This window comes from Peribacillus sp. Aquil_B1 (assembly GCF_022603275.1).
Lineage (GTDB): Bacteria > Bacillota > Bacilli > Bacillales > DSM-1321 > Peribacillus.
Genome location: NZ_JAKXEE010000001.1, coordinates 2130849 through 2188519, shown reverse-complemented (window position 1 = coordinate 2188519; position 57671 = coordinate 2130849). Strand labels below are relative to the sequence as shown.

Annotated in this window: 60 protein-coding genes, 1 other RNA gene and 3 pseudogenes (1 of these 64 only partly in view); 49 read left to right on the top strand and 15 right to left on the bottom strand. The window is 38.5% G+C overall.

The window, feature by feature from the left end:
* Positions 1-267 precede the first annotated feature (267 nt).
* From MPH60_RS10765 to MPH60_RS10685, 17 genes are all read left to right on the top strand, one after another.
* Positions 268-1629 carry a cytochrome ubiquinol oxidase subunit I gene (locus MPH60_RS10765; protein ID WP_241588692.1) on the top strand — a complete coding sequence of 454 codons (1362 nt, stop codon included), beginning with the start codon at positions 268-270 and terminating at the stop codon, positions 1627-1629.
* A 15-nt stretch (positions 1630-1644) separates the two neighbouring features.
* A complete protein-coding gene (locus MPH60_RS10760; protein ID WP_241588691.1) occupies positions 1645-2691 on the top strand; it encodes a cytochrome d ubiquinol oxidase subunit II in 1047 nt (348 codons plus the stop codon).
* 27 nt (positions 2692-2718) lie between these two features.
* Positions 2719-3474: a hypothetical protein gene (locus tag MPH60_RS10755; protein ID WP_241588690.1), complete on the top strand. Its 756-nt coding sequence runs from the start codon at positions 2719-2721 to the stop codon at positions 3472-3474.
* A 209-nt stretch (positions 3475-3683) separates the two neighbouring features.
* Entirely contained in the window at positions 3684-4295 is a 612-nt protein-coding gene (locus MPH60_RS10750; RefSeq protein ID WP_336275360.1) for a TetR/AcrR family transcriptional regulator, read from the top strand.
* Positions 4296-4355: 60 nt separating this feature from the next.
* Positions 4356-5498, top strand: a complete 1143-nt coding sequence (locus tag MPH60_RS10745; protein WP_241588688.1) for an acyl-CoA dehydrogenase — start codon at positions 4356-4358, stop codon at positions 5496-5498.
* A gap of 124 nt (positions 5499-5622) precedes the next feature.
* Positions 5623-7260: an AMP-binding protein gene (locus MPH60_RS10740; RefSeq protein WP_241589030.1), complete on the top strand. Its 1638-nt coding sequence runs from the start codon at positions 5623-5625 to the stop codon at positions 7258-7260.
* Positions 7261-7272: 12 nt separating this feature from the next.
* Positions 7273-8622 carry an acetyl-CoA carboxylase biotin carboxylase subunit gene (locus MPH60_RS10735; RefSeq protein ID WP_241588687.1) on the top strand — a complete coding sequence of 450 codons (1350 nt, stop codon included), beginning with the start codon at positions 7273-7275 and terminating at the stop codon, positions 8620-8622.
* Positions 8623-8660: 38 nt separating this feature from the next.
* Positions 8661-8873, top strand: a complete 213-nt coding sequence (locus MPH60_RS10730) for an acetyl-CoA carboxylase biotin carboxyl carrier protein subunit (protein ID WP_241588686.1) — start codon at positions 8661-8663, stop codon at positions 8871-8873.
* A 17-nt stretch (positions 8874-8890) separates the two neighbouring features.
* Positions 8891-9790: a hydroxymethylglutaryl-CoA lyase gene (locus tag MPH60_RS10725; protein ID WP_241588685.1), complete on the top strand. Its 900-nt coding sequence runs from the start codon at positions 8891-8893 to the stop codon at positions 9788-9790.
* A 19-nt stretch (positions 9791-9809) separates the two neighbouring features.
* Entirely contained in the window at positions 9810-10592 is a 783-nt protein-coding gene (locus tag MPH60_RS10720) for an enoyl-CoA hydratase (protein ID WP_241588684.1), read from the top strand.
* A gap of 23 nt (positions 10593-10615) precedes the next feature.
* Positions 10616-12145, top strand: coding sequence for an acyl-CoA carboxylase subunit beta (locus MPH60_RS10715; RefSeq protein ID WP_241588683.1), 1530 nt, complete (start codon positions 10616-10618; stop codon positions 12143-12145).
* Between the two features lie 194 nt (positions 12146-12339).
* Positions 12340-13104: an NUDIX domain-containing protein gene (locus MPH60_RS10710; protein ID WP_241588682.1), complete on the top strand. Its 765-nt coding sequence runs from the start codon at positions 12340-12342 to the stop codon at positions 13102-13104.
* A gap of 15 nt (positions 13105-13119) precedes the next feature.
* Complete coding sequence (locus MPH60_RS10705; RefSeq protein ID WP_241588681.1) at positions 13120-13671, top strand: cysteine hydrolase family protein; 552 nt, start codon at positions 13120-13122, stop codon at positions 13669-13671.
* A gap of 61 nt (positions 13672-13732) precedes the next feature.
* Entirely contained in the window at positions 13733-15202 is a 1470-nt protein-coding gene (locus tag MPH60_RS10700) for a nicotinate phosphoribosyltransferase (RefSeq protein WP_241588680.1), read from the top strand.
* Positions 15203-15236: 34 nt separating this feature from the next.
* Positions 15237-16067 carry an ammonia-dependent NAD(+) synthetase gene (nadE, locus tag MPH60_RS10695; protein ID WP_241588679.1) on the top strand — a complete coding sequence of 277 codons (831 nt, stop codon included), beginning with the start codon at positions 15237-15239 and terminating at the stop codon, positions 16065-16067.
* A 116-nt stretch (positions 16068-16183) separates the two neighbouring features.
* The gene (locus MPH60_RS10690; RefSeq protein ID WP_241588678.1) at positions 16184-17209 is read left to right on the top strand and encodes a serine hydrolase domain-containing protein; all 1026 of its coding nucleotides are present in this window, start codon (positions 16184-16186) and stop codon (positions 17207-17209) included.
* A gap of 335 nt (positions 17210-17544) precedes the next feature.
* Entirely contained in the window at positions 17545-17838 is a 294-nt protein-coding gene (locus tag MPH60_RS10685; protein ID WP_241588677.1) for a hypothetical protein, read from the top strand.
* A 171-nt stretch (positions 17839-18009) separates the two neighbouring features.
* Here the strand turns inward: MPH60_RS10685 and MPH60_RS10680 are convergent, their stop codons facing one another.
* Entirely contained in the window at positions 18010-18414 is a 405-nt protein-coding gene (locus tag MPH60_RS10680) for a hypothetical protein (protein ID WP_241588676.1), read from the bottom strand.
* 294 nt (positions 18415-18708) lie between these two features.
* Here MPH60_RS10680 and MPH60_RS10675 point away from each other — a divergent pair, with 294 nt between their 5' ends.
* The 9 genes and pseudogenes from MPH60_RS10675 (at position 18709) to MPH60_RS10635 (ending at position 24225) form a co-directional block, all read left to right on the top strand.
* Positions 18709-18957: a hypothetical protein gene (locus MPH60_RS10675; protein WP_241588675.1), complete on the top strand. Its 249-nt coding sequence runs from the start codon at positions 18709-18711 to the stop codon at positions 18955-18957.
* Positions 18958-19196: 239 nt separating this feature from the next.
* Positions 19197-19625: a YwqH-like family protein gene (locus tag MPH60_RS10670; RefSeq protein ID WP_241588674.1), complete on the top strand. Its 429-nt coding sequence runs from the start codon at positions 19197-19199 to the stop codon at positions 19623-19625.
* A complete protein-coding gene (locus MPH60_RS10665) occupies positions 19625-19912 on the top strand; it encodes a YwqI/YxiC family protein (protein ID WP_241588673.1) in 288 nt (95 codons plus the stop codon). The genes MPH60_RS10670 and MPH60_RS10665 overlap by 1 nt, the downstream gene beginning before the upstream one ends.
* Positions 19909-21933 (top strand): T7SS effector LXG polymorphic toxin, encoded by a 2025-nt coding sequence (locus MPH60_RS10660; protein WP_241588672.1) that lies wholly within the window; start codon positions 19909-19911, stop codon positions 21931-21933. The genes MPH60_RS10665 and MPH60_RS10660 overlap by 4 nt, the downstream gene beginning before the upstream one ends.
* 19 nt (positions 21934-21952) lie before the next feature.
* Positions 21953-22408: an immunity protein YezG family protein gene (locus tag MPH60_RS10655; RefSeq protein ID WP_241588671.1), complete on the top strand. Its 456-nt coding sequence runs from the start codon at positions 21953-21955 to the stop codon at positions 22406-22408.
* Positions 22409-22828: 420 nt separating this feature from the next.
* Positions 22829-22939: pseudogene (locus MPH60_RS10650) on the top strand (hypothetical protein); the annotation flags it as partial.
* Between the two features lie 177 nt (positions 22940-23116).
* Complete coding sequence (locus tag MPH60_RS10645) at positions 23117-23401, top strand: hypothetical protein (RefSeq protein ID WP_241588670.1); 285 nt, start codon at positions 23117-23119, stop codon at positions 23399-23401.
* Positions 23362-23739, top strand: coding sequence for a DNA/RNA non-specific endonuclease (locus MPH60_RS10640; RefSeq protein WP_336275359.1), 378 nt, complete (start codon positions 23362-23364; stop codon positions 23737-23739). The genes MPH60_RS10645 and MPH60_RS10640 overlap by 40 nt, the downstream gene beginning before the upstream one ends.
* An 18-nt stretch (positions 23740-23757) precedes the next feature.
* Entirely contained in the window at positions 23758-24225 is a 468-nt protein-coding gene (locus MPH60_RS10635) for an antitoxin YezG family protein (RefSeq protein WP_241588669.1), read from the top strand.
* Between the two features lie 195 nt (positions 24226-24420).
* Here MPH60_RS10635 and MPH60_RS10630 read toward each other — a convergent pair whose 3' ends face one another.
* A complete protein-coding gene (locus MPH60_RS10630) occupies positions 24421-25335 on the bottom strand; it encodes an iron-hydroxamate ABC transporter substrate-binding protein (RefSeq protein WP_241588668.1) in 915 nt (304 codons plus the stop codon).
* A 375-nt stretch (positions 25336-25710) separates the two neighbouring features.
* Here MPH60_RS10630 and MPH60_RS10625 point away from each other — a divergent pair, with 375 nt between their 5' ends.
* The gene (locus MPH60_RS10625) at positions 25711-26016 is read left to right on the top strand and encodes a hypothetical protein (protein ID WP_241588667.1); all 306 of its coding nucleotides are present in this window, start codon (positions 25711-25713) and stop codon (positions 26014-26016) included.
* Between the two features lie 417 nt (positions 26017-26433).
* Here the strand turns inward: MPH60_RS10625 and MPH60_RS10620 are convergent, their stop codons facing one another.
* From MPH60_RS10620 to MPH60_RS10610, 3 genes are all read right to left on the bottom strand, one after another.
* Complete coding sequence (locus MPH60_RS10620; RefSeq protein WP_241588666.1) at positions 26434-26586, bottom strand: hypothetical protein; 153 nt, start codon at positions 26584-26586, stop codon at positions 26434-26436.
* Positions 26587-27013: 427 nt separating this feature from the next.
* Entirely contained in the window at positions 27014-28225 is a 1212-nt protein-coding gene (locus MPH60_RS10615; RefSeq protein ID WP_241588665.1) for a SpoIIE family protein phosphatase, read from the bottom strand.
* Between the two features lie 22 nt (positions 28226-28247).
* A complete protein-coding gene (locus MPH60_RS10610) occupies positions 28248-29069 on the bottom strand; it encodes an alpha/beta fold hydrolase (RefSeq protein ID WP_241588664.1) in 822 nt (273 codons plus the stop codon).
* Positions 29070-29623: 554 nt separating this feature from the next.
* On the opposite strand from MPH60_RS10610, the gene MPH60_RS10605 reads away from it, so the two are divergent.
* The 4 genes from MPH60_RS10605 (at position 29624) to MPH60_RS10585 (ending at position 34555) form a co-directional block, all read left to right on the top strand.
* Positions 29624-29833 carry a hypothetical protein gene (locus tag MPH60_RS10605; RefSeq protein WP_241588663.1) on the top strand — a complete coding sequence of 70 codons (210 nt, stop codon included), beginning with the start codon at positions 29624-29626 and terminating at the stop codon, positions 29831-29833.
* Between the two features lie 387 nt (positions 29834-30220).
* Complete coding sequence (locus MPH60_RS10600; protein WP_241588662.1) at positions 30221-31183, top strand: peptidoglycan-binding protein; 963 nt, start codon at positions 30221-30223, stop codon at positions 31181-31183.
* A gap of 419 nt (positions 31184-31602) precedes the next feature.
* Positions 31603-32517 carry an acyltransferase gene (locus MPH60_RS10590; protein WP_241588661.1) on the top strand — a complete coding sequence of 305 codons (915 nt, stop codon included), beginning with the start codon at positions 31603-31605 and terminating at the stop codon, positions 32515-32517.
* Between the two features lie 439 nt (positions 32518-32956).
* Positions 32957-34555, top strand: coding sequence for a phosphodiester glycosidase family protein (locus MPH60_RS10585; protein ID WP_241588660.1), 1599 nt, complete (start codon positions 32957-32959; stop codon positions 34553-34555).
* 250 nt (positions 34556-34805) lie between these two features.
* Here MPH60_RS10585 and MPH60_RS10580 read toward each other — a convergent pair whose 3' ends face one another.
* Positions 34806-35390 carry a TetR/AcrR family transcriptional regulator gene (locus MPH60_RS10580; protein ID WP_241588659.1) on the bottom strand — a complete coding sequence of 195 codons (585 nt, stop codon included), beginning with the start codon at positions 35388-35390 and terminating at the stop codon, positions 34806-34808.
* A gap of 7 nt (positions 35391-35397) precedes the next feature.
* Complete coding sequence (locus MPH60_RS10575) at positions 35398-36102, bottom strand: alpha/beta fold hydrolase (protein ID WP_336275358.1); 705 nt, start codon at positions 36100-36102, stop codon at positions 35398-35400.
* 359 nt (positions 36103-36461) lie between these two features.
* Here MPH60_RS10575 and MPH60_RS10570 point away from each other — a divergent pair, with 359 nt between their 5' ends.
* From MPH60_RS10570 to MPH60_RS10550, 5 genes are all read left to right on the top strand, one after another.
* Positions 36462-37346 (top strand): R2-like ligand-binding oxidase, encoded by an 885-nt coding sequence (locus MPH60_RS10570; protein WP_241588657.1) that lies wholly within the window; start codon positions 36462-36464, stop codon positions 37344-37346.
* 536 nt (positions 37347-37882) lie between these two features.
* Positions 37883-38119, top strand: a complete 237-nt coding sequence (locus tag MPH60_RS10565; protein ID WP_241588656.1) for a hypothetical protein — start codon at positions 37883-37885, stop codon at positions 38117-38119.
* 656 nt (positions 38120-38775) lie between these two features.
* Positions 38776-39324 (top strand): DUF6241 domain-containing protein, encoded by a 549-nt coding sequence (locus MPH60_RS10560; RefSeq protein ID WP_241588655.1) that lies wholly within the window; start codon positions 38776-38778, stop codon positions 39322-39324.
* Positions 39325-39368: 44 nt separating this feature from the next.
* Positions 39369-39758: a hypothetical protein gene (locus MPH60_RS10555; protein WP_241588654.1), complete on the top strand. Its 390-nt coding sequence runs from the start codon at positions 39369-39371 to the stop codon at positions 39756-39758.
* A gap of 336 nt (positions 39759-40094) precedes the next feature.
* Positions 40095-40472, top strand: coding sequence for a hypothetical protein (locus MPH60_RS10550; RefSeq protein ID WP_241588653.1), 378 nt, complete (start codon positions 40095-40097; stop codon positions 40470-40472).
* Positions 40473-40870: 398 nt separating this feature from the next.
* On the opposite strand, the gene MPH60_RS10545 is transcribed toward MPH60_RS10550, so the two are convergent.
* Entirely contained in the window at positions 40871-41410 is a 540-nt protein-coding gene (locus MPH60_RS10545) for an ECF transporter S component (RefSeq protein WP_241588652.1), read from the bottom strand.
* Positions 41411-41619: 209 nt separating this feature from the next.
* Here MPH60_RS10545 and MPH60_RS10540 point away from each other — a divergent pair, with 209 nt between their 5' ends.
* A complete protein-coding gene (locus MPH60_RS10540; protein WP_053346497.1) occupies positions 41620-42468 on the top strand; it encodes a pyridoxamine kinase in 849 nt (282 codons plus the stop codon).
* A 680-nt stretch (positions 42469-43148) separates the two neighbouring features.
* Here the strand turns inward: MPH60_RS10540 and MPH60_RS10535 are convergent.
* Together MPH60_RS10535 and MPH60_RS10530 are read right to left on the bottom strand one after the other, a co-directional pair.
* Positions 43149-43475: pseudogene (locus MPH60_RS10535) on the bottom strand (DUF3900 domain-containing protein); the annotation flags it as partial.
* 60 nt (positions 43476-43535) lie between these two features.
* Positions 43536-43826, bottom strand: a pseudogene (locus tag MPH60_RS10530) (tyrosine-type recombinase/integrase); the annotation flags it as partial.
* A 79-nt stretch (positions 43827-43905) separates the two neighbouring features.
* Here MPH60_RS10530 and MPH60_RS10525 point away from each other — a divergent pair.
* Complete coding sequence (locus MPH60_RS10525; RefSeq protein ID WP_241588651.1) at positions 43906-44475, top strand: HNH endonuclease signature motif containing protein; 570 nt, start codon at positions 43906-43908, stop codon at positions 44473-44475.
* Positions 44472-44624, top strand: a complete 153-nt coding sequence (locus tag MPH60_RS10520) for a hypothetical protein (protein WP_241588650.1) — start codon at positions 44472-44474, stop codon at positions 44622-44624. The genes MPH60_RS10525 and MPH60_RS10520 overlap by 4 nt, the downstream gene beginning before the upstream one ends.
* A gap of 434 nt (positions 44625-45058) precedes the next feature.
* Here MPH60_RS10520 and MPH60_RS10515 read toward each other — a convergent pair whose 3' ends face one another.
* Positions 45059-45637: a hypothetical protein gene (locus MPH60_RS10515; RefSeq protein ID WP_241588649.1), complete on the bottom strand. Its 579-nt coding sequence runs from the start codon at positions 45635-45637 to the stop codon at positions 45059-45061.
* A gap of 225 nt (positions 45638-45862) precedes the next feature.
* On the opposite strand from MPH60_RS10515, the gene MPH60_RS10510 reads away from it, so the two are divergent.
* Complete coding sequence (locus MPH60_RS10510; RefSeq protein WP_241588648.1) at positions 45863-46249, top strand: hypothetical protein; 387 nt, start codon at positions 45863-45865, stop codon at positions 46247-46249.
* Positions 46250-46326: 77 nt separating this feature from the next.
* Here MPH60_RS10510 and MPH60_RS10505 read toward each other — a convergent pair whose 3' ends face one another.
* Positions 46327-46596, bottom strand: a complete 270-nt coding sequence (locus MPH60_RS10505) for a hypothetical protein (RefSeq protein ID WP_076369090.1) — start codon at positions 46594-46596, stop codon at positions 46327-46329.
* A gap of 107 nt (positions 46597-46703) precedes the next feature.
* On the opposite strand from MPH60_RS10505, the gene MPH60_RS10500 reads away from it, so the two are divergent.
* Complete coding sequence (locus MPH60_RS10500) at positions 46704-47189, top strand: hypothetical protein (RefSeq protein WP_241588647.1); 486 nt, start codon at positions 46704-46706, stop codon at positions 47187-47189.
* 6 nt (positions 47190-47195) lie between these two features.
* Here MPH60_RS10500 and MPH60_RS10495 read toward each other — a convergent pair whose 3' ends face one another.
* Positions 47196-47423 carry a helix-turn-helix domain-containing protein gene (locus MPH60_RS10495; protein WP_241588646.1) on the bottom strand — a complete coding sequence of 76 codons (228 nt, stop codon included), beginning with the start codon at positions 47421-47423 and terminating at the stop codon, positions 47196-47198.
* 161 nt (positions 47424-47584) lie between these two features.
* Here MPH60_RS10495 and MPH60_RS10490 point away from each other — a divergent pair, with 161 nt between their 5' ends.
* Entirely contained in the window at positions 47585-47935 is a 351-nt protein-coding gene (locus MPH60_RS10490; RefSeq protein ID WP_241588645.1) for a hypothetical protein, read from the top strand.
* A gap of 107 nt (positions 47936-48042) precedes the next feature.
* Positions 48043-48324, top strand: coding sequence for a hypothetical protein (locus tag MPH60_RS10485; protein WP_241588644.1), 282 nt, complete (start codon positions 48043-48045; stop codon positions 48322-48324).
* A gap of 223 nt (positions 48325-48547) precedes the next feature.
* Here MPH60_RS10485 and MPH60_RS10480 read toward each other — a convergent pair whose 3' ends face one another.
* On the bottom strand, positions 48548-49609 hold the full coding sequence (locus MPH60_RS10480) for a DUF3900 domain-containing protein (protein ID WP_241588643.1): 1062 nt from the start codon (positions 49607-49609) through the stop codon (positions 48548-48550).
* 500 nt (positions 49610-50109) lie between these two features.
* Between MPH60_RS10480 and MPH60_RS10475 the strand changes: the two genes are divergently transcribed.
* On the top strand, positions 50110-51522 hold the full coding sequence (locus tag MPH60_RS10475; RefSeq protein ID WP_241588642.1) for an amino acid permease: 1413 nt from the start codon (positions 50110-50112) through the stop codon (positions 51520-51522).
* Between the two features lie 153 nt (positions 51523-51675).
* Positions 51676-52974, top strand: a complete 1299-nt coding sequence (locus tag MPH60_RS27775) for a globin-coupled sensor protein (protein WP_272492766.1) — start codon at positions 51676-51678, stop codon at positions 52972-52974.
* 324 nt (positions 52975-53298) lie between these two features.
* On the opposite strand, the gene tatA is transcribed toward MPH60_RS27775, so the two are convergent.
* Positions 53299-53505 carry a twin-arginine translocase TatA/TatE family subunit gene (tatA, locus tag MPH60_RS10460; protein WP_101222064.1) on the bottom strand — a complete coding sequence of 69 codons (207 nt, stop codon included), beginning with the start codon at positions 53503-53505 and terminating at the stop codon, positions 53299-53301.
* 364 nt (positions 53506-53869) lie between these two features.
* Between tatA and ssrS the strand changes: the two genes are divergently transcribed.
* From ssrS to MPH60_RS10440, 4 genes are all read left to right on the top strand, one after another.
* A non-coding RNA gene (ssrS, locus tag MPH60_RS10455) (6S RNA) lies at positions 53870-54057 on the top strand.
* Between the two features lie 250 nt (positions 54058-54307).
* Complete coding sequence (locus tag MPH60_RS10450; RefSeq protein ID WP_241588641.1) at positions 54308-55675, top strand: MFS transporter; 1368 nt, start codon at positions 54308-54310, stop codon at positions 55673-55675.
* A gap of 311 nt (positions 55676-55986) precedes the next feature.
* The gene (locus tag MPH60_RS10445; RefSeq protein ID WP_241588640.1) at positions 55987-56175 is read left to right on the top strand and encodes a hypothetical protein; all 189 of its coding nucleotides are present in this window, start codon (positions 55987-55989) and stop codon (positions 56173-56175) included.
* 246 nt (positions 56176-56421) lie between these two features.
* Positions 56422-57671: the 5' portion of an MFS transporter gene (locus tag MPH60_RS10440; protein WP_241588639.1), read on the top strand. It continues 94 nt past the right edge of the window; the window shows 1250 of its 1344 coding nt (coding positions 1-1250); the start codon lies at positions 56422-56424; the stop codon falls past the right edge of the window.

The following is a 57671-nucleotide window of genomic DNA, read 5'->3' as shown; positions in this document are numbered from 1 at the left end:
TATGGGGTGACCATTTATGAAGGATCTTCAATAATTTGTCATGTTAGTGGATAGTAAAATTTTTAGGACATGGTAAGAAATCCACTCAATATATATATCAAAAATAACCTCGATAGAATATTAAATAAACCATTAACAAAAAACATCATTAAGTGAATGCTGACCTTCTGTTAAAACCTATGAAAACTTAGTTTGTGGAATATTATTAAATATTTTCCTTTACAGAGGAGATACTACCAAGAGACAAACGTTAGAAAGGAAGACAGTATGGATCATATACAAATGGCCCGTGCGATGTTCGGGACGAATATGGCTGTACATATCATATTTGCAACGATTGGCGTCGGGTTGCCGATGATGATGTTGGCAGCGGAATTGATGTATCAAAGGACAAAGGATTTACAGTATGTCGTCATGGCTAAACGCTGGACGAAAACATTAGGAGTTTTACTTGGGGTCGGCATTCCGACTGGGACGATTGCTGGTGTGCAGCTGTCACTATTATGGCCTGGGTTCATGGAAGTGATTGGACGTGTCATGGCGCTTCCATTCCAGATCGAGATATATGCATTCATGGTTGAAGCGCTGTTCATGTCAATCTACGTGTATGCTGCTGAAAAAATTAAGCCATGGGCCCGAATCGTCAGTTTATTCTTTGTTGCATTCGGAGCATTGGCTTCGGCTGTATTGATTTCGAATGTCCATGCTTTTGAGGGGACACCGGCGGGGTTTCGGTTTGAAAATGGGGAGATCGTCGATGTCGATCCTTGGGCGGCATTTTTCAATCCAAGTTTCTTGGTGACGGCAGGACATACAGCCCTGACTGCTTATACTACAGGCGCTTTTGTCGTAGCGTCCGTTGCAGCCTATAAGATGCTGAAAAATAAATATGGCACTGCTGAATTTAATTTTCACCAAAAAGCACTGAGGCTCAGTATTGTATTGGGTTTAGTTTTTTCTTTTTTGACGGCATTGAACGGTCATGCGACTACACAGCATTTATATAGGGAACAGCCGGAGAAACTGGCGGCTGCAGAAGGGTTGTTTGAAACAAAGGACCATGCCGGACTTACCTTGTTTGGTTATACCGATAGGGAAGCCCAGGAAGTGAAGTATGGGATTGAATTCCCATGGTTATTAAGCTTTCTATCCGGTAATAGCTTTGATACGGTAGTGACCGGCTTGAACGATTTTCCAGAAGAGTATTGGCCCCCGCTTTATGTCCATATCTTATTCAACGCCATGGTCATCATCGGTTCCGGCTTAATCGCCTTAGCACTGTTTGCATTAGTATGGAATAAATGGCTGAAAAAGGAGACATATCCGAAATGGATTCTTTGGCTGTTTGTTGCGTCAGGACCGCTTTCGGTGATTTCAATTGAATGCGGTTGGATTTTTGCTTGTACAGGCAGACAGCCATGGACGATATATAGGATGCTGACCACGGAGGATTCAGTCACTTCGTACGAAAACCTTGGATTTTTATTCACGATGTTCATTATTGTATATATCATTTTATGCGTTTCGGTCGTGTTTACACTTTTGTATTATTTCAAACGTCATTCCGTGATGGATGATATATATAAAGCCGAACAGAAAGATGTAAGGCTTTTCGATTCGAATTCATAAAAGGGGGGAAGGCGAATGAGTGATGCTCTTCTTGCAATAACACTGGTCTGGGGGTTTATTTTTCTTTATGCCATCATGGCCTCTATGGATTTTGGCGCTGGCTTCTGGGCAATGACTTACATTAAAAAGGAAGAAACGAATGCTACCAAAATCGCAAATAGCTATTTATCACCAACTTGGGAAGTGACCAATACTTTTGTCGTTGGTCTTGTGATTGCGATTTACAGTTTATTTCCAGGTGCTGTTTTCCCGATAGGGGTAGCCTTGATCGTACCCGCGAGCCTGATACTTGTCCTGCTATGTATTAGGAGTGCTTTCTTGGTTTTCTCTCATAGCGTAGACAAATATGAAAAAGCGTTAACGTATATTTCAGGATTGACGGGGTTGATCATACCCGGGCTATTAATCAGCGTATTGCCAATCACCCACCTTGGATTTGTCGAAGGCGTGAGAGGAAATGAAGAATTGAATCTATCTAAACTTTTCACGAGTCCAAATGAGTATGCATTTGTGGGGTTCGGAATTATGAGCACCCTTTTTTTATCATCTTTGCTCCTATCCGATTACTCAAAACAGGCCGATGAAATGAAAGCATACAAAATATATCGCAGGGATGCGATGATAACGGGCCCGCTTATGTTAGTCATGGCTCTGTTGGTTATGCTTACGTTAAGAAACGAAGCGAATTGGATTTACCAAGGAATGATGAAAAACTCTGCATTATTATTCATCTCGCTCATTTTTTTCATCGTTAGCGGGATAGCACTGTACTTACCCTATTTTTCTAAGCAAGAGGTAAAAGGAATGCCTCGAATCGCTGTAATAGCGATTATCATTCAGTATTTAATCGGCAGTTATGTTTATGGTATCGCACATTTACCTTATATCATCTATCCAAATGTCACGATTCTTTCAGGATTTACCGATCCAACCTCATTCCGGGCCGTGTTTGCCACATATATCGTGGGCTTTGCGATATTAGTGCCAGGGTTCTATTATTTCTGGTCCATCTTCATGAAAGATCAGCGTCGAAAGTTCAAGCGGCGGCAAATGTCAAATTAGTCATCTTTGAAAAGAGAGGTTATCACTATGAAAAAGTTAGATCTGCTAAAATATGCGGTTTTAGTCATCTCACTATTTTTGAGCTATCAAGCGGTTGAAGCGCATGATAAAAATTTTCAGGTAGATGGCACATATATATCAACAAAAAGAGATGTAACAGGTGACCAGAAAATAGACATCATCCAGGTTCAGGGACTGCCATTTGAGGAAGGAAGCAAGTTTCTGAAGAAAATTGAGTTAAGTGTGGAAAGCAATCGCCGTACAATCAGCGTCCCGCTTGAAGCTGGGTATACTCCAGATCTAAAGGTGGCCGACTTGAATAATGATGGAGTCCAGGATGTATTGGTCACGGTTTTGAAAGAAGGCAGAGAGCGGTTGATATCCAGTTACGCCTATGCGTTTAAGGACGGAAAAGTGAAGGAACTGGAAGTCCCTCCATCCGTCCCAGTAATCGCACAATTTCTTGACGGATACAAAGCGGAAATCATTATCGAAGGTCAAAAGCCTGTGGTGATAGATGTTAGTTCCAGAAAACAAGTGTATGATGAATTGGGCATTTATCGAAATGGAAAACTAAATGAACCGACAGAGCTTTTGGTTGATCCATACTCTTCACTGGACCCCAAGAGCGTTTTTGGAAAAGGAAAAGGACTTATGGGAGTCCAAAACGTAAAAGGGTCCGATGGACGTGCTCCGATTTTGAAGATCAAATCAGTATGGAAGTATGACAATGGATGGCAGCTTGTAAAAGCACAGGTTAAACCGGTCAAGGGCAGTGAATGACAATATGTATCACATGCATTATTAAATAAAGTAAGTGACAGCTCTTGATTATGAGGGCTGTTTTTTTGTAGATAATTAAAAATTGACAATTTTTAAATATTTGGTAAAATCTAAATAAATCCAGTTAACTACATAACCACATCTCTTTATGTTGTTAAATGTAAGCGGATACAAGAAGGAGGTGCAGTCTTACGGAGTTAAAAGAAAAAATAATTGAAACATCGTTGACGCTCTTCGATCAGCATGGTTTTCATGGTGTCTCCGTTAACGAAATCGTTAAGGCTTGCGGAACTAGCAAGGGTGGTTTTTATCACCATTTCTCTTCCAAAGATGAACTTTTATTTGTCATCCATGATTACTTTATTTCATATGTTTTAACAAAAGCACAGGAAGCCATCTCAGAAAGTACCCATCCAACAGAAAAAATGCAAAAGATCATTCAATCATTTGTTAAAGTTTTTGACCTCTATAAACCACACATCTCAGTTTTCTATCAAGAAAGCATTTACTTAAAACCGCCCTATGTTAAAGCAATCAAAAACAAGCGTCAAATGTATAAAGAAATCATATTTTCCGTTATCAAAGAAGGTATTGACAAGGGGGTATTCCGCAGCGAATTGCCAGTGGAAATTACCGGAATGTCAATTCTTGGCATGGTGAACTGGTCCTACAAATGGTACAAAAGGGACGGTGGAAAAACGATTGATGAAATCGGTGATATTTACGTGGATTTAATTCTGAATGCCCTATTGATAGATAAACAAAAAGAAGCGGAAATCACCCAGCCATTTTTACTGAAGAACAAAGTTGTTGTGGATTAAACAATAAACTTGATTTGCACAGACCAACTAGTCGGTCTCAATAGAAAGGGGAATGAATATATGGATTTTTCACTTACAAAAGAACAGCAAATGATTAAGGAAATGGTTAGGGAATTTGCCGAAAAGGAAATTAAACCCATTGCGATTGAGTTGGATGCAAAGTCCATGTTTGCGGAGGATGTATTTAAAAAAATGGGGAAACTCGGATTGCTTGGGATTCCGTTTCCTGATGAATATGGCGGTTCGGGCGGAGATACGATTTCGTATGCCATTGCAGTTGAAGAGGTTGGGAAGGCATGCGGGGGAACCGGTTTAAGTTATGCAGCAGCCGTTTCGCTCGGGGCAAGTCCAATTTACTATTTTGGAACCGAAGAACAGAAGCAAAAATACCTGGTTCCAATCACGACCGGTGAGACTCTGGCAGCTTTCGGGTTGACAGAGCCTAATGCGGGTTCCGATGCTGGCGGCACTAGAACCACTGCCGTGTTGGAAGGTGATGAGTATGTGATCAATGGCGAGAAAACTTGGATTACAAATGCCAGCTATTCAAGGACGGTTACCGTCACAGCTGTATCGGGCAAAGATTCCAAGGGCAAGAATATCATTTCGGCATTCATCGTGCCAACCGATACCCAAGGGCTTACGATCAATAGCAATTATGAAAAAATGGGCGTTCGAGCTTCCAATACTTGTGAAATCATTCTGGATAATGTCCGGGTGCCAAAGGAAAATTTATTGGGAGATCCGGACAAAGGGTTCAAACAATTCTTATTCACGCTTGATGGAGGTAGGATTTCCATTGCAGCTTTGGCCGTCGGTATCGCTCAGGCTGCCTTTGATAAAGCTTTAGCTTTTTCAAAAGAGCGCATTCAATTCGGTAAATCGATATCAAACTTCCAGGCCATTCAATTCAAGCTGGCAGACATGGCGATGGAAATTGAATTGGCGAGGAATATGGTATATAAGGCTGCATGGTTAAAAGACAATAAAAAACCTTTTGCAAAGGAAGCGGCATACGCCAAGCTTTTTGCAAGTGAAACCGCGTTCAGGGCCAGCAATCAAGCGATTCAAATACACGGCGGATCTGGTTACATGCGCGAATATGAGGTGGAGCGCTATTTAAGAGATGCCAAGTTATTGGAGATTGGTGAAGGCACATCCGAAATTCAAAGACTCGTTATCGCCAGACAATTAGGCTGTTAATCTTTATGGAACGTAAAATGAACGATGATGCTTTGGTTCATTTTGGTGAAAAGCAGATGTTATCTATACAGCAAAACGCGTCCATTCTTACTTTTATTTGATTAGGAGGAGTTTGATGTCTGATTTGCTAGATGTTACTATCGGGAAACTGCTTGAAAGGACAGCGGAACAATATGGTGATAATGAAGCGGTTGTATACCATGAACTAGGCCTGCGCCATTCCTATCGCGAATTTGAAAAGATTTGCCGAAAGGCGGCCAGGGGGTTCATGTCACTAGATATTAATAAAGGGGAACATATCGCCATTTGGGCATCCAATAAACCGGAATGGCTTATATCCCAATTTTCGACCGCGAAAATGGGCGGAGTCCTGGTAACGGTCAATACTAATTACCGCACAAGTGAACTGGAATACCTGCTCAAACAATCCGATTCCACGACGATCATCCTGATGGAACAATATAAGGATCATTCATATATAGATACGCTGTACGAAATCGTTCCTGAATTGAAAAATGCAGAACCAGGAAAATTACAATCTGAGAAACTGCCAAAACTGAAAAATATCATCGTTTTAGGTGAAAAGCGTTATCCCGGAACGTTTTCGTGGGATGAAGTCATTAGCGGGAGCGAATCCGTTTCGGAGGAATTGCTGGACATGAGAATGGAGGAGTTGGCTCCCGGTGATGTGATTAATATGCAATATACATCAGGGACGACAGGATTTCCAAAAGGAGTGATGCTGACTCATTCCAACTTGGTCAATAACGGATTGAATGTCGCGGAGTGCATGAAGCTTACCGAAGCTGACAGGCTTTGCATCCCGGTACCGTTTTTTCATTGTTTCGGCTGTTCCCTTGGCACGATGGCCTCTGTTTCTGTAGGGGCAACAATGGTGCCGATCGTGGAATTTAATCCACGCGTTGTCCTTCAGACAGTTGAAGCCGAAAAATGTACGGGGCTTCATGGTGTACCGACGATGTTCATTGCTGAACTTAATCTCGAAGACTTTGACCAATACGATTTACGTTCGCTACGGACTGGTATCATGGCAGGATCCACATGTCCGACCGAAGTCATGAAAAGCGTGGTGAATAAGATGGGCATCTCGGAAATCACGATCACTTATGGTCAAACGGAATCTTCTCCAGGAATTACGATGACAAGAACGGACGATCCAATCGAACTTCGTGTTTCCTCAGTGGGAAGGGCTTTGCCGAAAGTGGAAGTGAAAATTGTCGATCCAGCTACTGGGGAAGAAGTCCAGCGGGGCAAACAGGGAGAGCTCTGTTCAAGGGGATACCATGTAATGAAGGGATATTATAATAACCCTGAAGCCACTGAGCAGGCGATTGACCGGGAAGGCTGGCTTCATACGGGAGATTTGGCGGTGATGGATGAAAGGGGTTATTGCAAGATTACAGGCCGGCTGAAAGATATGATCATTCGCGGAGGGGAAAATATTTACCCCCGTGAGATTGAAGAATTCCTCTATCAACATCCTGCAATTGTCGATGTCCAGGTACTCGGCGTTCCAGATCAGAAGTACGGGGAAGAGGTAGCGGCATGGATCATTTTGAAAGCAGGAGAAACACTGACGGAGAAAGAATTGATAGAGTATTGCAAAGGGAAAATATCTTTTCATAAAATTCCCCGGTACATTCAATTTACCGATGCTTATCCAATGACTGCATCCGGAAAAATCCAAAAGTATAAGCTTCGGCAACAAACTCTTGACCTACTATCGGAACGCACTAAATAAGGAGGTTATCGAATGATTCGAAAAATTCTTATCGCAAACAGGGGAGAAATAGCATCACGCATTATACGTACATGCAGGAAGCTGGGGATACATACTGTCGCTGTCCATTCGGAAGCAGATTCGGATTCGCCATTTGTGGGTTTGGCGGATGAGGCATATTTACTGGGTGGCCCGAGAGTACAGGAAAGCTATTTAAACGTCAATAAGATTTTGGAAATAGCTAAGGAAACCGGAGTGGAGGCCATTCATCCTGGATATGGATTTCTTAGTGAAAATGCAGATTTCGCACGTTCATGCGAAGAAGCCGGCTTGATATTCATTGGTCCCAAACCAGAGATCATCCAACAGATGGGCAATAAAGTCGAGGCGAGGAAAAAGATGGAGCAAGCGGGACTTCCGTTGGTGCCTGGATTTTCACGTCCGTTAATTGATAGTGCGGAAGCGGCAGCCGTTGCTGACAAAATTGGCTACCCAGTCATGTTAAAAGCAGCAGCAGGCGGCGGGGGAATCGGCATGCAGGCGGTTGCTAATGAGGATGAACTGACCAAGGCCTTCGAGGGGAATCAAAAACGTGCCCAATTGTTTTTTGGCAATGGAGATATGTTCATAGAAAAATTGATTGAGAAGCCTCGTCATATCGAAATTCAGGTATTGGCGGATTCCTTTGGGAATGCTGTTTACTTATGGGAAAGGGAATGCTCCGTTCAAAGGCGCCACCAGAAGGTCGTGGAAGAGGCTCCCTCATCTTTCCTTGACGAAGAAACAAGAAACAGGATGGGAACGGCTGCAGTGAAAGCGGTAAAATCCATCGGTTATAGCAATGCGGGCACCCTCGAATTTTTAGTTGATGCAAATAAAAATTTTTATTTCCTGGAAATGAATACACGCCTTCAGGTGGAGCATCCTGTCACCGAAGAAATTACTGGGCTGGATTTGGTTGAACAGCAAATTAAAATTGCATCTGGCAACAAATTGGAATTTACGCAAAGTGAGATTAAACAGGATGGACACTCCATTGAAGTGCGCATATATGCTGAAGATCCGAAAACCTTTTATCCAGCACCAGGGAAAATCACAAGCATGGAACTTCCGGAAGGTGAAGGGATCCGTCATGAATTGGCTGTCCATGGAACTTCGGTCGTATCCCACTTTTATGATCCGATGATCGCCAAATTGGTGGTGAGCGGCGATTCAAGGGATAATGCGATCGAGAGATTAAGAGAAGCGCTCGCAAGCTATAAAATAGAAGGAATTAAAACAAACCTTCCTTTGCTGATGGAAATCATTTCTCATGAAGCTTTTTCCCAAGGAGATACGACTACGGATTTCATTGCAAAATATATAAAAAAATTGACTGTATAACGCATATTTTAAAACATAATGATCAGGAGGAATGTAAGATGGCAGAATTAAAGGCAAGCATGGCAGGAAGCGTTTGGAAAATCGTGGCGAACGAAGGGCAAAGTGTATCCGACGGACAGGATATCATAATCTTGGAATCGATGAAAATGGAAATCCCCATTGCAGCCGAGGAAGCTGGCACCATTAAAGAACTTAAAGTGAATGAAGGGGATTTCGTAAATGAGGGTGACGTTTTGGCCGTCATTGAATAAAGGGACGGAGGGGTAAGATGAATTGGCCTGAAAATGTGACAATCAAGGAAGTGGGTCCGCGCGACGGGTTGCAAAATGAAAAGGTCCTGATACCTGCACAAAGCAAAATGGAATGGATCGATCAGCTCTCTGATACGGGATTATCTTATATAGAAGTGACTTCTTTTGTCCATCCAAAGTGGATTCCCCAATTGAGTGATGCTGCCCTGGTGGCTAAGGGAATAAAGCGCAATCCCGGTATTACTTATGCGGCCCTTGTACCTAATCAAAGGGGACTTGAGTCGGCTCTTGAAGCCAATATCGATGAAATTTCCGTGTTCATGTCTTCCAGTGAAACGCATAATCTTAAAAATATCAATAAGTCGATTTCCGATACCTTTCCAATAATGAAGGATGTCATCGGGACAGCAGCTAACAGCGGGAAAACGGTTAGGGGCTATATTTCAACCGTTTTCGGCTGTCCTTATGAAGGGGAGGTTCCGATCGAACAGGTTTTCCGTGTTTGTGATCAACTTTTTGAATATGGAATCAATGAAGTCTCATTGGGTGATACCATTGGGGTCGCTTCTCCAAGACAGGTTGCACTGTTCCTTGAACAGGCTGTAAAAAGATATGATATAAGCCGGATTGCCCTCCATTTTCATGATACAAGGGGAATGGCACTCGCAAATGTTCTTGAATCACTTAATTATGGTGTGGACACTTTCGACTCTTCGCTCGGAGGTTTAGGAGGATGCCCGTATGCACCAGGTGCGAGCGGAAACGTGGCTACGGATGACCTGGTTCATATGCTACATAAAATGGGAATTCACACGGGTATCGATCCAGAAAAACTAATGAAGGCTGCGGCATTGATGCAAGGTCTTTTGGAAAAACCACTGCCTAGCCATCAGATGGCTGTTTATAACGCACAATAAGAGAAATCGAGGTGAATGTATGACTTCATTAGTTGAAATAAGTACTGAGGAAAAGGGAATTGCCCTCGTGACGTTGAATCGGCCTGATGCTGCTAATGCCTTATCCACGGAATTGCTTCATTGCTTGGTTGAAGGGCTGGAGGAATTGAAAAGTGATTCCAATTTACGAACAGTCATTATAACGGGAGCAGGTGAAAAGGCGTTTTGTGCAGGTGCGGATCTTAAGGAACGAGCAGGTATGAATGATGATAAAGTCAGGGAGACAGTCAAGTTGATTGGAGATACGATTACGGCTGTAGAAAACCTTCCAGTTCCGGTCATCGCCGCGATTAACGGTTCGGCTTTTGGCGGAGGGCTGGAGTTGGCATTAGCTTGTGACATACGCATCGCATCGGAAACGGCGAAGGTGGGACTGACAGAAACATCGTTAGGCATCATCCCAGGCGCCGGCGGTACACAGCGACTGCCGCGGATAGTCGGAATGCCGACAGCGAAAGAACTGATTTATACGGCTAGGAGACTGGATGCAAAAACGGCACATGCCTTGAAAATCATCAGTCATGTATATTCACCCCAACATTTACTTGAGGAAGCGAAAAAATTGGCTAAGGAAATTGCGGTCAATGCCCCATTGGCACTCCGGGCTGCAAAAGCGGCGATCAATCAAGGGGCTGAGACTGACTTGAAATCAGGCTTGCAAATTGAAAAAGACTGCTATCAGACAACTTTAAAAACCCGTGACCGACTGGAGGGTCTGTCAGCATTCAAGGAAAAGCGCAAACCGGTATTTAAGGGGCAATGATTTCAATTGAAGGAGGAACAGGGATGGTAACGACGGATAAACTAACCGAAACGGTTGAGACGATTAAAAAAGGCGGTTTAGAAAAATATCATCAAAAAAACGCTGAAAAAGGAAAGCTTTTCGTACGTGAACGGCTCGAGCTGCTTTTCGATGAAGGGGTTGAAATAGAGGACGCTTTCTTTGCTAATTGTGCCAGTGATGGTCTGCCTGCCGACGGCGTGGTTACAGGCATCGGGAAAATCAATGGTCAGAGGGTCTGTGTCATGGCCAATGATTCGACTGTTAAAGCTGGTTCCTGGGGAGCAAGAACCGTCGAGAAAATCATTCGCATTCAGGAAACAGCTGAGAAATTACAGCTGCCCCTTCTTTATTTAGTCGATTCTGCCGGGGCACGAATTACAGATCAAGTAGAAATGTTTCCGGGACGCCGCGGAGCGGGTCGCATCTTTTACAACCAAGTTAAGTTATCAGGAAAAGTCCCGCAAATTTGTCTTTTGTTCGGTCCGTCTGCAGCCGGCGGGGCATATATCCCAGCCTTTTGTGATATCGTCGTAATGGTTGATGGCAATGCATCCATGTATTTAGGTTCACCGAGAATGGCAGAAATGGTCATAGGAGAAAAGGTGAGTGAAGAGGAAATGGGCGGGGCGAAAATGCATTGTTCCGTTTCAGGATGCGGGGATGTGCTTGTCAAGTCAGAAGAAGAATCGATCGCGTTTGCACGCAGGTACTTAAGCTATTTTCCAGGAAATTATCAAGAAAAGCCGAAAAGCGTAAAACCTGAGCTGCCTGCGGATTTCGAAAAAACGTTGGAAGACCTGATTCCTAAAAATCAGAATGCAGCCTTCAATATGTATGACCTGATCGATAGGATTATAGACAGGCAATCGTTTTGTGAAATCAAGAAGCTATTTGCCCCTGAATTAATCACTGGGCTTGCAAGGCTAAATGGACAAACGATAGGGATCATAGCCAATCAGCCGCGTGTCAAAGGCGGCGTCCTGTTCCATGATTCAGCTGATAAGGCAGCCAAGTTCATCAATTTATGTGATGCTTTCCATATACCGTTGTTGTTCCTGGTGGATATTCCAGGATTCATGATTGGGACGAAGGTCGAACGGGCAGGAATCATTCGCCATGGTGCGAAAATGATTTCGGCCATGAGTGAAGCAACGGTTCCCAAGATTTCTGTCATTGTCCGAAAGGCTTATGGCGCTGGACTATACGCGATGGCCGGTCCAGCTTTTGAACCGGACTGCGTTCTGGCCTTACCGACGGCATTGATAGCGGTCATGGGGGCAGAAGCTGCGGTCAATGCAGTCTATGCCAATAAAATCAATGCAATGGAACCAGAAGAGCGCCCTAAATTCATCGAACAGAAGCGCAATGAGTATAATGAAGACATCGATATTTACCGCTTAGCTTCCGAGATGATTGTTGATGGCATCATCCAGCCAAATGACCTGCGTGATGAATTGAGCGCCCGCTTTGAAGCGTATAGCAGTAAGCAATTGACTTTTACCGATCGTAAACATGGGGTCTATCCCGTTTAAAGAATTCAATAAACAAGCCCGGTCATCATGACTGGGCTTGTTTTCATGTGATAAAATAAATGATTATTTAAATAATTAGAAAATTTTTCTGATTTAGAGTTGCTAAATCACACAAGGAAGAGTACTATAATTAGTAATTAATGATTTACTAATTACTTGAATTCCATACTTAGTGAAAGAAAGTGAGAGTTGCCATGGCTCAGCAGGAAAAAAAGAAATATATTACACCAGATGGATACACAGCAGATATTGCGATCTTTACGATTACTACGAAGAAAACAGCAGAGAAAGCCCCACCTGAAATGTTTTTGAAGCTATTATTAATCAAACGTGCCACAAAAGATAAGGAAGGAAGCCCCAATGTAGAAGGAGATAAATGGGCTTTACCTGGAGGCTTTGTCAATGCTGGAGAGACTGCCTATGAAGCAGCCAAACGAGAATTGAAAGAAGAAACGGGCGTAGCTGGATTCCATGTCAAGCATTTCGGGGTTTATGACCGGCCAGGACGCGATCCCAGGGGCTGGATCATTTCCAATGCTTTTTATGCCATTGTCCAGGAAGAGTTTCTTCATCAAAGAAAAGCGAATGACGACGCAGCCGAGGTTGAATTGTTCACGATTCAGGAAGCCTTACAATTAGATCTTGCATTCGATCATTATACAATTATTAACGATGCGATGAATTTAATGAAAAAAGAAATGGTGCAAACGACGATAGCCCAAAATTTCCTGCCGGATGAATTTACACTTTCTGAGCTGCAACGGGTTTTGCTGACAGCCAGAGATGATGCAAAAATCAGTGCAGACTCACTCTTTTATGCAAAAGCCCCGAAGCTCCCGTTTTTGGAGAAAGTGTTGGATGAAAAGGGAATGCAGAAGAAAACGAAACGGAATTCGTATCGGCCTTCACAGCTTTACCGATTTAATGCAGAGGTTGTCATGGACTCTATTTACTATTGAGGGGGAATGGAAGATATGGGGAAAAAGGCATTGATCAATATAGATTATACGTATGACTTCGTGGCGGACGGGGGTTCATTGACCTGCGGGAAGCCAGGTCAGGATATCGAGAAGGAATTAGTCAATATAACCAGAGATTTTATCAAACATGGCGAATTTACGGTATTCGCGATTGATTTACATGAAGAAGGAGACCGCTTACATCCCGAATCGAATTTGTTTCCACCGCATAATATTAGGGGTACAATGGGTAGAGACCTATACGGGGCGTTAAAAGAGGAATATGAAACTAATAAAAATCAAAAGAATGTTCATTATATAGATAAAACACGTTATTCGGCCTTTGCAGGAACGGACCTTGATATCCGCCTGCGGGCACGTCACATCACCGATGTATATTTAGTCGGGGTTTGTACAGATATCTGTATTTTGCATACGGCAATCGACGCTTATAATCTAGGCTATAATATCTTTGTATATGAAAATGCAGTGGCCTCGTTCAATGATGCCGGTCACCATTGGGCGCTTGGACATTTTAAAGGATCTCTTGGAGCAACCATTCTATAATATCCATTCAAGCAACAGAATAGAAGGGAAGCGAATGCTTCTCTTTTGGGAGGAACTATCCATGGAAAAAAAATACAACGACGACAGTTACGCATTACACACTGACCTTTACCAAATCAATATGGCCCAAACTTATTGGCAGGACAAAACACATAACCGAAAGGCAGTTTTCGAAATATTTTTCAGAAAGCTTCCATTTAACAGCGGATATGCGATTTTTGCAGGACTTGAAAAAATTGTCCATTACCTTCAAAACTTTTCCTTCTCGGAAAGTGATATCGACTATTTAAAAAATGATCTGCATTATGAAGAAGAATTTTTGGATTATTTGAAGAACATTCGTTTCACGGGAGAAATCCGCTGCATGAAAGAGGGAGAGCTTGTCTTCGGCAATGAACCGATTTTACGGGTGGAGGCACCGCTCGGTGAAGCTCAACTCATTGAAACTGCGCTGCTTAACATTGTGAACTATCACACACTCGTGGCAACAAAAGCTTCACGCATCAAACAGGTAATCGGTGAAGAATCTGCCCTTGAATTCGGTTCAAGGCGGGCGCAAGAAATGGATGCTGCAATTTGGGGAGCGAGAGCGGCCTATATTGCTGGCTTTGATTCAACTAGTAATGTACGTGCTGGAAAGCTGTTCGGTATTCCGGTTTCAGGGACTCATGCACATTCCATGATCCAAGCTTATAAAGATGAATATACCGCTTTTCATAAATATGCTGTTTCCCATAAAGACTGTGTATTCTTGGTTGATACTTATGATACATTGCGTTCTGGCATCCCGAATGCAATCCGTGTTGCCAAGGAACTGGGCGATAAAATCAACTTCATTGGCGTCCGTCTTGACAGCGGTGATTTAGCTTACTTATCAAAAGAAGCACGGCGTATGCTTGATGCTGCAGGGTTCCATGATGCGAAGATTGTCGCTTCCAATGACTTGGATGAATATACGATCATCAACCTGAAACAACAAGGAGCAAGAATTGACATTTGGGGCATCGGAACCAAATTGATTACGGCTTATGACCAGCCAGCGCTCGGTGCCGTTTATAAAATGGTTTCAATAGAGGGCGAAGATGGGAATATGAGAGATACCATCAAAATTTCTTCTAACCCTGAAAAGGTTACGACACCTGGCTTAAAACGAGTATATCGCATCATCAATAAAGTGAACCATCATGCTGAAGGTGATTATTTGGCGATGGAATATGAGAAGCCGCAGGAACAGGAAAAATTAAAAATGTTTCATCCTGTCCATACCTTCCTAAGTAAATTCGTCACGGATTTCGATGCGGTTGACCTGCATGTGGATATTTTCAAGGATGGAAATTTGATTTATGAATTGCCAACCATAGATGAAATCAAGGCATTCACGCAAAAAAATCTCCAAGTATTATGGCCGGAGTACCTGCGTGCACTTAATCCTGAAGAATACCCGGTAGATCTAAGCCAGGATTGTTGGGATAATAAAATGAGGAATATAGATGAAGTAAAAGCCAATGTAGAAAGAATGCTAACGAAATGACAATCCTATTTTATTAGAAAGCGGGGCTTTGCCAATGCGTCCATTACAAAAAGAAATCGTAAAAAAATTACTTGTCCAACCAACGATCGATCCTGAAGTCGAATTCAGGAAAAGTGTTGATTTATTAAAAGGGTATATGAAGAAAAATACGTTTCTGAAAAGCTTTGTACTTGGAATATCTGGAGGGCAAGATTCAACACTGGCGGGGTATATTGCCCAAACCGCTGTCAATGAATTGAATGAAGAAAAGAATGGCAGCGACTATAAGTTTGTTGCTGTAAGCTTGCCATATGGAGTACAGGCTGATGAGGATGACAGGCAGCTTGCTTTAAAATTCATCAAGCCAAGCCAAACGGTTACAGTCAACATCAAGGAAGCGGTGGATGCATCAGTAAAAGCTGTGGAAGAAGCAGTTTCTGAAAAGCTATCGAATTTCTTAAGGGGAAATGTTAAAGCACGTGAGCGAATGAAGGTACAATATGATTTGGCCGGACTTTATAAAGGCGTCGTGCTTGGTACGGACCATGCAGCAGAAGCGATCACAGGATTCTTTACGAAACATGGTGACGGCGCAGCGGATATCCTTCCATTATACCGATTGAATAAAAGGCAGGGAAAAGAAATCCTGAAATTCGTCGGTGCACCTGAGCGTCTTTATACGAAAATACCAACGGCCGATTTGGAAGATGACAAACCGTTGCTTCCTGATGAAGCGGCTTTAGGCGTTAGCTACGATGAAATCGATGATTACCTTGAAGGCAAGGAAATCAGAACGGAAGCTGCTGAAATCATCGAAGGTTGGTATACTAAAACCGAACATAAACGCAATGAAGCCATTAATGTTTACGATACTTGGTGGAAATAAATGAAGCTGATAAGTTTTCCCGCATCACATAAGATGCGGGTTTTTTTGCAAGAACATAACGAGCACCTTGGCCAACACATCAGTAATGAAATATTAACGGCAAAGGGGAAAACTAAATGTCGACTCAACATATGGATTTATCCAGGATCATTGAAGAAACATGCAAGGGAATTGAATTCTCGGGTGTAATCGGTGTGAAAGCGGGAGATGACCTGATCCATAGCTCAGCACATGGCTATTCCAATCGAGCGGATGAAATCATGAATACGACCGAAACAAAGTTCGGAATTGCTTCCGGGTGTAAACTGTTTACGTCGATAGCCATTTGCCAGTTAATGCAAAAAGGGACTCTTAGGTTCGATTCAAAGCTTAAAGACTGTCTTCCGATCGTGTTTCCAAATTTTAATCAAAATGTAACCATTCATCATCTCTTAACACACACTTCGGGCATTCCTGATTACTTTGATGAAGATGTGATGGATGATTTTGAAGAGCTTTGGCAGAAAAATCCGATGTACCATATAAAAAGATTAAAAGATTTCCTCCCAATGTTTCAAGATGATGTGATGATGTTCGAACCCGGGGAAAGATTTCATTACAATAATGCAGGCTATATTTTATTAGGATTGATTGTTGAGGAACTAACCGGGCTCGAGTTTTCGGAATATATCGACAAGAACATCTTTCTGCCTTGTGAAATGAAAAATTCCGGTTATTTTTCCATGGACCAGCTTCCTAAAAATACTGCATTAGGGTACATTGATGAAGAAAATGGAGCATGGAGAACGAATGTTTATTCCCTTCCGATCAAAGGCGGTGCGGATGGAGGGGCGTATATTACAACATCGGATATGTTCAGGTTTTGGGAGAGGTTATTTTCCAATCAGTTACTGAATCAAGCATATACCACTCTCTTATTGGAAGCCCATATTGCTACTGGAGAAGAAGGGGAATACTATGGGTATGGTCTATGGATCCGTAAAAAAAATGACGGGATTTTCAAATATCATCTTATGGGGTATGATCCGGGTGTAAGTTTCAATTCTGCGGTATATCCGGCAAATCGATTGAGAACCGTCATTACTTCAAATGAAAGCACGGGTCCATACCATATTACTTGCGCGATTGAAAAAGAACTATAAACAAAGGGAACCTTTCTGCTTGTGAAGGGTTCCCTTTGTTTATAGTGAAATTGAATTCAATCATGGATATCATATTTTAGATTTAAGAAAGGGACGAATTCGCATTCAATTGCTCCATTGTTTCCAGAACTTCTGAATAGTGAAGATACTTCAACTGTATCTTTATCAAGACGCGGCGTATTTCTTGTCTTGGGAAGCACTTTAAGGAGGCAGATTTCTTTAGGTACCAAAGCTTTTTCAAACAAAGAATTTGTATATTTAGATATCTTGAAGTAAAGTATATTTAATAAACATTATTTTAACCGGTATTTTCCGATGGAGGTTCCTTTTACTTTATGAAGGCAAGATATGAACTCGCGAACATGAACTTAACAGTAAGCAATGTGACTTTACGTAATGCGGCGGATAGTTATGTCCTCTTGAAAGCTGCAGATGATCAAAATAATGAAATTACGATCAAGCTTTCCCACGAACAAGCAGAATTTCTGGAAGCGGAATTAAGGGATGTAAATCGCCGCCGCAGGGAAAATAGTCCTGATATATCTGGAAATGACCAGGAACGTATTAATGACGACGATTCTTTCAATCTGTTTAGCATTGATTTATTCAATGAAAGTGAATCGAAGTAATTGATCGTATATACTTACTTACCCCGAATCAAATTTACTTCTCTGTAACCTTCCTTCCGGTTTAAGTTGATGCTACAGAGATTTTATCATTCCCGCCAATACAAAAATCCGAATTTAAAGTTATTAAAAGGCCATTTGGAATGTTTCAAGCAAGGTGACCTATCGTTACCTTTATTTTGATTGCTTGAAAAAATTCTTCACCAAAAGGAAAATGGATGATAGTACAGCAAAAACCAAGAAAAATACGATGAATCCCCAAAGTCCTACTGCCGCATCTTGAAACTCCATATTCCCCCTGCTGGTAAGGGCTTGCTGTATTTCAATGGCAAATACTAAAACAACCATGACTGTAAAGGTATAAAGGAAAGAGAGTATCGTTATCCCAAAACGCATCCGGGAAATTAAATTAGATAAAATTAACACGAACAAAAATATGATGATACCGATGATTCCCATTATCCAAAAATGCAAATCTTTGTCCGTTGCATTTGAATTTAATGTGTCACTCACAAAGAATAGGATGAAATCGTGAAGATTATTGACGATTTCAGCTAATATCTGGATGATTTCTTTCATTTTTTCACACCTCCATTCCTTAGATTATAGCAGGTTATAAATCTATATAGAAGAGGGGGGTGCCAGACTGACCTTCGATGGAAGTAATGTGAAATCATAAACATGCTGGGAAACGAAAAAAACTCAAAGTACCAAGAAAAAAATGAAGTATAAGCGAATCATGGAAAGTAGGATGCCTATTTCCAATGTTTTAACACCTTGGCTATCTAAGCCATGATTGTTTTAATCAGTTCCTTTATTTAATGCTAGTAAAAAATATCTTTGCTTAATGATTTCTGTTTGGAGGAAAAAAGGATGAATGATATACATAATCATGTGTTAACAGTAATTGATTTTATGAAAACCGGACACAAAACTTGCTTTGTGAAAGTAATTGGTTTTGATGCTGAATCCGGACAGGATTTTGAAGGGGAAGTTAAATTTGTCGGTGATTTGCCTTTTGGAGATTTGATTCATCCCGAGCGTTCACATTTATCTCCCACTTGCAGGGAATTTGTTCGGGATGACTTGCTGCACAGATACAATCAAGGGCAATTTGAATGAAGTATGGGAAATTTTTATAGAGAATCTAATAAGATGACATTCTGTTAACTTGTTTAAAATTGGTAAAATGCCGGGTATAAAGAATATGGTATGTAGGAACTTTTTTATGCCAATCTTCTCTTTCAACTGACAAAATAGCATATTTCTCCCTATTTAACTCTCGGACTATAATCCTTATAATATTAAATAGGAAAATATGACATTTTGTGTAGGATTATACTGTTTCTGAGGTGAGTTTCATGGTATATGCAGATATTCTGAGTAATATACACTCTGCTATCTCCAGTAAAAAAGCTGATTTACATGTGAAAATTGAACGATTAGAAAATGCGAAAAACGATATTATAAAAGAGCAGAGCATGTGTCTGAACGAGATTAGGAAAATAAATGACCCTGAGCTAGGTGGCAGCTGGACAGGGAACCGTTCGGATCAATTTCAGGATGCCCGTCATGATGCCTATAATGTGATGTTCAGTATCATTCATGACGATTATGACGATTACCAATGGAAAATCGAGGCCATGATTACAAAGCTGAATGCCGAGAATACGCTTCTGAGCATAGCGGGGAATATAGCCCATGAAGCCGACTCCCTTTTGAGCAAAGGCGAAGAGGCATTTGAGCAGCTGGAAAGTAAAATATCAGATTTAAAAAGGCGGTTGTTTTAATGACGACAATCAAACTGAATCATCCTGCCGTAACGAAGCAAGTCGATCAGGTGAAGACGGCACTTGGTACAGTCACGCTTGGAAATTTGCCGGCAGGCGAGCTTGGCAGCAATAAATTGGAATTCACCTCGAAATGGATCGACCGGGAAACAAACCTGGAGAAGGTCTTCGAGCAATATATCAAAATCGTCCAGAAAAACGTGGAAGATACCCGTGCCAGCATTGACTTATTAAAAGAACAGGATGATGCCATCGCCCAAGCGTCTTCACATGGGTATCAGCGATGAAGATATATGATGCCAAGACATTGACGGCCGCAACCAAGTCGCGCGCCAAGCAATATGAAGAACTAAAGAATGAAGTTGCAGCCCTGAAGAAAGAATTTCAGGGCATCGTCGGCCTGGATAACGAGTTTCAAGGGGCCGGTGCCGCCGCCATCAAAAGCTTCTATGAAGCGCAAATCGAGGTGGCGGACGCCTGGATGGAACTATTCACGACCCAGATCAGTTTTTTGGAAGGCATTCCGGCCAGTCTGGAAGAGGCGGACCTCTCCGGAAATACGGTGGTCGAGATTCCCTTTTTAGATGGGGAAGTCTCGAACGGCATCAACCAAGCGAAGTCGCTTGTCGATCAACAAGCAAACGATCTTCAAAGGGTTCTCGACAGCATTTACGATATCCTGCCTCTTGATATGTTCGACCAAAAGGACTTTAATGAAAAAATCACGCTGGCCGGGCACACGCTGGATGACACCATGACAAAGGTCGAGAATGTCGACCGGCAATTGGTCGAAGAATATGATGTGTCCATCGGGCAGGAAAACGTGGCCGTTGGCCTCTTCCGCGCCTTACTTGATGCCACTAAACAGGACGGCACCGTTTCACCGATGACCTTTAACCAATCGGCATTTAAGAATAGTGTCGTCTATCAAGTGAAGGATGAAGTAGCCGGTCAGATGAAAGACTATCAGACCTTCAAAAAGCAGCAGGCCGAAGCCCGGAAAATCGAACAAGAAATGGAAGAACTCGAAAACCGCCCATGGTACGAAAAAGCCTGGGATACGACAAAAACCTTTACAGGGGAATTCACGGGATATTATGATTCTATCAGGGCCTCAACCGGAGTCGATCCAGTAACCGGCCGCAAGCTGTCCGATGCCGAACGAATCGCCGCCGGCGCCATGGCCGCCGCTGGATTCATCCCCGTCGTCGGCTGGGCCGGCCGGGCCATCAAAGGCGGCAGCGCCCTATACAAAACCGCCAAAGGACTCAACGCAGCGAACCATGCCCTCGATGCCTATAAATCGACAAAAGGCTTTAGCCTCCTCCAGAAAACCGAATACGGGATATACGGGCTCCTCGCAGCCAACGGCCTTGGCGAAGCGGTCACCGGCAAAGACATGTTCGGCAACCAGCTAACCGAGGAACAGCGCCAGAACGGGCTGTTGATGGCACTCGGAATCGGCGGTGTGGCAGGGGCGGCAAAGGTCGCAGATAAAGTAGCGAGAGGAACAAAGTTCGTCCCTTACAGCAAGGAATTTGCGCAAAGGCAGGTTCAGAAGGTTCAAGCTACAATAACAGACATAGCGAGATCAGGAAAAACCACGTTAAAAAATATAGGTGAAGAACTAAGTAAAAAAGAAATTCCTAAACGTATAAGTGTGGAACAAGTTTCCCTCGCAGGAGGACCAAACCTTCCCCAAGTAGTGATGGAAAAGCAGACAATTAAGGAAGCCTATCAGAAATTCACGGTGAAGGATAGTAAAGTAGAGGGTGTTTCAGGGGAGAGTATTTCTAAGGGTACGGGTAATCGTTTGGCTGGAGAAAGTGAAGTTATAACTCTAGTACGAAAAGGAGAACAGTATACAAACGGTAGGAAAAATCGATTAAAGCCTAATATTAGGTATCAAACTGGCGAGTTTGACTACCTCTATGAGACAGATAATGCAGGTAGGCTTGTAAAATTTGAAACAGAAAAATTACAATTAACAACTAGAACAGATAGATTGTCTCACAGTAAAAATACTCCAGGGAAGATAAAAGGCCAGGACCATGCAGGGCATTTGGCAGGCGATAGGTTTGGCGGCTCACCTAAAATTGATAATTTGGTTTCCCAATTATCTGATGTTAATTTGAAGCAATATAAGAAAATTGAATATGAATGGGCTGCAGCTTTAAAGGAGACTCCTCCAAAAGAAGTAACAATTAATCTAGAAGTAATATACTCTGGAAATAATACGAGGCCGGAAAAATTCCTAGTGAAATACACAATTGATGGTGAGTCATTCTCTGAAGTCCTTTTAAACTAATATAAGGAGTGAAAACTAGATGAGTACTTTTGAAGATAGATTTAGTGAATTGCAAGCTGATATGATATCCATATGTATGGAATATATTGAAGAAAGAGCCGACAAAGTATATGTTTACGCTTCATGTGAGGAAAGTATTATTTCGAGCAAGTTTTTTTATTTAATTAATAACAAGTATGTAAAACCTCATAAAGTGAATGACGCATTGTCGAATGGGGATGAAAGATACAATGTATCTTCGGAACGGCAGTTTATGGTTTTAGATATCTTAAATGAAGATATCGAAAAAATTAAAGGATTATGTATTGATTATGAAAAAGACATGCCTACTGAAATGAAGTTAATATATGATGTTAAGAGTGGAAAATTCAAAGCTGAATACAAGTATGAATTAGTTCATACTAATCATGAAACTAAAACGGCTCGTCAAATTGCTGATGAGTGGTTTGAGGAGATACAAAATAATAACCTTTAAGGTTTGCTTGTTTTAAATGTGCTTATTTAATCAAGCCGTTTTAAAAAATGAACTATGAAGCACTTGATTGTCTTTTAGACTTCAGGTGTTTTTTTTATAGCTGTTATGATTTTGACAACATAAAATATATGTCAGCCAAACAACGGCCCGCCTAAAAACTCCCATATGGTCGTGAAAGATGCCGCGAAGTGGTGAAAAATAAGCTTGCGAAGGGATATAATAGAAGTAGGAGATTTAATAGATTCGGGCATCACTAAGGCAAGAAATGCCTTCCAACTCCCACAAACCCGTCTTGTTATGGCAAATGTAGGTGATATTGGTAGAGTAAGTGCACCAATAGAAAATTCTCATGCAGTTGGGAATAAGATGAGAGATATGCTTAGTCGGATTGATGGGGTGAATTTGGAGGGGACTCCTAAGGGTACGGGTAATAAGATAGATTCTGATACAATAAAAAAATATATTAGAGATATAGAAGGACGAACAGGCAGAGAGTTACCTAAAAACCAAATAGAGAAGTTGAAGGAAGCTTATGCCCTATCTGGCACCTGAGTTAATAGGGCGTGAGGCCTAAAATCATTTAGATTTACTTCAGACATGGTAGCTTAGAAAAAAGTAGCGAGTGGTACTAAGTTCATCCCATACAGCAAGGAATTTGCGCAAAAGCAGGTTCAGAAGGTTCAAGCCTTCGGTAGGGAAATCGGCAAGGTGGAAGTACCTCTCCGGATTAGGGTCGAAGAATTAGCCACGGCGTATGGAAATAACTACAAGCATGTCACTTTTGATAATACGACGGTTAAGGAAATTGTTCAGAAGTTTGCGGTGAAGAGTGATGGTGGTAAGGTTACAGGCAAAGTAGTGCTAGCAAAAGGATCCAATGAAATTACAAGAGTGGCGTATGGAAAGCACTATACAAGAGAGCGAATGAAGAAAGTTTTAAAACCGAATATTGAATATACATCCCTGGTGGTCATGTATATAAAACGGACGTAAAGGGTCGGATAACAAGTGTCGAAGGTTCTCTTGATTTAGGCAATGGTAAAAGAAACAATTATGCACAGCGAATTGCTGGAAGAGAAGATCGATTGCAAGATGATCAAGGGGGTCATTTAATTGCAAGCATTTTTAAAGGGTCTGGTCAACTAGATAACCTTGTTCCAATGAATGCAAACCTGAATATGGGGGAATGGAAAAAACTCGAAATATCTTGGGCTAAAGCTTTAGGCAGTAATCCTCCTAAAACAGTTGAAGTGAAAATTACTCCAGTTTATAAAGGAGACTCTAAGCGGCCCGCTAGTTTTAGAATAAATTATAAGATTGATAAAAAATAGATCAGGAGGTAGGTAAGTATGAATGAAATTAAACTTAATAGTATTTATCAACAAATAGCTCAAATTATTAATAAAACTATACCAGAAGAGTGGTCAAAGGTATTAATGTACGGTGAAATTGCTGACGGTACCGGTACTGCATTCTTTTTTTATTATACTTCTAAAAGTGAAGTGCCTATTTATAGTCATGATATACCTGAAATATATAGTTTTAATGAAGAAGAATACGATAAATTATGGTATCAATTATTAGATGAATTAAAACTATTGTCAGATGAATTTAAAAATAATAATCAAGAACAATGGACCAATTTAACTTTCACTTTAGAAAGTACAGGGAAATTTAAGGTTGACTATGATTATGAAGATCTATCAGATGCAGATGATCACGAAAGAAGGGTCATTTGGGAATATAATCGTTTAGGCCTATTACCTGAATCTGAATATGATAAGAGTATTTTAAAAGAATACCTCAAGAATGAATGATGGAGGACAAGAAAAGCTTGTTTTTTTGTAGGACCTTAACGGTAAAGTTTAGGTCTTTTCATTGTTGATATGAATATCAGTTGGATTAAACACTTGATTGCCTTTTAGGCAAAAGTGCTTTTTGTTTTTTCGAAGATACAAGTATAAAACGCATTAAAGAAGGAATTCTCATTTAAAGAATTCCTTCTTTGCATACTATTTGTTAAGAAATGATTTTTCGAAAAATTCCAGAAGATGCTCTAGAGTGATTGGATCACTGTAGGTGGATGCTTTACTATTTATTTCAAATATACGATCGTTCTTAACGGCAGGTATATTTTTCCACGTTTCGGTTTCCACAAATGAATTAACAACATCTGGGTTTTTACTAAAGATAATATAATCTCCAGTATACTCAGGAAGCACTTCAGATGAGAGGACATAAATGCCGGATTTAAGTGCCTTTTCTTTTACTTTTTCAGGCATTTTCAAATCCATTGCTTGATACAATATTTCAGTTCCGCGTGCATAGTTATTTCCAAATACATAAAACTCTTTAGCATCATTTTCAATTACTGAAACAGTTGCATCTTCACCAATTTTTGCACGTATCGCTTTTCCTGCGGATTCTGCACGCGTTTCGAAATCATTAACCCATTCTTTTGCTTCCTTTTCTTTGTTTAAGAGTTTTCCGATTTCTATTTGCTGTGATAAATAATCTAATTTTCCCCAAGTGAATACTACAGTTGGAGCAATTTCATTTAGCTTTCCAATATTTTTCATCTCGGATCCGGCTATGATTAAGTCCGGTTCCAGTTCAATGATTTTCTCGAGGTTATCTTCTGATACGACTTCCACACCCTTTAGTCTTTCTTTAAAAAGTGGATTCATATTAGTCCATTGGTCTATCCCAACGACATTGCCTTCCAAAGCCATTACATTAGGTCCATTAGAGAGAGCAATTATTCTTTTTGGGTTTTTAGGAATCTCAATAGGGCCAGTTTCTGATTGATATGTAACTGTTTCTTTTTTAGCCTTGGATGCATTATTTTCGTTCGCTATCTCTTTGTTCCCGCAAGCACTAAGAATAAGTACGAACAAGAATAGGAAGGGGATGAATAGCTTTTTCATTCTGTTTTTTCTCCTTATTAATTATAGAGTAGGTTAAAAACATATCAAAAAAATGTCTAATTAATAATGATATTCATTTTCAATGACTACATCAATATATTAATAGTAATGATAATCATTGTCAATAACTTTAGCCAGATGACTAAAACTGTGTACTAAAAAATTGCAGTGTTCCCAGTCATCATTTTCTGCCTGCGTCGGTTAAATACTTGTTGAAGACTTCCGTTAAATTTTATTTAATCTATAATATTCTATTTAATTAATTCTTGTTTACATAACTATATTATGGTCTAATCGTTGCGAAATCATACTTATTTGAACTGAAATTTGGAGGTATATATAATTCTATAAATATAGTATTGAAAGAAAGAATTAATGAAGGGTTTTAAATCAAGATTGGCAAAAGAATTCAATTATCCTATGCCTGATCCTTCACTGGATTCAATGGCATCAACTTTAAATGTTGGAAATATGAAACAAAAGAATTCAGGGATAACTGATGAAGCTATCATGAAACCTTGGCCATTAACGATGATGAATTTAATGTATGTATACAAAGATTCTAAAATTGTTATTCCTAGTCATAAAACTCGGGGAGATTTAGGCTTTGCTTCCACATACATTGAATTGGCTAGAATCAATGAAAAAATTGTTTTCGGATTCACTCTAAACTTTAATTAACTTGTCCACACCTATAATCAGTACAGGCATATACAATAGTAAGGAGGGTGTTAGGATGCAGATATATTGTTGTTTTGAAGAGAAATGTTATGAGAATAATGACCCGAGTACAATATGGTTTCCAGGAAAGCGTTGTAAATGTAAGAAGTGCAAAAAAAACAAGCATCGTTTTTATTAATCACAAAAGAATGAAGCAGCTGTAAAACAGTTGTTAAACAGGGGCGGTCCTAGTGACCGCCTTTTTTATTTGGACATGAAGTTGATGGTGAGTAATGCTCTGAAATATCAAAGTTTAAAAACACTCAACCGTAATGGCTGAGTGTTTTTAAGCTAGTCTTTCTTATGGATTTGCCTGCTTTGCTGAATGATTTCATTATTTTTATTAATCGCTTCAACATAATTTAAGATGGTCATTGATCAATTCAATGTCTTCCATATATTCAAGTAACAATTGACGGATTTATCCAATAATCTTTCCAGTGGGATTTTCCTTTCTTCTGCCAAACGAGTGAGCCGCAAGTATAAATGAGAAGCGAGTGAAGAAACGAATAGATCTCTACCTTCGTTCATTTGCCAAGCACCCTTCCTATTTAATCGCTTCATTATTTAATGGATAGGATTGGAAGGGGATGGAACAAATGAATGAAAATAGCTGGTTAAATCGGTTGGCGAAGCGTGTGCTGGTAGCTGGTTCATTTTTGATAATTATTTTGCATAAAAAATAGGAGCTACGCTAAAATAGATAGCTCCTCATTTGTTTTATGCCAATTACTAAACTGGTCCATTAAGGCTCTCTAAGTGATTCGAAATTTTTGATGTAACGCAAGGGATATAGAATGATAAAAGTTTATTGAACTAAAGTTAATCCCTAATTAAAAAGGCGTATCCACACAATGAGGTAATTGAACTAACTAAATTAGTATCTACTACAGGAACTCCCAAGAAATTGAACTGCAACCTGTATTAGTTTTTGTAGCGGATAGCGCAACCCAAAGTCTTATTTTAGTTTAACCAAAATAAGACTTTGGTCATCTTTACGTTGGTCAGTGTCCTCTTCATTTCTAAGCGATTGTATGATTTCCTCTTTAAGTGTAGATAAAGGGGCAGCCGAATAGGTCTTTAACAATGAGCATAAACGGTCTGAACCTAGAGGTTCTTCAACTCCATCTGTATAAAGGCAGAGCTTACTGTCCTTATTGTATGTAAGGGTATTTGTTTTAAAAATAATTTCTTCAAACATCCCGAGTGGAGGCCGATTAGAACGCAATGGATATTGTTTTCCGTTTTTATCCTGTAAAAGAACAGAAGGATGGCCTGCGTTAATATAATTAATTTCTCTCTTATCAGTATCGATTAAAAGGTAGACGGCTGTGCAGTAATGCCAAGTTTCACTTGTGTTTTTGAATAAAGAATGAAGGTGATCATCTAATTCTTTCATCACAGTTTTCACTTCAGAACCTTTTAAAATTAATCTCTGAAAAATGGAATGAAGTGACATGGTTATGAGAGCTGAAGAAAGCCCGTGCCCCATCACATCAAGTAGGATAAGCCCATACCGTTGGGCGTCAATTTGGTAGAATCCATATAGATCACCTGATAATTGATTGGAGCCTTTATAATACGCTTGAATTTCCAGATGTTCATTACTAATAGGAACAGTTAATAGTGTCTCCTGGATTTTTTTAGCAAGATCCATTTCTCTTTCTGTATCTACTTTGTATTTTTCGTTTTTTTCGTTTAATTGGATAAGTTTATCCTTTTGCATTTTCATCGTTTCATGAGCAGCCTCTAAATCGGAATAAGCCTTATTCCTAGCATTTAGAGCTGTCACTGCATCTTTTTTCGCTATAAGAAGCTCATTTTCTAATTCGTTTCTTTTTCGCATTGGAATCACTACACACTCAATAATAGTTCTTCCATCTCGCTCTCTTTGAACAGCATTTAGTAACACAGGTATTTCTTCATCGTCTTCAGACTTTAAGGATATATATATTTCCTCAATGTGATTTTCTAACTTAATCAGAGGAACCAGATAAAGCTGATGAAAGAGTATAGCAGAAGCGGAAAGGATAAAATTAATATGCTGCCCCTTCAATTCATCGAGATTATACCCCAATAGTTTAAGTAAGGTTTGGTTAACGGATAAAATAGTATCTTCTTCTGATAAAGTTAAATATCCGCAGGGTGCCTCATTTAGTTGTTCATTCACAAAAATTCACACCCATCTCTTTCTATAAATCCTTTGTCGGAAATTCATCCAAATACTGGCGAATTAGGTATATCGTCTCTTCAGGATGACTCATATGTGGACAGTGTCCTGTCGCTTTCATCAATTTCAATGTACTATCAGGAAGATGCTTATGAATATAATCACCTACTGCTGAAGGAGCAATAACATCTTCTGAACATTGCAAAATGAGTGATGGTACTTTTACTTTGGGTAAGTCTTTACGGTTATCAGCAAAAAAGGTAACCTCCGCAAATTGTCGAGCGATAATGGGATCAGTAGAACAAAAACGATTCTCTAGCTCCCGTTTAAGCTCTGGTCGATCTGGATTATTCATTACCGTTCCAGCAAAGGCGGTTGCCCAGCCTATATAATTTTTGTCCATCATATCAATCAATCCTAAAAGTTGTTCTTTTTCAAATCCTCCGTAATAATCATTAGGGAAATTCAGATAGCAAGGAGAAGGACCAACCAGAACAAGTTTTGAAAAATATTCAGGATGTTTAATTGATGCCAGCATGCCAATCACACACCCAACAGAGTGTCCAACAAATATAGCATCTTTTAGGTCTAATGCGGAACATACATCAAGTACGTCTTGTGCATACCCTTCAAGAGTACTGTATCTTTCCACGTTATATGCCTGTATATCTGAATTACCTGACCCAACATAGTCAAATAGGATAACTTGGTATTCATCTTCGAAGTCTTTTGCAACTGATTGCCAGACATTTTGATCACAACCAAAACCTGGGGCAAATATCATTGGTCGTGTACCACTTCCTTTAAACTTTACATTATTACGCAATAAAATATTGGGATTCATGATTAGCTCCTTCATTAGAAGATATACTTACTATATGTTAACACTAACCTTATTCGAATTAAAGAATTACACTTTAGTACTAAATAAGTGGAACTTATCATTAACTTCACCAAGATTTACTTGAACTGAAAATTGTCTTAGCATCTATTACCTTTAAGTTCTATCAACTTTTTACCATGGTCAGTAATGATCGGTTTTCATAGTCTTAGATTTGCTCGTAAGTGAGTACGAGGAACCGCATTATATCCTCAAACCATCATTTAAGATTTGTTAATAAAAAAGAATAATCATCCAACTATAATTTCAAAGGCACTCGCTTTAAAATGAACTTGAATGGGATACACTTCGTGGAGTTTCACATGAACTTCTTATACCCTAAAAAGACCGACAACGTTCCTTTATCATTAGCCTTCGGTAAATGGAGATCATTAAAATGTGGCTAGCTTCAGTTTTTTTTGCGCAAAATAATTATTTGAATAATAAATCAGAATCGGACGCCTTCTTTGTTTTTCCTGTATAATAATACTATATTTTACATTTGGGAGGAATTATTTATGGACCAAGCCGGTAGTTTAATAGGGCTTTTTGCAATCATACCGATTTTGTTTTATTTGGGACTTATTATATTAAGTGTTTATTTCATAATTAAGGTAATAAAGTTCATCAATGCAAAGACAAGATTAGATCAAGAAAGAAATGAAAAGCTGGATGAATTGATAAAAGTCATTGGAAAAGATCAAGAAAATCAAAATAAGCCGCTTTAATATAAAGGCTCTATTCGTAAAGATTATTGTTTTTAAAACGAAACTATTTAAGGTTGATTGGAGCGGAAGTGCGAGACTCCTGCGGGAGCAACATGACAGGTGAGACCCCACAGGCGTTTACGCCGAGGAGGCTCACCGCCCGCCCCGCGGAAAGCGAGCACCTGGAGGGGAAATCAACCACACTGCACTACTTGGTAAATAGCAACAAAGTATGTGAAAACAGCCAATATAAAAAAGCACAATTCCATTAGGGATTGTGCTTTTTTTTTATTTAAGAACGATGAAAGCTTACTAGATCCACATAAAAAGGGCGATTTTTTTGTAACGTCAAGGTAGGTGTACAAGCATTTCCTAATTAGCACCATAACATATTAGGAGGTGATTGAATTGACAGTTAAATTAGAAACTTTATTAGATCGTTCAGAAAAGAATATGGGGAGCGGAATTCATCCAGTCGTAAAAGAATCAGCTTTGGAAATGGTTAAACGGGCATACGAAGAAGGAATTTTTGTCCAAATCAGCGCAGGTTATCGATCTATGGAAGAGCAAGCAAAACTATATGGTCAAGGTCGCCTAGGTTATATCTACAATGGAAAAAACTATAGTGATTTATCGAAACCAAGAGTGACCAACGCGATGCCAGGTCAATCTTACCATAACTATGGACTAGCCATTGATTACTTCATAGTCAGCGATGATGGAAAGAATGCCATATGGACTGTTGATGCAAAATGGAAACGAGTAGCGGCTATTGGTAAATCCTTGGGCTTTGCATGGGGCGGGGATTGGTCAAGCTTTAAAGATTATCCGCACTTGGATATGACGGGCGGACTAACTTATTCTCAGTTAAAAGCGGGAACAAAGCCTAGACTGATATCAAAAGTGAATGGAACCACTCCACCAGCAACACAAGTCGAATCGGAAGTCATTGTAAAAGATACGCCTGCAAAGGACAGCGGCAATCAAACTATCAAGACCATTCAAAGGACATTAAATAGCAAGTATAATGCAAAAATAGATGTTGATGGTTATTATGGTCCCAATACTAAAAAAGCGCTGATCAAGGGTCTTCAAACAGAATTGAATAAACAATATGGTGCAAAGATTAATGTTGATGGAATATGGGGACCCCAAACAAAAGCGGCTTCACCTAATGTTAGGAAAGGGGCGGAAGGGAATATCACTTATATCCTTCAAGCTGCACTTTATTTGGAAGGACATAATCCACATGGCATGGATGGTATCTTTGGAAGCGGAACGGAAATAGCGGTGAAGGCATTTCAAAGGGCCAATGGATTATCTGCAGACGGGATTGCCGGTGAAAATACCTTTGCAAAATTATTTGGATGAAATATATGATATGTAATAGAATATAATGCTTAAATGCAATTAGCTTAGCAAAAAAGTCCTTAAAATGAGGGCTTTTTTTTATATCATAGCTGTAATTAAAAGTGAATACCCCAATCTCGTTTAAAATCAAAGCTGATGATAGATATTAAGGTGAGGAAACAAGCAGCTGTGAAAACTTAGCGGAAGCGAAAAAGGTTAGTTGTTGACGGACACCTCTAAAAAAACCTTTACGTATCCTTTAATATCTCAAATTAAGTAGTCATGTCGTTTCCCAACCATTTCTGCAACTTCACGACTATCTATCAGCAATTGTTCCAATTGATTTACAAACTTTTTTCATTTACCCTTTTTAGGAAATCGAAGGCTTCAACTTTACATATCCTCAGGTTTTCTTATGCAGTCTCTGTGGTGACCTAAAAATGATGTATAATGAAAGCGTTTTTAACACTTTGAAAGTGGGTATTGACAGCATGGAAATCATTTCTAACATCTTGCATAAACCGGAAACAACTAATGAAATACACTTTATAGGAAATACCGAAGATGAGATTTCGTTTGTGAATAGTAAAATCAAATTTTTGGGTAAAGGGAATCGGTTAATTATTGAACGGGGAGCCAAATTTAAAAATGCAACACTAAATTTTAATGGCAACAACTCGCTCATAATCATTGGGAAATCAAATCGCAATGCAACGATGAGCGTCAGTGTTTGGAATGATAATACATTTTTCCTTGGTCGCAACTATTCATTTAATGGTTTAGCGAGATTTATTCTCTCTGAGCAAAAGAATCTATTCATCGGTGATGATAATATGTTTTCAAGTGGTGTAGTCGTTCGTTTGGCAGATCCACATTTGATCTACGATGTTACAACTCAAAAACGGATAAATCCAACAAAGAGTGTGTACTTAGGTGACCACATTTGGATTGGGCAGGACGTCATGATCCTAAAAGGAGTAGAAGTAGGTACAGGTTCAATTTTAGGTGCAAAGTCACTCGTGGCAAAATCTATCCCTTCAAATGTAGCAGCTGCAGGAAGTCCTGCACGTGTGGTGCGGGAAAGTGTTTTTTGGGCACGACCATCTGTACATGCATATACTGAAAAAGAAACAGTTGAATCACAAAATTTCCCGGATGAACGTTTTATCTATACGCCAAAAGGCTCGATAGCGAATCATTTTGCGGAAATTGAAGAACAGCTTAATACCGCATCTTCTGTAGAGGAGAAGACTGACTTATTAACTCCTTATCTTAATGTAACAAGTAAGAATCGTTTCTTTTTTCCTGTACCTCCAGAGAATAAGAAAACATTGCTCGATCGAATCTTTCGCTAAGGAAGCAAGAAGTAAATGAATGGAATTATCTCAAAAAATAATCAAAACTCTGAGTTGCTTTCGTTATTTTTTTATATAAACGGTGCGACTTTCTTTTAAAACCAATGAATTGTATAAATATTTTTGGACATGGATACATGTACTCACTACAGACAACATTACCAAAATGGAATAAACCGAAAGATCCTTATCGTACCAAAAATAAATCCAGTTTGGACATCTATTGCATTTTTCTTCAAAGGAAACATGTTTATTTAAGTTATTAAAGTGAGGATATTCTAAAAGTTGTCCTTTCACAAATATGAATTGTCATATTAATCGAGTATTTATGCTCATTTTTGTTCACTTAAAATTGACTGAAATATAATAGTCTTTTTAATTTTCCATCATATTCCTCCAATAAAGTTAAAGCAGGACATAATTTTATTGGAGGTAAAAAATGAAAAAATTATGGAAAAAGCCGATTTTGCCTATCGCCACTATTAGTCTAGCATCTGTGATGATTGTAAATGCCATTCCAGAAACTCCAGTTCAAGCAGAATTGAATGCTCAATTACAAGTGAAGAATCATGTGCTTCCGTTAGGAGCACCTAATTTGATTGAGCAAAGAACTTCCATGAATCCAGCACCAGGAGTGACGTATACCAAAATCCATCGTGGTGAAGCATCTTCTAAAGACTATTTTACAGTGGATGCGGCATTTGTAAAAACAAAGAAGCGGGCAAAGATATTTTTGGGGAATTTAAAGAGAGATGGTTTCAAAAATGCTCGTATCATAAGAGAACCGGATCGGGCCATGGATGATGGGGAAAAAGGTCCACTTGGATACATTGTCCGCATCGGCCAATATCAGCTGGAAGCGGATGCAGCTGAAATGAGAAACAAGTTATCGGAAAAGGGATATTCAGGTTTACGGACTGTTTATACGGGTGAAGATGGAGAGAAAACAACAGGGCCATGGGTGGTGAATGTCCTTGAAGTGGATCAGGATCGATTTCAAGGGCATGTGGAGCCTGAATTGGCAAATGATGCAGTGACAGGGAAAGAAACATTGACCCAAATCTCTGTCAGAAATGATGCCATTGCCGGAGTTAATGCCGGATACTTTGTTGTAGGAGAGAAGGATGGAACACCAGGCGATCTTGCCGGTATATTCGCCAGCAAAGGTCAACTTGTCAGTGAGGCGATAAATGGCCGATCTGTCCTGATTTTATCTTCTGTTGAAGAGAAGGCAAACATTGCGTCTGTTTCCACGTCAATTCAGGCTACATCATCTGATGGTGCGGTCAGGGAAGTGGATGGATTAAATCGGAAGCCAGGATTAATTCGCAATTGTGGCGGTGTTGGAGGAGATACGACAACAGAACGGGCGAAACATGATTTTACTTGTAATGATGAAAGTGAGCTTATCCAATATACGTCTGTATTTGGAGAAAAGACAGAATTGGGTGACGGTATGGAAGTGGTCGTAAATCATGCCGGAGAAGTGGCGGAAATTCGTAACCAGCGTGGAGGAGTCATTCCGGGGAGTGGTTTTGTTCTTGCGGGAACGGGGGAGGCGGCAGAGTGGCTTCGAGACCATGCCCGACATGGGATGAAGGTTCAGGTGAAGAGTGAAATCACCGGGGATGGAAAGCTATTAAAATTGAACCGAACCACCAGCATGATTAATGGGGGTCCTCGATTATTGGAAAACGGAGAAATTTCCATTAATGCCGCAGAGGAAGGCTTTCACTGGGAAGAAGATCCTGGGTTTTATTATCGTTTTGGGGAACGTCGTAATCCTAGAACGCTTGCAGGAATCAAAGAGAATGGCAATCTATTATTTGTCACCATCGATGGACGCGCACCCGGATGGAGTGTGGGAGCTAATTTTAAAGAAAGCGCGAAAGTCATGAAGTCATTAGGAGCCGTAGATGCCATCAATCTCGACGGCGGCGGATCGACGACCATGACAGTTGGAGATGAGCGAGTCACAAGACCATCTGATGCAGCAGGTGAACGCCCGATTGCCGACGGTATTCTGTTAGTAGAATAGATGGGCAGGAATTAAATAAACGTAAAATCTCTTCAGATAGGTTTCTGAAGAGATTTTTAACGGACTCATCTAATCAAGATATCATAAAGAATTCAGCCATTAATTGTGTGAACTTCAGGCATAATATAAGGTCTATAGAGGATCATGGGGATTGTTTTTTGTTGACGAGCTTTTACCTATATTTTTATCGCCCGATTGTGGAAGTTCCAAATTTAAACTTTATTCAAGATATATCCTATTAAACGGTAGACTAGTTACAAAACTCACTTATAATCTGGTTCTTCATTTCTTCAATCGGAAAACCTTGTTGGTAGGTGGATATCATCAACATGATACCTTGTAGGACAGATGAAAAATATAATGATCGTTTCCTTGGTTCCTTTTCACCCATATTTTCAAATATTGTACATTGAAACTCAAATTGTCTAGCATTTTCTTCAATAATGCGATGACTGTATTTTATCAACTCTTCATCAGACTCCGGCTGAGTTTGCAGGTGTAGATAGAACCGATGGACTTCCGGTTTTTTGTGGATATTATCAAGGGCACCATTGATTATATGTTCAAGCTGTTCACGAGGTGTATTTAAGGTGAACGCTTCTTCCATGATTTCAACCACTTCCCTGATTCTGGCCTCGACCATTTCAGAAAGCAGTTCTTCTTTTCCTTTGTAATAATTATAGAGTAACCCTTTAGAAATACCTGCCTTCTTGGCTATATCGCTTATAGAAGTAGCGTAATATCCTTGTTTTATAAATAACTCCATGGCAGCAGCGCGAATTTTTTGTTTGGAAGCTTGGCGAATGCGGTCATTTTCTTCTGATGTACGTGGCATTTTAACTTCATTCCTCCATAAAAGCAGTGAATTCTTGATATAAAACTTCAGAATGGGTGAGAGGCAGCATATGATCGGCATCCTCTATTTCGATGAATCCGATGTTTGGAACCTTACGGAAACAATCGGCAACTCGAAAATTATCAGCCAAGTCCTTTTTTTCGATAAAAAATAACGTTTCGGTGTTCAATTCTTCTAATCGTTCCATTGCTGGCGGCTGAGGCCATTTCATCCAGAAATCAGCGGGCCATTTAAGCATGCGCCCGAAATGATGTCTAAGCATTTGAACAATGAGATCTTTGTGCGGACTTTCGGTAATCACCTGATATGTTGGTGAATGAAGGGCAAGCTGTAACATCCTATCTATATTGGGTGCACTTTCCAATATTCTTTCGTGATATTGTTCAAACTCCTTTGAATAGGGAAAACCAGTTAAAGAAGGAGCAATTAACACAAGTTTCGATACTCTTTCAGGGTAATTAAGAGCGAAATCAGTTGCAATCTGCCCGCCCATGGAATGGCCAATAAATGTTGCCTGATGAAGTTCAAGGTAATTCATTAGTGCCAGAACCTCGTCTACATAGTTTACCTGCTTTATAGGAGATGGTGATTTACCGGCACCACGGCCATCATAAGCAATAACTTTGTAATCCTTAGATAAAAGAGAGTCTAAAAATGTCCATTGCCTCAAATCAGTCCCACCACCATGAATCAGAACAACAGGACGAACATTTCCAGTGATCTGGAAAAATAAATCAAAAATGTATTGTAATTCCTAAGGAGCTTAGATATTATTTCCATTCTGAATAATGGTGCTAATCAATAAAAAGTTAATCTTTCCCTTTTATTGAACAAGCAGGGAAGGGGAGCATCGGAATCTCTCCATTACCTTTGCAAAAGCCAATTCTAATTGGTTTATTACCATTTCCATCACTCCTTATAGAGTGCAAACCCAATAATGAAGAAAGCCTTTTATTCTATTTTAATTTTGCATTAGACCTAAATTTGTCCATACGTAAAATTCCCTTTTTGCATAAACTGGTAAAGATATAATTCGAAGGAGGAATATACTTGAGAAAGAAACTTTTAACGACGAGCTCGGAGGGTTTGATGGAAGATTCATATCCCTACCAGTTGTATCAAAAGGCAAAAAAGTTTGGAATTTGGAATCCCCAAGATATCGATTTCTCACAGGATCAAGAGGACTGGAAAACACTTTCTGTTAAGGAAAAAGAATGGGTGCTGAAACTTCTCGCACAATTTCAGGGAGGGGAAGAGGCGGTTACTCTCGACTTACTCCCATTGCTTAGGGTGATTGCAATAGAAGGTAGATTGGAAGAGGAGATGTTCCTAACAACCTTTTTATGCGATGAGGCTAAACATACAGAATTCTTTCGGCTGGTGTTAAATGCTATTGGTGAAAAAGGCGATCTTTCTCATTTGCATTCTGAATCCTATCGTAAGTTATTTTATGAAATTCTCCCCGAAACAATGGAACGGCTATGGCATGAACAAACCCCTGAAGTAATAGCTGACGCAGCTACAGTGTACAATATGTTTGCAGAAGGAGTGTTGGCGGAAACTGGATATAAATCATTTTACGATGGACTGAAAAGGATCGGTAAAATGCCCGGACTAATAGAGGGCATTGACCATTTAAAGAAAGATGAATCAAGGCATATTGCATATGGAACATTTCTTCTTCAGCGCTTGATTTGTGAACATCCTCATCTTTTTGACAGGGTGGTTAAGAAGCTTGAGGAATTGGCACCACTTGCTATCTCTTTAAATGCAGAGGGCGTTATTGGAGACGGAGAAAAAGGAAAGGAATACCATTCTGATATTAAGAAATTCTCAGAAAAACAGTTAATGGTAAGAATTGAAATCCTTGCACGGGCGAAGGGACAGACAATCGAAGAAATTTATCGATCTACTGGAGGAAACTCAAAACTATAAAGGAGTAGAATGATAGAATAAGAAATCACCAGTCAATATGATTGGTGATTTCTTATTAAAATTATCATTTTTTTACTTTAATGATAAAGATAAATAAAGTTATTTCGTGGTATAATTTGTATTTGTTTCCAAAATTTAAAGAGAGCTGGACAAACAAAAGTGTTAAAGATTCGTTTTTTAGTTTCACTATTATTAGTAGGAGTGTTTCACGTTTAGTAGGATTGGGCGGAGTTTGAGAGATTGAAATTATTAGATACCATTGAATTTAATGGATTAATTCAAGAAGATGCCGCATTCGAAAAGGGTACAATAAGTGAAGTATCTTATGGATGAAGATGGAACAACTTTGGCTGTAAAGTAGTGGACAACTAAGGACAAAGACACTAATCAAGTTCAGGTCATTATGCTAAGAGTTATGATTCTAATATTAGCACTAAGGAAACTTCAACAAAAAACCATAGGGTTATAATTAACAAAACTAAATCAACTAGGAGTACTCAATATCCCGAATCCTTTAAAAACTAGGAGTGAAGAAAATGAATATAAAAAAATGCCAAAAATTCGTACAGTTAGACGTAAGGAATTGGGATAATACAGAGTTAGTAGAAAGTTTATATGAGATTTGCGAGACTAGTAAAGAGTATGAAAATGATGAAGTAGAGGTTCATCAGGTTGTGGACTTAGGGAAACTTAAAAGCGAGTGGAGATATTTAATCATTCTTAATATTTCACAAGACTTGGATAACCTGGGAGCACCAGTAGACCATTATTAAAATTAAAAAATACAATTAAAAAGCAAAACCACCAGTCATTTAAGATTGGTGGTTTTACTCTGTTTGAACTAATTCCATTACATCTTCAATATTCAAGGTAATCACAAATATGGATCAATATTGCTATACCGAGCATGAAGTAGTTTAACAATCAAGAGGTTATTCGGTGCAGGTCAAGTCTATTACAAACATAGTGCTGATAAGGTTGGAGATCCAAGATACACAAGGTAACCTAAAAGCAATTGAAGCATGGACAATTTGATCCTTATGAGATATTTGAAAGGAAGATTAAATGATTCCAATGTTCAAATAATTAACTGGTAAGATTTATATAATCCTTAGAAGTCTCAGGATGCTTTGTATTGGTATCCAATAAATTTTATATAGAATTATATAGGGAGGGAATAGTTTAATGGCCAATACAGAGTAATTATTTATCCCATATAATCAATTTAGATTTAGATGATTTTGAGGATTAATAGCTTATGTTCAATTTTTTTATTTTAAGATAAAAATTTTATATCAATCTATATGGTTACTTAATAGTTTAAGATTATTTGTTAATAGTTTATGTTAATATAATAATGGTTAGCATATCCATAAAAGGATGTAACTGAAATGAGTGATAAACGAATTATGACTCGGAGGAACTTATAATGAATAAATTTAGATGGTCAATGGTTGGACTTATAGTAGCTGCCGCAGCTATCTCAGTAATAATAACAATCAATCAGAATGCTGAAAATTATGAAGAAACGCACGAAGATACATCTCCTGTTTTGGAGACAACGGACGAAGAGGTGGATTTTGAGGCAACTGACGAAGAATATACGGAAGAACCAGCTTTAGAAAATGAAGAAGTTCTATATGAACTAGGCCTTGGCCCAGCTTCAAAAAGAGAAGACGTTATGAAAACAATGCATAGTATGACTCATCAAAAAGTAGTTTCTGAAGAAAAGTGGTACAACTATGAAATGAATTCTGAAAACATCAATGCAGTTTATGAATTTATTAATGATAGTGAAACTATTGACTATAAAAGCGAGTTACTGAGAATCGTAGGAAAGTGGAAAGAAGGGAACTTCGACGGTATAGTGGAAGACCACAATTACCTTTGGGGAGAACAAAATGGAAATGTTGGTAAAGCTACTGGAGTTATGACTCCTGAAGAAGAAGCTCAATTTGTTAAATTAAACTTTGAATAAGCAGTAAAAAAACGAGCCTATCGAGTAGGCTTATTTTTTTAAAAATGGTAACACAAGTAAAGGCAGATGTTGAAGGTCAGGTGAGTGTTGTTACCTCACAGTTGGCGGATACCAGTAAGAAATTAGAACATACGGTCAATAATATGGAATATGCACACTTGTCTGTTATGGGGGATTGGAGAAATGCAATATTAACTGCCATAAACGATCTTGTTTCGATAGGCGGTGGATTTATCGAATTTCCTAGCGGGATATACCTAATAAACGGAGATATAACTGTTTATACGGATAGAATTGGCTTTAAGTCGAAGAAAGTACAACGCTTAAATTTACGCACACTTCCGCAGTTTCTGAGTCCACTATCAAACTATACGCTAGTAAAGATTATATTGACCGACATGCCTACATTAACGAAGCCGTTAAATACTGCATAGATGGATTCAATATTGAATGTGAAACGGGCGTTGTAGAGTTAGATTATGGACATGCAACAAGGATGGCGGCATTTTACGACATCTTTAACTCCTATCTTTTAAAGGCGGCGTTGGCGTAAGGGTAGGATCAAATACGTGGTGTATTAATTTTTATAGCTGCGTATTACGAATGGATAAAGCCTTCGACATGTTAGCGGGAGGAGTTAACTACGGAGAAAGAATTACATTCTTCGGTTGTACTTTTAACGCAAGTCCAGCAGGTGTCAATATCGATAATTATGCTGTGATATTAGAATGATTGGTTGTTCTCTCGATTACTGTAGGAGAATGGGTACGGTGAAACGCGGTAAGGTTGTATTGACCAACTGCTTCATTGAAGGTGGGTATACTTCTGATACAGACTATTGGTTTTACGTGGATGGATACGGCGCATTGCTACAAATTGCAAATTCCCAAATTGTCTTGACGCATACCAAGAGCGGTAAAGAAATGTTTTTTGTTGGCGATATGATGGGATATGGTGAAGTACTAGAAATAAATGATACCTTCTTAGCGACCGGAACAATTTACCAATTACCTTCGTTAGTAAAAGGTACGGGCAGAGTCTTAGCAGATAACGTTTTTCATTATAAAGATGCCATGAAAGTACCAGTCGCTCGATACTTAAATAAACTTATGTGTGATGGGTTTAATGATGCTAACGCTGTGTCCTAATGTGAAAAAGAGTAAACCAAGAAAAGAACTGCGAGGAAATCCGCTATTTTGTAAATGAACCTAACTACGAATTAATGGCTAAGGCGTTTACGGAACTATACTTTAGTTTTACTAAAGGTGGATCTGGAGATGTAGAATTCGACAAATTAGGCACGATAGCTTTATTTTCTGCATTGGCAAATGATGAAGAAGGGAAAAATAGGAATTAGATAAAATGAGAGCTCACGTTAAAAGACTAAAGAATGAAAAAAAGAAATAGATAAAGTCTTGTCGTGGTCATCTAGTTTACCCTCTGCATGCAGAGTACCGATAAAAAGGGAAGCAAACAAAACATAGTCCCCAAATACACCAGCCATGTAGTATTTGGGGGCTACTTGACGTTTACCTTTATAGCGAATTTACTTAAAATAAGGAACCTTTTTCAAAGCCACACAAACTGGAACTGCAACGATAATTCCTAATATATTTTGAACGAGATCTCCAGGTATCGAAGCTAAAGGTGCAATCCAATTACCGTATAGAATCCCTTCACCAATATAATAAACAGCTATCATAAATGGAATGGAAACGATTGTTGCTATTACATTGAAAGCCATGCTAGTACCGTTGCGACCCTTTGACCAAGCGATTTTACCAACTATATATCCTTGCAAACCACGCGCCACAATGGTGATAGGTGCCCACAATGCCCACCCTCCAACTATATCAAATAACCCCATTCCTATCGCACCAGCAAGAGCTGCTTTTTTAGGACCAAATAAAATAGATGCAATAAAAAGCATAGCTGTTCCTAGATGAACTAACCCTCCATTTGCGGCAATTGGCAGTTTAATATTCAAAAAGAAAGTAGATAGGAACACAAGTGCAATCAACATTGCGGTAATAATTAAATCCATAGTTTTTTGACTTGACCTTGAATAACTTTGTGTATTTTGCATATCTGTAAACCTTCCTAACTAGAATTTTCTTATGATTTTAGCAAAAGACTGGTGTCTATAAAAGTGTCAATTTATTAAAAAACTATGAGGTCAGTTGATAAAAAATACAGATATTATACGTATTGAAAAGAGAGAGGATATGACTGTTTTTAGCTGATTTATGATAAGATAAATAAAGTTTAAAGTGGATAGGCCATATGGAGGTTATTATGAAAAAAGTTGCTGTACTACAGGATTTATCATCTTTTGGAAAATGTTCATTAACAGCTGCAATTCCGGTTCTTTCGGTCATGGGCGTGCAGGCATGCCCTTTACCAACGGCCATATTGACTGCGCAAACCGGATATCCAAGTTTTTTTTGTGAAGATTTTACATCCAAAATGAAATACTTCATAGAAGAATGGAGCAAGCTTAATGTAACCTTTGATGGAATCTATACCGGCTTCGTTACTGGTGAAGAGCAAATTAATAATATTTTCCATTTTTTAGATAAATTTTATACAAAAGAAACCATTTTACTTGTTGATCCAGTAATGGGGGATATAGGAGAAGTCTATAAACTTTTTACCGATGAATTACTGGTACTTATGAGAGAACTGGTGAAGCGTGCAGATGTCATTACACCAAATGTTACAGAGTGCTGTTTATTAACCGGATTGTCTTATGAAAAGCTGCATAGCTATTCAAACGAAGAGGACTATATTAAAGCGATAGAAGAAGCAGGGAATATGTTGCAGCAAGAAACGGGAGCTCAGGTTATCATCACTGGAATGAATCCACCGTCAGCAGATTCAGAGAAGCAGTTTATCGGAAATATGTATTTGGACGGAAGTAGAACCTTTTATAGTGCGACGCAGTATAACGGTGAAAGCTATTCAGGTACTGGTGATTTATTTGCATCTGTGATTATGGGAAGCATGATGCGTGGAGAGAACCTAGAAAAATCCGTACAGCTCGCAGTGGCATTCCTGACAGAGGCTATCAATGATTCCTCCTTAGAGCAAATTCCTAAAGTAGAAGGAGTTAACTTCGAAAAATATTTACGAATGTTATTATGAATGCTTTAAAAAATGGAAAAAATAGAGTAACAAAAGCTCGGCTTTTTGACTAACCGAGCTTTTTGTATAAATCAAATAGTACTTATATTTTTCCGAATATTGTAAAAATCACTTAAATAATAATAAGGAAACTTTCTATTTACCTCACAACAGCCAGTATTTATGTTCGTTAAAGTTTGAAAATATTTAACTCCCATATACCTTTACAAAGATGAAGAAAAATTACTTGAAGAAAAAACAATATTATCTACAATCGAGGAATTAGAAGCTCTATTTCCTGATAAGGGTAGATCAGAAATAATAAAGAAAATGCGTCAATTAGGTTGCTTAGAATTAAAATACGCTAAAATTCCATGGAGAGCAAAAACAAATAAAGAAGGTAGACCGCCTTGTAAAATTACTTATGCTATGAGCCTAATATGGAATTAATGGCTAAAGCATTCACTCAACTATATTATGTACTATTAAATAAGGGTAAACTTAACGATAAACCTTGGCTTGAAGAGGAATGCAAAAAGCTAAGGAATATACCTCAGCTCAGTTAAGGGGAATTAATAAAGAAAGGAAAGCTAGTGATAATAATATGCTTTACAGTAAATTTCTTGTTTATACAAAACAACCACCAGTCATTTACGATTGGTGGTTTTCTTCGTTAATTAATATCAATATATCATGAATAGCATTTCGGCTTCAGGTGTATGCTCGACAATCTGGGCTGTGGCTTCGACGACCTGGTGTGTTTCAAGGCGTTCCTGGATTTCCCTTTTTTCGCTGGTTTCCCAGATTTCCAGGTCCTGTTCGAATTTGTGCAGTTCGTCACTGTTTTCTTCGAATTGTGCGGATACATGTTCATGGACCATGTGGATGACCTGGTTTTTCATGATTTCCGGCATCGATTCGCCATATTCGACAAACTTCAAGAAGTCCTCGAAGTAGCAGGCATGTGAGGCCTGGTGGATTTTTTTCAGCTCAGCTTCTTCGACCATTCCTTCTTCGGGCATGTATGGGAGAGAAGACTACATACCTTGATATTACTGAGTTTTAGTTATGGCTGGTCACGAATTTGGTCACATAATGAGCACTTTATTAATTTCAACTGCAACACTCTTTTGCATGTTAGAAGACACATGACTGTATATGTCCAAAGTCGTTCCAATCTCAGCATGTCCGAGACGTTCGCTAATTAGCTTAACATTCACATTTTGCTGAATAAGTAATGTAGCATGAGAGTGTCTTGTAGCTGAATGGAATTTTGTTTTAGGTAAACCAACCTTTTCGGTTAAATTATAAAACTCTTTTCTAAAATTACGTGGGATAATCGGTTTTCCATTTTGAGTACAAATTACTAAATCGTGATCATGCGTTAAATTATGTGGTGCTGCAATAAGTGTATAGGCAAACGTTTATACGCTAAAAAAATATGTGGAGGAATGTAAAATGAAAGAAGCAGTAAAAGAATTTGAAAGTTTGAAAGGCGAGATGACCCCAGTACCAGGTTTTTCTAGATACCTTTGTCACACACCAACGGGGAGAGTATGGAGTAAAGTTAGCAACAGATGGTTAATTGAGGATGAATTTTGCAAAGGAACAGGTGATCACGGTCAATATTTGATGACGAGCCTTAAGTGTGATTTAACGGAAGAAATGGTGCCAATGTATAAACATGAGATTGTACTTAGTTCAGCATATGGAACTACAAAAGATTTCTGGTTATCACAAGGATTACAGATTGACCATATCGATAAAAATCCACGAAACAATAAAATTGAAAATTTACGATTGATTACTGATGTTGGGAATAAAAAGAACTCTAGGGATAGGTATTGGAATAAGACAAGGCTTTCAATGAGCATAGCAAGAGAATTAAGAGAGGAAGTAAAACATTTAACCTCTAACATGACTAAAATGGATTTTTATAAAGCAAAAGGGGAAGAATTAAATGTTTCATTTCGTAGCATTCAGAATATTGTATTGAAGTTTTCATACAAGGAGAAGGTTAATCAATGAAGGATACTACATACTTTTGTGAATCAGGAACAAATGGACATATTTATAGGTTAATTAATGAAGCGATGAGAAATATCAGCATACATAAGCTAGGTTTTTATGAATCAGTGTTTTCTCCAGAGTGGGAGCTATTAGAAGAGGAAGAATAAGACATGGTCGTAGGTGTTTTATTATTGGAGTACGGGATTAGAACTAAAGAATTTGTTGACTATTGCATTGAAGAGCAATTACATAATAAATAATACATAGATTAAATATTACATAGAATACCACGATAGAATATTTTTTTTATGGAAAGAGATAAAAAAGAGCCTAAGCTAGTGCTTAGACTCTGATCCTGATTATTTTTGGTAAGTTGGTTTTTTAATTGCTATCAAAATCCAAAAAACCATGATTATTGGTATAAAAAATGAATTCAAATGAATTCTTTTATCAATGATAATTGAAAAAATATCATTAATAATTAAACTAACTAAGCTTAATAAAATGCATATAAGCAAAGAATGTATCGTTAGTTTCATCATTTTTACTTTCGAAAATTCAGGAATGTCAAACAATGAATTTCCCCCTTAATTTCGGATTTCTACCAGTATCCTAGTGTTTTACATGCACCTTTAACTTTAGGTCTTGTTTTACCCCATTTATGGCAAGCGGAATAAGCTCCTAATTTATACAAGTCTGTAACTATTAAATTAGCCAAAGTCACTCCAGCAATAGCTCCGAATACAAGTTTTAAAGTCCTTTCTAATGCTGAAGGCGGTGCAGCGTGTCTGCCCCTAGCTGAAGCTGTTAGTTCGTCTATTTGAATAACATCATCTTTTTTAAGTATTTCCTTTTCTAATAATTCTGATTCGCTTTCAATTTCTTTTAAATCATCTGAAGAAGTTTCAATAAGTGCTTGTTGAAGATTATTAATTTCTGTATTTGACAGACCAATTTCCTTAGCATAATCTAAGTTTAACTTAGTTTTATCATTTTCTTCAACAATACCATTTTGTATAACATCTAATACTGAAAGCATTTTATCCTTTTCGATAGTAGTTGGTAACGTTTCATCATCAGCATAGGCCAATTGATTTGTTTTAAGTGAAACCGGTGAAAAAATAATACCTAAAAATAAGACAAAAGATATAACAGAAATAAAACCATTCTTAAAACTCATAATATTTTACACATCTCCCTGACTAAAATTTACCACTTTAATAAAATACCATATATTTCATGAGAGTTTAAGGTTTTATTAAATAATAAATCAGTGACAGGGCTTACCTATATTAAATTTGATTTCTAATAAATTATAACATTAACAAGGAATATCTAGGCAGGACTTTTATCACTCTTAATTGAATATTGCTTGAGTAAGTAAATATTTGGATGGGGTGAAAGGATGTTATCAAAAGTACAAAATTACAGATTGCAAAGTGGAAAAAAGTTAGGAGTTTATTTGGAGAGTAAGTACTCAGAATGCGATTCTAATTGGATTGTAAAGGATAATTTAATTGAATTTATCGCACATGTAAGACCACTAAAAAAACCAACAATATACCAATGGAAAATTGAACAAGATAATATCTATGCTATTAATGGCGGTTCTGATGGTATCACTCCTGAATTAAATAAAGGAAGACAAGAGCTTGAAAAAAGAAAAGCAACAGTCCAAGTTGAATTGCTAGGTGTATATAATTTTATTAAGCAATATCACCTTGAAGAAGATCAACCAATTGAATTGGTAATGGAAAAAGCCAATGAACAATTTGGGCTATCTTTTAAATAAATGGAAGAAATATACATTAACGTAGATGATATTTTATATGGAAAACCATTAGAATAACATTACAAACAAAAAAGCACTCAGCCTAAATGGTCGAGTGCTTTTTGTGTCTTATTTAATACTTCTTTATTTTTATTAATGAAAACTTTATTTCTTAATATCATTTCTTTATTATTAAGCTCATCATTTAGTTCAGTCGTATTGTTCAGTTTCTCTAGAAGTGAGACTATTGATGGCATTGCTAATAATTCATGGAAAGCTATGTTTGTTTTAGTAGATAAGATTTTTAGCTCAGTAAGTTGACGAGGAGATAAAAAAGACTCAAATGGTTGCCTTTCATTTATTTCCATGATTGTACCCTCCATATGATGTGAATTATTAAATTGTAATTTAATTATAAAATAGATAAGTTCAATAAATGTATTAATCATGTAAAGATTTGATGAATTGCAGAAGGTTGGATGAAATTAGGGTAATAGTTTTGGATAACTTGTCACTTTATTTAGACGATGATCAAATAATAAATGAAACTGTTTCTAAAGATAAACATAAATTGAAAGTAGAAGCTTCTTTAAAAAATGACATTTCGAAAATAGAAAATGAAATATCTAAAATTACCCTTGTAATGGATACACTTTTCAGGAAGTATACAGAAGGATTAGTCGATGAAAATCAATTACATACAATGAATAAAATGTATTCAAATCAGTTAAATAATTTAACAAATTCGATGGAAGCAATCAGGAGAAGTAAGAATTTACATAATAAATCTGATGTATTGCTTGAAAAATACAGAACAGAACTACAACAAATAAAGTTTTTGAAACTTAAACAAAAAGAAGAAAAAAGATATGACATCATAGAACTGATTAACGAAATTATGGTAAATGGTGATAGCAAAGATATAGAGATAGTATACAATTTTAAAAACCCTGCCAGGTGATCAAACTCACTCGGTAGGGTTTTCTTCGTTAATTAATATCAATATATCGTTAATATTTATGTCTAAAACTTCGCATATCCTACCAATGGTATCCCTTTGATATTGTTTTGTATCGTCATTATATAGTCTTCTAAGTGTTTCAAATTTCAAATCAGTCATGGAAGCTAACTGTCTTATAGATATATTTCTTTCATCAAGAATCTTTTTTAAATTGGACTTAACTCTGATCCCCATGAATAACCCACCTTTTCCTTATACATACATCAATTATATCACATAGAAAAATATTGACTACAGAAAGTAGTAAAAAACTACAGAACGTTGTTGACAAATAAATGTAGTCGATATATACTTTGATTAACAACAACGGAACGTTGTCGATAAGGGGGGGTTGAATGTTAATCACCGTTCTTTCCAACATAACAGACAAAGAAGCAGCAGAAAGACTCAGTTATCAAAAGTCAGACGGAAAGTTAATCAGTAAGAATGAAGCGATATTCTTTGATGGGAATGACATTTACTACGCATTAGTTAAACCAACTAAAGCAAAGGGCATCTACATCGTAACATCTGGAACAACAACCTTAGCAGAAAACGTAAAGATTACAGATAAAAATTTGATGCTTGATCAAATGGAAGAAGCAATCAATAGGATTACAGTTAGGCAAATTTCTCGTCAGAATATAAAGGGCAATATAGATTTTGAATTAATCGAATCAGGAACAAGTGAAGTCAGGGAGTTCTAATACTTCAGGAGGAGAAAGGGGAACGAAAGTTAGTTCTCCTTACATAAAAACAGTGTCAGGTTCATCGTGAACCTAACAAAAATTGAATTAAAAAGGGGATAACCAAAATGACAAAAATTAATTTAAATGTAAACGTTGAAGCTAAAAACACAATGAAAAAATTCTATATCGGGGCAACTTTATCTTTTGATATCTCAATTGATGTTACTTGTGAAAACCACGCTCAAGCTATTCAAGAAGCGTTGAAGACACTTGGGGAATATGCAGTAGCTATCCCTGAATTGAAATTACAATTTCATGACGGAACTGTAGTAACGCCTAAAGTTCATAACTGGTCTAATGAAGGTGGTTTGTCTGTGGAGGAGGATGAAGACAATGAGATGCACTGAGAAAGTTATCAAAATATCAGGAAATGAAGAGGTCTTTACCTAAACACGGCGTTGATTCGGGTTGGGTAGTTAGATACACAAGGTAAACTATCTAATAGAAGAAAAATGAAAAAAGGCAGTCACAAAGACTGCCATAAGTGGGATATAACACAGGTATTTTGTGACTCTAGAGTCACGTTCCGAGTCACAAATCATCAAATTTTTTTGTGACTCGGACTATTTCTCAACTTTTATTTATGATTTTTTCAATTAGTACTTGTAAATCATCCGGCCTATGAAACTCAATCGGCGAAACACCTTTATCGAACTCTATCGTATCGGATTCTATCATTAATACATACTTCCCATTAATCTTTCCTAAATGGATGCTGTCGCCGAAATCGGCTAATAGTCCTTTGACGGATGTACTGCCAAGCCTCATTCGCAGTTCGGCTTCAGGTGTGTGCTCGACAATCTGGGCAGTGGCTTCGACGACCTGATGGGTTTCAAGGCGTTCCTGGATTTCACGTTTTTCGCTGGTTTCCCAGATTTCCAGGTCCTGTTCGAATTTGTGCAGTTCGTCACTGTTTTCTTCGAATTGTGCGGATACATGCTCATGGACCATGTGGATGACCTGGTTTTTCATGATTTCCGGCATCGATTCGCCATACTCGACGAATTTCAAAAAGTCCTCGAAGTAGCGGGCATGTGAGGCCTGGTGGATTTTCAGTTCGCCTTCTTCGACCATTCCTTCTTCGGGCATGTAGGGGTATTGAATGGATTTCATATTTTTAGTGGTGATTGCCATTTCAACGTGCCTAATCAAGGTCCGTTCATCAGAAATGGAAGCAACTTTCGGCTCGAAATCACATTTTAATAAGAAAACGAATGGTTCATCAAGATATTTCGTTAATTTTGCCGAAGCGATTATGAAGACACCGCCACGGACGGCACTTGTATCAATATAAGACCGCGTGAATTGTTCATTTTCCTCTTGGAATTCTTGTTTTGTTTTTGCATATCGAACACGGTTAAATACATTGTAATTAGGATTGGAATCAAGTGCATGTCCTTCTTCGACAATAAAAGAACCGATTTTCGTCGGTATTTGTTCAGTTTTTGGGTGACGGTCGACTTTCCGTTTGGAAATCTTCATCAATTCCCCATCCAAAAAATCCTTTAGAGGACTTTCTTCGTATTCTTCAGTATCAAGAGTTTGGAAATGTTTAAAACGCTTATCAGCCTGATCGCCTTTTCCTTCGACTTGGATTAAATAAAAAGACAGATAGGTAATCGCAAAATCCATGAATGTCACCTTCTTCAATTATTAAGCATGATTCCCGTACTTTTTTTAAAGACTTAATAAGTATAGTTATGTACTTTGATTCCGTCAAACGATTGGTGCATGAATGATTAGCATAATTTTGGTGTATTATTTCATAATAATACATAGGAGAAAATAAATAATGATTCTTTATAGAATTTAAAAAATAGAATGCCTACAAGATAAATTAATGGAATACTTCAATAGCTCGCTTTATCAATATTAAAATAATGATTTGTTCATTATATATTTTTATTGATGCATAATTCTGATGAATAATAGAGATTTCGTTCTGAAAAAAATAAAAAAACAGAATTTTACAATAATAAATCATTGACGATAAAAAGGTTAATACGTATAATTTAAAAGTCAGATAATTCAGGAATTGCAGATATTTGTCGAAATTTCTTCGATATAAATGGTAAGTGAAATTATTTGTCTATAGTTTTCAGAATAGTTTATTAAATTATGGAGGAGAGAACATGAGCATTTTTAGAAAGAAGTCCATTGAGGACTTGATGAAAACCGCAGGTTCTGGCGGAAAGGGATTGAAACGGGAACTGGGAGCATGGGATTTAACGATGCTAGGAATAGGAGCGATTATTGGGACAGGCATTTTTGTTCTAACAGGCACTGGTGCAGTGAATGCTGGTCCTGCACTTTCAATATCGTTCGTCATTGCTGGTCTTGCCTGTTTATTCGCTGCACTTTCTTATGCAGAATTTGCCGCTTCCGTGCCGGTATCCGGTTCGACTTATACGTATGCTTATGCAACTTTAGGTGAATTCGCCGCTTGGATAATCGGCTGGGATTTAATCCTTGAATACTTATTGGCTGTCAGTGCCGTATCAGCGGGGTGGTCGGGCTATTTCCAATCATTTTTAAGTGGATTCGGAATTAACTTTCCGAAAGAATGGACGGCGGCACCGGGTTCGGTCGAAGGTGTCACGACTTATATGAACTTACCAGCCTTTTTGATAGTCATGGCGATTACCTTTTTGATTTCCATAGGTACGAAACAAACGACTAGAATCAATAATATAATGGTCGTTATTAAAGTGTTGGTAGTCTTGTTGTTCATCGTTTCTTCTATATATTATGTGAAACCGGAAAACTGGCAGCCATTCATGCCATTTGGAATCGATGGGGTATTTTCAACTGCCGCATTAATGTTCTTTGCCTTCATCGGCTTTGATGCAGTTGCATCTGCGGCTGAAGAAACAAGAAATCCAGGTAGGAATTTACCACGCGGAATTCTCGGTTCATTAGTCATTTGTGTAGTACTTTATATGGCGGTAAGTTTGATCATGACAGGTGTGGTACCGTATGCACAATTCAGCAAAGCTCTTGACCACCCGATTTCTTTGGTGTTGCAAAGTGCAGGACAAAATTGGGTTGCAGGTATCATCGATCTAGGTGCCTTCCTCGGAATGACAACGGTAATCTTGGTTATGTTGTATGGACAAACCCGAATCATGTTTGCGATGTCACGAGATGGGCTGATGCCTAAATCCTTATCCAAACTTCATAAAAAATATAAAACCCCTTATGCGGCTTCATGGATATTCGGTTTGATAGCGGCATTATTGGGGGCATTCATACCGCTTGGTGAATTGGCTGAGCTGGTCAACATTGGAACATTGACTGCGTTTACGATGATTTCCATTGCGGTCATCGTGTTACGGAAAACAAGACCTGATATGAAACGTGCTTTTTATTGTCCGGCTGTACCGCTCGTTCCAGGACTGGCAATCGTTTTTTGCGTTTTCTTGATGGTTCAGCTAGGGAGTCATACATGGATAAGGTTCTTGATTTGGATGGCTATCGGAGTAGTCATTTACTTCACTTATTCCCGTAAGCACTCGAATCTTAACCAGCAGGAAAATGAACATTGAAAAAGACACTCTCTGGAGTGTCTTTTTTTATTTGGACATAAATAGTTCATAAGTCTTGTGTGTAAGAAGAAAATTTTTCAAAGTGAATTAAGATTAGCGGACTTTATGTCGAAATAGTAAATATGGGTAGAAAAAATGGGAGGCAATTCAATCATGAAAAGTATATGGAGAAGTAAAAAAAAGATAGATTCGCTAGACTATATGCAATATAAGGAACACGTCGGTATCACGATCAGGGAATATCCGAGCGTATTGAATCAAGTGGAAATGATTCATTTGACGATGGGGGATTTGTGCATCATTCGTTCTTTACAGGAAGAAGTGAAGAAACATTTGACCCAAATAGTAGGGAATTTCTATAAAAATCTAGAACATGAACCCTCATTAATGAAGATCATATCAGACAATAGCTCTGTTGATAGGCTGAAAAAGACACTTCATCGTCATATGTACGAAATGTTTAGCGGGAACATTGATGATGCGTATATTAAACAACGTTATATTATCGCACAAGTACATGTGCGTATTGGATTGCAGCCAAAATGGTATATGAGTGCATTTCAGGATTTATTGCAGTCATTAATCATTCATGTAATTTCCAATATAAAGAATATAGAGCAATATCAAGAAAACATTCTGGCTGTTACAAAAATTTTTAATCTGGAGCAGCAAATAGTTTTAGAGGCATATGAACTTGAAAATGAGAAGATTCGCCAAAAGAACCTAGCAGAAAAAGAAACAATCAAACTGCAGGTCAATCATAATGCAGAGGAATTGGCAGCAATCAGTGAAGAGACTAGTTCAGCAACTCAATTAATGGCAAATAAGGTAGTCGAAATTCATGATTTCACTCAAAAGGGCTCAGAGATTGCGATACATGCAGAGGGAAAATCAAAAGAGGGAGTCGAACTGTTACAGGGATTAGAGAAAAGGTTGGTAAAAACGCAGGAGCAAATGACGATCATCTCAAAAGATATGGAACAGCTATCCAATACTTCAAAGGAAATTGAACGAATTGTCACGATCATCACTTCAATTGCAGAGCAAACGAATTTGTTGGCGTTGAACGCAGCGATTGAAGCGGCAAGAGCTGGTGAAAATGGTAAAGGATTCGCGGTTGTGGCAGGTGAGGTAAGGAAGCTGTCGGAAAATACAAAGGACTCAGTTTCGGAAGTAGTGAAACTGGTTAATGGAATTGCTCATTTTACCAATGTCATGAACACGTCAATTTCCATGGTTAGCGGGGAAATTACTAAAGGAACGAAACAAGGAAAAGAAACTGGCATATTTTTTACTGATATAGCAAAGGCCATGCTTTCTGTTAAAGAGCAGAATATTAAAATCACCAAGGAAATGACAGAACTGAATGATATATTCGACGAAATTAATGAAGCATTCAATCAAGTGGCCGTTTCCTCGGATCAATTGACTCAAATGACAATGAATTTGTAATAAAGTTCAACATTTTTGTAAAAACAGCCTAATGGGGCTCATTAATATTTTAATAAACAACTCGATAGAATATTTCTGAATAAACCACAAGCCGTTTATAGAATAAGAACATACTTTAAAAAATTAAGATCCATTCCAAGAGATGCCGTTAACAGGCTGCTCAATAAATCACTTGATATAAAATGAGTTTAATGTTATATTAATAAAGCGATGAGCTAATTTGTGTAAGTCGAAGAACATGCTTTTAGCTAAACGTCGGGATGTGGCCTGACGGTTCTGCGCCACAAACGCATCAAAGACGCCTGCTGCGTGCAGGCGTCTTTTTCATTTTATCGATTCTTTTCTTGCCGCTTGTACGTCATCCTTGAATTCTTCTTGTATTTCTTCTGTTATTCCCTTGGTTGCATCCTTAAACTCCCTAAGCGAAGTGCCGACTGCCCGTCCGATTTGTGGTAGCTTGTTCGGTCCAAAAACAATTAAAGCTAAAAGAAGGATTAAAATTAAACCGGGAAAACCAATGTTTGAAAGCATAACTAGTCACTCCAATCAATTCTGTTAGTTAATATTATAGACTCCTTCCATGTATTTGCAAATGTTATTTAGGATATATTATAGAGTTCAGCAGCTGATGATCCGCACATGACAAACACTTTCAATTCCGTCCAATTTTATCTTGCACATTCTATCTAAAAATATTACTTACCCAAGTGTGCTATTACTTAAAAGATATCAATGAAAGTGGGGGACGGTGACAGAAATCAGAGTGCCGCAATTAGTTTTGCAGTATGGTCATGAATAACTTGGCTCCACCTGCTAAATGTGTATCATGATAATTTTTTTATTGTCTGGAAATGATTAAACTTGCATGATTGAAGATATTTCGGTATTATAACTATACAAGCTGCGTTGTTCGTAATGATAATTAAGTTTTAACCTTTAAGCTGTAATAGGGAGTTTTATATCGAAACAGGAATGTTATGCCTCGTCACTGACTTGGACAACAGGATTGCTTCTGCAAACACCCACTTTGAGGAGTGGTGGTTTAAAACTTTCTTACTTTAATACGGCAATGGCGGCTTCCTATTTTACTAATTAGAAACCAGTTCCGATAAGGGACTGGTTTTTTGTTGTTTTTACGTATGTTTAAAGATTTTATGAATAATATGTGAAAGTTTTTATTGAAATAACTGATAATTAGCATTTATAATAATAATTAGATAACTCAGTTCACTATTTGTATAAAAATATGTGAGTCGAATATTTTTTGAATGATTACGTAAGCGCTATCATTTGGATGGAATTACTGGAGTCACCTAGAGAGGAGAAAAATTTTATGGCTAAAATTAATACGACCGAGGTAATTAGCAACAGTAAATTTAACCGCTTTCATTTTGGATTGCTGGCATGGTGTTTTATCATTATTCTTTTTGACGGCTATGACCTTGTCGTTTACGGTACGGTCGTCCCGTTATTGACGGAGGAATGGAACCTTACTTCCGTGGAAGCGGGGGCTATGGGCAGTTACGGTCTGTTTGGTATGTTGTTCGGGGCGATTTTCTTTGGTACATTAGCAGATCGGATTGGCAGAAAAAACGTAATCGCGATTACACTCATTTTATTTAGTTTATTTACGCTTTTATGTGGATTTGCGGATACGCCTACGATGTTTTCAACTTTCCGATTTTTAGCGGGATTAGGGCTTGGGGGCATCATGCCGAACGTCATTGCCTTATTGACGGATTATGCACCGAAAACGATGCGGAGCATGGTCGTTTCAATCGTATTATGCGGTTACTCATTCGGAGGAATGCTTGCTCCGATACTGGGTATACTGGTTATGCCGACATTAGGTTGGGAATCAATATTCTGGTTTGCAGGAATACCATTGTTATTTTTACCCTTCATGATGAAGCGTTTACCAGAGGCTTCGACGCATCTGATCAGAATTAACAAAAAGGAAGAACTGATCAGAATATTATCCAAGGTAAGTCCGGAAAGTAAATTCGACATCAAGGACGAACTTGTGGAAGTGAAAAAAACAGAATCCAATATGCCGATTGTGGGATTGTTTAAGGATTCCCGTGCTCTTAGCACATTGATGTTCTGGATCGCCTTTTTCATGTGCCTATTGATGGTATATGGATTGAATACATGGCTACCAAAGCTAATGATCGAGGCAGGGTATGCGCTGAATTCAAGCTTAGGTTTCTTGATCGTCCTTCAAGGCGGCGCTATCGTAGGCACGCTTATCATCGCTAAACTTTGTGATCGTTATGGTTCCAAGAAAATGCTTGTGCCGATGTATGCGATTGGTGCTGTAAGTTTGACACTATTGGGAATGGGCGGAAGCTCATTTGTGATTTACACATTGGTAGCGATTGCAGGAGCCTGTACCATTGGTGCTCAAAACCTTGTACAAGCCTATGTTTCCCAGTACTATCCTCCAAATATTAGATCGACTGCACTAGGGGTGGCATCTGGAATCGGTAGGATTGGCGGTATGCTCGGGCCTATACTCGGCGGATTTTTATTATCCATCTCGCTTCCCATCCAATTGAATTTCATCGCCTTCGCCATTCCAGGTCTCATTGCTGCGGTTGCCTTATCATTCGTTCCAGTGAAAATGGCTTATTATAAACAGGATCATTCGGAACCAACTGAAGAAATGGTAGTAGAATCCAATAAAATGAACGTCTTATGAAACTACATGCATGAAATGCAGTGCTGGGATACCCTCGCTGTCATTTCATGCATTTTTGTTTTATTGTCCTTTTATGCCGTAGTAATGGGTCTAGATGAAAACTGCAAATTGTAAGAACTGGCCTAAAGTTTTTCCGGGAATGGTTTGGTTGACCTATTTTTGAGGAAAGTTGCTTAAATGTTCATAATTTCGCAATATGAGTCGCTCTTAATATAAAGAATAAATGTTAGAATGATGGTACGGATAATTAATTCTCCCTTGAAGTGGAGCGAACTAGAAATTAATCTCATCTTTTGTGAGGAGTCATTACTTTGAAAATTTTAAAACATGTAATTTTTTGGTTAAGTATTATAGGGACATTATTCTCTATGATTTATTTCTTTGTAGCGGACATTCCGTTATATGTTAAATTGTTAGGCGGAGCCATCATCCTTTATCTCGGTTATGATCTAATAACAGAATCAAGGAAAAGAAAGCGTAAAGAAGCCTTGGAAGCTTAATCCTTTTTATACTCATTGAAAGCCCTCTTTGATAAGAGGGTTTTTTTGTTGGTTATTCTAGCTGATCGACTTTGATTATTGACAATATTCTAAAAACTAAGATAATATATAGTGAACTTAGTTCTATATTTGTATAATTTGTATTTGTAATTACAGTATTTGTTGTCATTACATGTTAGCTCGGACAAAAAAACAGAGACATTCTTAAGACTGCGTCAAAAGGAAAAGCAGAAAGAGGGGAAGGAAATGCGCACAATCCAAGTGTCCGAAATGATTGATGAACAAAAATTTAACCGTTTTCATTTACAGATTTTATTATGTTGTATCTTTATCATCATTTGTGACGGGTATGATATGTTCATGCTTGGGACGATTCTGCCATCTTTGATGGAGGAGTGGAGGGTAACTGCTGTAGAGGCAGGGTTATTCAGCAGCTATGCATTGTTTGGGATGATGATAGGAGCCTTGGTCTTTGGACCTCTGGCTGATAAATTTGGCAGAAAGAAAGTCATTTTGATTTGTACGGTCATTTTTTCCGTATTTACATTTACATCAGGTTTTGCCGATGATCCAACTACTTTTGGAATACAGCGTTTTATTGCAGGATTAGGCTTGGGAGGAGTCATGCCGAACCTAATTGCAATCATTACTGAATATTCTCCTAAAAAACTTAGAAGTACCCTGGTCGCGATCATGTTCAGCGGACACGCACTAGGGGGAGTTGTCGCTTCATTGGGAGCGATGTACCTGATTCCGAACTTTGGTTGGCGGGCAGTGGTTTGGCTTGGTGCACTCCCATTAATCTTCATGCCCATATTATATAAATTGCTGCCCGAGTCAATAAATTATTTCATCACAAAAAACGAGAAAAGCAAATTGGTGGAAGTTCTGAATCAAGTGAAGGTAGACGGGCAATACACCATTAATGATCATTATGTCCTGCAGGAGCAGCTCAAAAGTGAAATGAAAGGGTTTCCAGTTAAACAGTTGTTCAAAAATGGGAGGACTTTGAGCACCCTCATGTTCTGGATTGCATTTTTCATGTGTTTGTTCGTAATGTATGGGTTGAGTACATGGCTACCAAAAATCATGGGAGGGGCAGGATATGAGCTAGGCTCAAGCTTGACATTCTTAGTCGTATTGAACCTTGGAGCGGTTTTTGGGGCGATCGTTGGAGGGAAGCTTGCAGACAGATATGGTTCCAAGAAGATTCTGGTTGCTTTCTTGGTCATTGGATTCATTACCCTTACGATGCTGAGCTTCAAGCCAAGCATGATCATGCTATATATACTGATCGCCATTGCAGGAGGTACGACAACAGGTACACAAATTGTAACGAATGCATATGTATCCCAGTATTATCCGAATGAAATCCGTTCTACAGGAGTCGGATGGGCATTGGGTATCGGCAGAATTGGCGGAATACTCGCTCCTACTTTCTGCGGGGTCCTGCTTGATATGAAGTTATCATTGCAAGTCAATTTTTTAGCTTTTGC

Bases quoted from the DNA above. Each gene is read 5' to 3' on its own strand.
- MPH60_RS10565 (WP_241588656.1), top strand. From the start codon at position 37,883: ATGAATATAAAAAAATGCCAAAAATTCGTACAGTTAGACGTAAGGAAT.
- MPH60_RS10520 (WP_241588650.1), top strand. From the start codon at position 44,472: ATGAAGGATACTACATACTTTTGTGAATCAGGAACAAATGGACATATT.
- MPH60_RS10560 (WP_241588655.1), top strand. From the start codon at position 38,776: ATGAATAAATTTAGATGGTCAATGGTTGGACTTATAGTAGCTGCCGCA.
- MPH60_RS10725 (WP_241588685.1), top strand. From the start codon at position 8,891: ATGAATTGGCCTGAAAATGTGACAATCAAGGAAGTGGGTCCGCGCGAC.
- MPH60_RS10715 (WP_241588683.1), top strand. From the start codon at position 10,616: ATGGTAACGACGGATAAACTAACCGAAACGGTTGAGACGATTAAAAAA.
- MPH60_RS10490 (WP_241588645.1), top strand. From the start codon at position 47,585: ATGTTAATCACCGTTCTTTCCAACATAACAGACAAAGAAGCAGCAGAA.
- MPH60_RS10635 (WP_241588669.1), top strand. From the start codon at position 23,758: ATGAATGAAATTAAACTTAATAGTATTTATCAACAAATAGCTCAAATT.
- MPH60_RS10665 (WP_241588673.1), top strand. From the start codon at position 19,625: ATGACGACAATCAAACTGAATCATCCTGCCGTAACGAAGCAAGTCGAT.
- MPH60_RS10685 (WP_241588677.1), top strand. From the start codon at position 17,545: ATGAAGGCAAGATATGAACTCGCGAACATGAACTTAACAGTAAGCAAT.
- MPH60_RS10580 (WP_241588659.1), bottom strand. From the start codon at position 35,390: ATGCCACGTACATCAGAAGAAAATGACCGCATTCGCCAAGCTTCCAAA.
- MPH60_RS10745 (WP_241588688.1), top strand. From the start codon at position 4,356: ATGGATTTTTCACTTACAAAAGAACAGCAAATGATTAAGGAAATGGTT.
- MPH60_RS10765 (WP_241588692.1), top strand. From the start codon at position 268: ATGGATCATATACAAATGGCCCGTGCGATGTTCGGGACGAATATGGCT.
- MPH60_RS10545 (WP_241588652.1), bottom strand. From the start codon at position 41,410: ATGCAAAATACACAAAGTTATTCAAGGTCAAGTCAAAAAACTATGGAT.
- MPH60_RS10690 (WP_241588678.1), top strand. From the start codon at position 16,184: ATGTCGACTCAACATATGGATTTATCCAGGATCATTGAAGAAACATGC.
- nadE (WP_241588679.1), top strand. From the start codon at position 15,237: ATGCGTCCATTACAAAAAGAAATCGTAAAAAAATTACTTGTCCAACCA.
- MPH60_RS10540 (WP_053346497.1), top strand. From the start codon at position 41,620: ATGAAAAAAGTTGCTGTACTACAGGATTTATCATCTTTTGGAAAATGT.
- MPH60_RS10735 (WP_241588687.1), top strand. From the start codon at position 7,273: ATGATTCGAAAAATTCTTATCGCAAACAGGGGAGAAATAGCATCACGC.
- MPH60_RS10450 (WP_241588641.1), top strand. From the start codon at position 54,308: ATGGCTAAAATTAATACGACCGAGGTAATTAGCAACAGTAAATTTAAC.
- MPH60_RS10670 (WP_241588674.1), top strand. From the start codon at position 19,197: ATGGTATATGCAGATATTCTGAGTAATATACACTCTGCTATCTCCAGT.
- MPH60_RS10605 (WP_241588663.1), top strand. From the start codon at position 29,624: ATGGACCAAGCCGGTAGTTTAATAGGGCTTTTTGCAATCATACCGATT.
- MPH60_RS10475 (WP_241588642.1), top strand. From the start codon at position 50,110: ATGAGCATTTTTAGAAAGAAGTCCATTGAGGACTTGATGAAAACCGCA.
- MPH60_RS10505 (WP_076369090.1), bottom strand. From the start codon at position 46,596: ATGGAAATAAATGAAAGGCAACCATTTGAGTCTTTTTTATCTCCTCGT.
- MPH60_RS10610 (WP_241588664.1), bottom strand. From the start codon at position 29,069: ATGAATCCCAATATTTTATTGCGTAATAATGTAAAGTTTAAAGGAAGT.
- MPH60_RS10620 (WP_241588666.1), bottom strand. From the start codon at position 26,586: ATGAACGAAGGTAGAGATCTATTCGTTTCTTCACTCGCTTCTCATTTA.
- MPH60_RS10720 (WP_241588684.1), top strand. From the start codon at position 9,810: ATGACTTCATTAGTTGAAATAAGTACTGAGGAAAAGGGAATTGCCCTC.
- MPH60_RS10705 (WP_241588681.1), top strand. From the start codon at position 13,120: ATGGGGAAAAAGGCATTGATCAATATAGATTATACGTATGACTTCGTG.
- MPH60_RS10480 (WP_241588643.1), bottom strand. From the start codon at position 49,609: ATGGATTTTGCGATTACCTATCTGTCTTTTTATTTAATCCAAGTCGAA.
- MPH60_RS10710 (WP_241588682.1), top strand. From the start codon at position 12,340: ATGGCTCAGCAGGAAAAAAAGAAATATATTACACCAGATGGATACACA.
- MPH60_RS10660 (WP_241588672.1), top strand. From the start codon at position 19,909: ATGAAGATATATGATGCCAAGACATTGACGGCCGCAACCAAGTCGCGC.
- MPH60_RS10515 (WP_241588649.1), bottom strand. From the start codon at position 45,637: ATGAGTTTTAAGAATGGTTTTATTTCTGTTATATCTTTTGTCTTATTT.
- MPH60_RS10655 (WP_241588671.1), top strand. From the start codon at position 21,953: ATGAGTACTTTTGAAGATAGATTTAGTGAATTGCAAGCTGATATGATA.
- MPH60_RS10630 (WP_241588668.1), bottom strand. From the start codon at position 25,335: ATGAAAAAGCTATTCATCCCCTTCCTATTCTTGTTCGTACTTATTCTT.
- tatA (WP_101222064.1), bottom strand. From the start codon at position 53,505: ATGCTTTCAAACATTGGTTTTCCCGGTTTAATTTTAATCCTTCTTTTA.
- MPH60_RS10590 (WP_241588661.1), top strand. From the start codon at position 31,603: ATGATGTATAATGAAAGCGTTTTTAACACTTTGAAAGTGGGTATTGAC.
- MPH60_RS10680 (WP_241588676.1), bottom strand. From the start codon at position 18,414: ATGAAAGAAATCATCCAGATATTAGCTGAAATCGTCAATAATCTTCAC.
- MPH60_RS10495 (WP_241588646.1), bottom strand. From the start codon at position 47,423: ATGGGGATCAGAGTTAAGTCCAATTTAAAAAAGATTCTTGATGAAAGA.
- MPH60_RS10510 (WP_241588648.1), top strand. From the start codon at position 45,863: ATGTTATCAAAAGTACAAAATTACAGATTGCAAAGTGGAAAAAAGTTA.
- MPH60_RS10755 (WP_241588690.1), top strand. From the start codon at position 2,719: ATGAAAAAGTTAGATCTGCTAAAATATGCGGTTTTAGTCATCTCACTA.
- MPH60_RS10585 (WP_241588660.1), top strand. From the start codon at position 32,957: ATGAAAAAATTATGGAAAAAGCCGATTTTGCCTATCGCCACTATTAGT.
- MPH60_RS10555 (WP_241588654.1), top strand. From the start codon at position 39,369: ATGGTAACACAAGTAAAGGCAGATGTTGAAGGTCAGGTGAGTGTTGTT.
- MPH60_RS10700 (WP_241588680.1), top strand. From the start codon at position 13,733: ATGGAAAAAAAATACAACGACGACAGTTACGCATTACACACTGACCTT.
- MPH60_RS10525 (WP_241588651.1), top strand. From the start codon at position 43,906: ATGAAAGAAGCAGTAAAAGAATTTGAAAGTTTGAAAGGCGAGATGACC.
- MPH60_RS10675 (WP_241588675.1), top strand. From the start codon at position 18,709: ATGAATGATATACATAATCATGTGTTAACAGTAATTGATTTTATGAAA.
- MPH60_RS27775 (WP_272492766.1), top strand. From the start codon at position 51,676: ATGAAAAGTATATGGAGAAGTAAAAAAAAGATAGATTCGCTAGACTAT.
- MPH60_RS10485 (WP_241588644.1), top strand. From the start codon at position 48,043: ATGACAAAAATTAATTTAAATGTAAACGTTGAAGCTAAAAACACAATG.
- MPH60_RS10760 (WP_241588691.1), top strand. From the start codon at position 1,645: ATGAGTGATGCTCTTCTTGCAATAACACTGGTCTGGGGGTTTATTTTT.
- MPH60_RS10625 (WP_241588667.1), top strand. From the start codon at position 25,711: ATGAAGGGTTTTAAATCAAGATTGGCAAAAGAATTCAATTATCCTATG.
- MPH60_RS10730 (WP_241588686.1), top strand. From the start codon at position 8,661: ATGGCAGAATTAAAGGCAAGCATGGCAGGAAGCGTTTGGAAAATCGTG.